The organism is Nonomuraea sp. NPDC049624 (assembly GCF_040675255.1).
In the GTDB taxonomy this organism is placed as follows: Bacteria; Actinomycetota; Actinomycetes; order Streptosporangiales; family Streptosporangiaceae; genus Nonomuraea.
In genome coordinates, this window is record NZ_JBFAOR010000007.1 from 1 (window position 1) to 55,844 (window position 55,844).

Consider the following 55,844-nt stretch of genomic DNA (forward strand, 5'->3'; position numbering starts at 1 on the left):
GCGTTCTACAGTTTCGGCGGGTGGAAGTCGTCGTTGTTCGGTGACACGCATGTGCACGGCACCGAGGGGGTGCATTTCTACACGCGGGGCAAGGTCGTGACCTCGCGCTGGCTGGACCCGTCCCACGGCGGCGTGAACCTCGGCTTCCCCACGAACGGGTAACTCACGCCTCACGGCCGGGAGGGACCGGCGTCCCTCCCGGTCCCGTCCCCGGTAAGCTCCAGCGCAACGGACAAGGGGGGACATCGTGAGACGCCGTCGCATATCCGCCGTGGCGCTGGCCGCGGCGGCGCTGGTCGCCGGCACGGGAGCGGTGTCCTCGGCTGCCGGGCAGGCCGCACAGCCGGCCGCCAAGCCCAGCCCCAAGCCGACCCCGTCGGCCACGCCCTCGCCCACGGCCACCCAGAGCGACGGCACGCTGCAGATCCTCACCTACCGCGGCTACGCCGAGTACGGCGGCGTCAGCCCCAAGGCCAACTGGGTCGGCTCCTTCGAGAAGGAGACCGGCTGCCGCCTGGCGCGCGTCGACACCGTCCGCACCGCCGAGGAGATGGAGCGGGCCGTCGCGGCCGCCGAGCGCCCGTACGACCTGATCTCGGCGGGCCCGGCGCTGGCCGGCGACCTGATCACGCGCAAGCTGGTGCAGCCGATCGACTCCGCCAAGGTGAGCGGCTACGACGACCTGAACGAGCGTTTCCGCGACATGACGAAGGTGTCCGGCAAGGTCTACGGCGTGCCGTTCCTGTGGGGGTACCACGAGTTCATCTACGACTCGGCCAGGGTCAAGGGCGCGAGCATGAGCCAGGCGTTCGCCTCCGGCCGGGCCGCGCTCCGCGACAGCCCGCTGACCATCGCCGACGCCGCGCTCACCGACGCCACCGTCAAGGACCCGTACGAGCTGAGCCAGGAGCAGCTCGACCGGGCCATGGCGCTGCTCAAGCAGCAGAAGGAGCGCACCTACTGGCGCAAGCCGATCGACCTGGTCAAGGGCTTCGCCACCGGGTCGCTGGATTACGCGCAGGCCACACCGTACTATCGCCTGCTGCTGCAGAAGGCCGGCAAGCCGGTCCGGACGGTCGGCGCCAAGGCGGCCACCGGCTGGCTCGACTCGTGGATGCTCGGCGCCAACCTGCCCGACACCACCTGCGCCTACCGCTGGCTGACCTGGATGACCGCGGCCGACGCCCAGCGCGACGCGGCCGCCTGGGTGGGGCTGGCGCCGGCCAACGACAAGGCGTGCAAGGGCCGGGCCAAGTCGATCTGCGACCTCTACGGCGCCGACGACCCCAAGAAGCTCGACCGGATCGCCTTCGCCGTCCGGCCGCCGGGCGGTTGCCGCGGCGAGGACGGGGAATGCACTGATTATGCCGTCTGGGGGAAACGGTGGGCCGAACTCGCCGAGTAGGTGAGATCTCCGCCCCCCGCTCGACCCCATCGCGGGCGCACTTTCCCCCGGGTGCGCCTGCAGAGACGCCCCGGGCCTTCCCCCCTGTCCCGGGGCGTCTCGCCGTTTCCGGCTGAAGACGTCCGGTTTTTTCGGCGCGAGAATTCGACTGAATGACCAGTCAGTGAGTATGTTCTCTCCATGAGAATCCTTCTTGTCGGCGCCGGAGGCGTCGGCTCCGCCGTGGTGCCCATCGCCGCCCGCCGCCATTTCTACGAACACATCGTGGTGGCCGACTCCCAACAGAGCCGGGCGGCCCGCGCCGTCGCCGCCGTGGACGACCCCCGCTTCACCGCCATCCAGCTGGACGCCTCCGACCGGGCCCAGGTCGCCGCGGCGCTCCGGGAGCACCGATGTGACGTGCTGTTCAACGCGGTCGATCCGCGCTTCACCATGCCGCTGTTCGAGGCCGCCCTGGAGGCCGGGGCCCACTACCTGGACATGGCGATGTCGTTGTCGAAGCCGCATCCGCGCGAGCCGTACCGCAAGCCGGGGGTGAAGCTGGGGGACCGGCAGTTCGAGCGCGACGGCGAGTGGCGCGGCGCGGGCCGGCTCGCCCTGGTCGGCATGGGCGTCGAGCCGGGGCTCGCGGACGTGTTCGCCCGCTACGCCGCCGACCACCTGTTCGACGAGATCGACGAGATCGGCATCAGGGACGGCGCCAACCTCGTCGTGGACGGCTACGACTTCGCGCCCACGTTCTCCATCTGGACCACGATCGAGGAGTGCCTGAACCCGCCCGTCGTCTGGGAGGACGGGCAGTGGCGCACCACCGAGCCGTTCAGCGAGCCCGAGGTGTTCGACTTCCCCGACGGGATCGGGCCCGTGGAGTGCGTGAACGTCGAGCACGAGGAGGTGCTGCTCGTCCCGAGGTGGATCCCGGCGCGGCGGGTGACGTTCAAGTACGGGCTCGGCGAGGAGTTCATCGGCGTGCTCAAGACGCTGCGCAAGCTGGGCCTGGACAGCGCCGACAAGATCAGGGTGGGCGGCGCGGAGGTGGCGCCGCGTGACATGGTCGCCGCGAGCCTGCCGGACCCGGCGACGCTGGGCGCCCGCATGCGCGGCAAGACCTGCGCGGGCACGTGGGTCAAGGGCACCGGCAAGGACGGCTCGCCACGCGAGGTGTACCTCTACCACGTGGTGGACAACGAGTGGTCGATGCGGGAGTACGGCTCCCAGGCCGTCGTGTGGCAGACGGCGATCCATCCGGTCGTCGCGCTGGAGCTGGTGGCGACCGGGGTGTGGAAGGGCGAGGGCGTGCTCGGCCCCGAGGCGTTCGACGCGGTGCCGTTCCTCGACCTGCTGCGCGAGTACGGCTCGCCGTGGGGCCTGCGCGAGACGGTCGCAACGGCCGCGGCTTGACGGCCGGGCTTCCCTGGCCGCACTTGCCCGGCCGCGCTTGCCCGGCCGCGGCCTAGCGGCCGGGGAAGGCCACCACGGTCGCCATGGGAGCGGGCAGCAGCGCCTCGGCGCAATCGGTGCAGGCGAGCACGGAGGAGTTGTCGGGCAGTTTGCCGACCCGGACCCGGGGCCGCGGCCACCTCTTGTGGCACACCACGCAGGCGTCGCCGTCGCGCTGGGCCGGCGTCAGGCCCTCAGGGTCGAACGTCAACATACTCCGTGCCGTTCTGGTGGGACCCCAGTTCATCACGCTCCCAGCTGCCATCGCCCCTCCGCATGTCCGGATCCGTTATAACCCTGACCGAGGCCGTGATCGTCTAGCTGAGCGTCAAGCCAGGGTGAATTCTCTACCCGAGTGACCTGCGTTACACACACAAAATCGGGCATCCAGCCGCAAGCTGGATGCCCGATTTTTCGGTCTTTGCTATAGAGCGGAGATGGCCTTCTCCAGGATGCCCAGGCCCTCCTCGAGCAGGTGCTCGGGCATGACCAGCGGCGGCAGGAAGCGCAGCACGTTGCCGTACGTGCCGGCGGTCAGGACCACCAGGCCCTCGGCGTGGCAGCGCTTGACGATCTCCTGGACGGCGGTCGGGTCCGGGTTCTTCGTGCCCGGCTCGACCAGCTCGATCGCGATCATCGCGCCGCGTCCGCGCACGTCGCCGATCGCCGGGAACCGCTCCTGGAGCGAGCGGAGGCGGGGGAGCATGATCTCGCCGATGCGGCGGGCCTTGGCGACCAGGTCCTCCGACTCGATCGTCTCCAGGACGCCGAGCGCGGCCTCGCAGGCCAGCGGGTTGCCGCCGTACGTGCCGCCCAGGCCGCCGACGTGCACGTGGTCCATCAGGTCGGCGCGGCCGGTCACGGCGGCCAGCGGCAGGCCGCCCGCGATGCCCTTGGCGGTGCAGATGATGTCGGGGACGACGCCCTCGTCCTCGCAGGCGAACAGGTCACCGGTACGCGCGAAGCCGGTCTGGACCTCGTCGGCCACGAACACGATGCCGTTCGCCCGGCAGAACTCGGCGATCCGCGGCAGGAAGCCCCTGGCCGGGACGATGAATCCGCCCTCGCCGGCGATCGGCTCGATCACCACCGCGGCCACGTTCTCCGCCCCGACCTGCTTGTTGATCTGGTCGATGGCCTGCGCGGCGGCCTCCTCCGCGCAGTTGTCCGCGCCCGTCGGCCAGCGGAACGGGTAGGCCAGCGGCACCCGGTACACCTCGGGCGCGTACGGGCCGAAGCCCTGCTTGTACGGCATGTTCTTGGCGGTCATGGTCATCGAGAGCAGCGTGCGGCCGTGGTAGCCGTGGTCGAACACCACGACGGCCTGCCTGCCGGTGGCGTGCCGGGCCACCTTGACGGCGTTCTCGACGGCCTCGGCGCCGGAGTTCACCAGGAAGGTGCGCTTCTCGTGGTCGCCGGGGGTCAGCTCGTTGAGCTTCTCGCAGACCTGCACGTAGGACTCGTACGGGGTGACCATGAAACAGGTGTGGGTGAAGTCGGCCGCCTGCTTCTGGACGCGCTCGACGACCTTCGGCGCGGAGTTGCCCACGTTCGTCACGGCGATGCCGGAGCCGAAGTCGATCAGAGAGTTCCCGTCGGCGTCCTGGAGGATGCCGCCGCCGGCGCGGGTGACGAAGACCGGCAGCGTGGTGCCGATGCCGGAGGGGACGGCGGCCTGCTTGCGGGCCAGCAGCTCCTGCGACTTGGGGCCTGGGATCGCGGTCACGACGCGCCGCTCCTGGGGAATGCTCATGGGCTCGACGCTACGTCGGGCTCCGACCTGGACCGATACGTCGATATGGCACACTGGGGATGCTCGCCTTTGCCGGAATGGACAAACTCGTATGGCACCTTCGCTGCGCACCGTGGTGCGACGGATGAGGTTGCGTCAGCTGGCCGGCGCGGCGGCCCCCGGAGCGCTCGACGCGGAGGTGCGCTGGGTCGCGGTCAGCGAGCTGGAGGACCCGACGCCGTTCCTTGAGGGTTCGGAGCTGCTGCTGACGACCGGGATCCGCCTGGAGGGCGACTTTTCCGGATATGTCGCCCGGCTGGTGGGGCGCGAGGTGGCCGGGCTCGGCTTCGGCGTCGGGCTCTCCCACGAGCACGTCCCGGCCGCCCTGGTGGCGGCCGCCGACCAGGCGGGGCTGCCGCTGTTCGAGGTGCCGCGCGAGACGCCGTTCATCGCCATCGGCAAGGTGGTCAGCGAGCTGCTCGCCGCCGAGCAGTACGACGAGATCACCCGCGCCTTCGCCGCGCAGGGGCGGCTCACCCGGGCGGCGCTGCGTCCGGAGGGCATGAACGCGGTCATCGACCGGGTGGCCAAGGAGATCGACGGCTGGGCGGTGCTGCTCGACGAGACGGGTGAGGTCCGGCACGCCACACCGGGGGCCCACGTGCCGGTCGTGGTGGCCGAGCTGCGCCGGTTGCGCGCCGGCGGCCGACCCCAGCCCGGCCAGACCGCCGAAGCCGAGCACGCGCCCACGGACGAGCCCGTCGCCCCCGGGGGGCAGGGCGGTGAGCGGGCGCGCGATGGCATGCCGGCCGAGCGACGCACACGCGGCGGTGGCCCGGCCGGTGATCGGGTGAGCGGCGGCGTGCCGGCCGGGGAACGCGTGCGCGGTGCGGTCCAGGCCGGTGAGCGGGTGCCGGCGAGCCTGGCGTTGTCCGGGCCCGACGAGCACGTCGTGATCCAGCCGCTCGGCGGCGGTCCACGGCCGCGCGGATTCTTCGCGGTCGGCGCCCGCAGGCCGTTCTCGCCGGTGACCCACACGGTGATCAACGCCGCCGGCTCGCTGCTCACGCTCGCCATGGAGCAGGGCAGGGCCCAGCGGGAGGCCGGTCGGCGGCTCCGTTCGGCCGTGCTGGAACTGCTGCTCGGCGGGGGGGTCGAGCAGGCGCGGGCGGTGGCCGGCACGCTCGGCGCGCGGCTGCCCGGCGAGCCGCTGGTGGTCCTGGCGGCGGGCGCGGCCGCCCTGGAGACCCTGGAGCCGCACGGCTTCACAGCGCTCCTCGACGACGACACCGGCGGTGTTGAAGGCGGGGAGCAGGTGAGTGTCTGTCTGGTGTCCGAGGGGGGTGCGGAGAAGGTGGCGCGGGAGGTGGAGGGGCCGGTCGGGCTGAGCTCGCCCTGCCGCTACGGCGGCCTGCGCGACGCGCTCGACCAGGGGCGCCGCGCGCTGGCCCACAGCGACGGCGGCATGACGCGCTTCGCCGACCTGGCCGGGCAGGGCCTGCTCGCGCTGCTGGACGCCGACGCCCTGCGCGCGTTCTCCGGCGCGCTGCTGGCCCCGCTCACCGCGTACGGATCCCGCGCCGACCTGGTCGAGTCGCTGCGCGCCTACCTCGACAGCAACGGCCACTGGGACGCCGCCGCCCAGCGGCTCGGCGTCCACCGGCACACGCTGCGCTACCGCATGCGCCGCGTCGCCGAACTCCTCGGCCGCGATCTCGACGACCCGGGCGTACGCGCCGAGCTGTGGCTCGCCCTGGAGGCGGCCCGCCGCTGAACGCGCCGCCGCCTACAGGTGCTTCAGCGGCCGGGGGCCGACGGCAGGCTGTCCTTGTCCACCAGGTAGCAGCAGATCGTGGCCAGGGTGACCGCCTCGTACGTGCGGTCGTCCCGCAGGTGGCCGGCCCGTTCCAGGCTGATCGCGCCCTGCGCGGCGGCCCAGAGCGCGTCGGCGATCTTGCGTGGCTGGGTCGGCGTCAGGTAGCCGGCGGAGATGCAGTCGGCGATCACCCGGTCGAGGATGTTCAGCGCCGCGCGGGCGAGCGTCCTGGCTCGCTCGCTGGGCTCGAAACCGGGGATGGCCCGTTCGAACATCAGGTTGTAGTAGCCGGGCTCGGACAGGCACGCCTGCCGGTAGGCGGGGCCGAGCGCGGTCAGGTACTCCAGCGGGTTGCGCCGCTGCGGGACCGCTTCGAGAAAGCGGCGAAAACGCTCGAAACCCTCCAGATACAGCGCCTCGGCCAGGCCTTCCCGGTTGCCGAACATCGTGTAGATGACGGTCGTCGTGCAGCCGGCCTCGGCCGCGATCCTGCGCATGGTCAGACTGTCGGGACCCTCGCTCTGCAGCAGGTTCACCGCCACGTCGAGCAGGCGGGACCGGAGTTCGTCCTGGGTGGCGCGCTCGCCCAGCAGGTAGGCGCCCTGCAGGCCCAGCGGGGCCGAGGTCATGCGACCTCCCCAGCGACCAAGGAGCTCAGTGTCCTTGTGACCTGGCGTTGCTCGGTCACGGGGCCCACGCCTTTCTGATCGGGGGCCCACCGCGCTGGAGACCCGCACCCGATGACTTAGCCATGGCGGAGATCGCTCAAACCACTCCGCATGGTAAACATCCCGAATTGGGTCTACTTCTGTTACATCATGGGTATACACCAGGGCTTGTACTTAACGGTGAGCGCTCATGGGAGTCTTGTGCACCGTGGTGTAAATCCCCGGCCTCCCGCTTGGCATAACGTCGTGGGTATGGACGTGCGTACCTTCTGGCTTGCCGGCCGGCCCGCCACCGGCGAAACCGATCTCACCGTGACCAACCCCCATGACGGTCGTGAGGTCGGCCGGTACTCCGTACCGACCGATGCTCAGGTCGAGGAGGCCGTCGCGGCCGCCCACGCGGTCTCGCGCGAGGCCGCCGCGCTGCCCGTGCACGTACGTGCCGAGGCCCTGGCCCACGTCTCGCGCAGGCTGGCCGAGCGGGCCGACGAGATCGCCCACCTGATCACCGCCGAGAACGGCAAGCCGATCTTCTGGGCGCGCGGCGAGGTCAACCGCGCCATCTCCACGTTCCGCTTCGCCGCCGAGGAGGCCCGCCGCTGGTCCGGCCAGGTGCAGCGGCTCGACACCGAGCCGGCCGCCGCGGGCCGTCTCGCCTACGTCTCCCGCGTGCCCAAGGGGCCCGTGCTGGCGATCACCCCGTTCAACTTCCCGCTGAACCTGGTCGCCCACAAGGTCGCGCCCGCCATCGCCGTCGGCGCCCCGATCATCGTCAAGCCGGCGCCCGCCACGCCGCTGTCCTCGCTGGTCCTCGGTGAGATCCTGGCCGAGACCGACCTGCCCGCGGGCATGTTCTCGGTGCTGCCCGTGCAGAACGAGCGCGCCGCCGCCCTCGTCGACGACCCCCGCCTGCCCGTGGTCTCCTTCACCGGCTCCGCGCCCGTCGGCTACGCCATCGCCGACCAGGTGCCGCGCAAGCACGTGACCCTGGAGCTGGGCGGCAACGCCGCGGCCGTCGTGCTGGCCGACGCCGACCTGGACTGGGCCGCGCAGCGCATCGCCCTGTTCTCCAACTACCAGGCCGGTCAGAGCTGCATCGCCGTCCAGCGGGTGATCGTCGAGCAGCCGGTCTACGACGCGTTCGTCGAGCGTCTGCTGCCGGCCGTCGGCGGTCTCGTCACGGGTGACCCGGCCGACGAGAAGACCCAGGTCGGGCCGCTGGTGTCGGAGGCCGCCGCCGAGCGTGTGGAGCAGTGGGTGCGCGAGGCGGTCGCCGCCGGCGCCCGCGTCCTGGCCGGCGGCACCCGCGAGGGCGCCACGGTCGCGCCGACCGTGCTGGCCGACGTCCCGCACGACGCCAAGGTGGCCTGCGAGGAGGTCTTCGGGCCGGTCATGATCCTCCAGCCGGCCGCGTCGATCGACGAGGCGTACGCCATGGTGAACGACTCCAAGTACGGCCTCCAGGCCGGCGTCTTCACCCGCTCCCTGGACGCCGCCTTCAAGGCCAACCGCGAGCTGGAGGTCGGCGGTGTGATCATCGGCGACGTGCCGTCGTACCGGGCCGACCAGATGCCGTACGGCGGCGTGAAGGACTCCGGCATCGGCCGCGAGGGCCTGCACTCGGCCATGGAGGACCTGACCTACGAGAAGGTCATGGTGCTCACCGGCCTGTCGCTGTAGCTCCCCGCCCCGCGCCACCCCGCCCCGCCCCGCGGCTCCCCGGCGCGGGGCGGTCGGGTGTCCGGCGCCGTTCTCGGAGGCGTCCGGCGCCGTTCTCAGGCGCGTCCGGCGGTGGGTTTCAGGCGCGTTCGGCCGTGGCGTAGACCGCCTTGGCGGCCTGGCCGAAGTACGGGCCGTACATGGTGTGCTGGTCGTCGCTGTACTTGAAGCTGCTCAGCGAGGTGACCGTGCCGCGGCCGGTCATCGGGTCGAAGCCGGACAGCCAGGGGCCGCCGCTCGACCCGGCGGTCATGGCGCAGCCGAGCCCCTGGTCGCGCGTCTGCTTGTAGGGGTCGTCGCGCAGCCGCCCGGCGCAGTAGACGAGCTGGTCGCCGTCGTAGGGCGGGTCGGCCGGGTAGCCGAAGCCGTAGGTCTGGCCGCCGCGCCGGGTGTTGAAGGCGATGTCCTGGGTGCCCACCACGTCGGCGACGTGCCGCCCGCCCGAGGTGGCAAGGGCGACCATGCCGACGTCGTGATTGTCGTCGCCGGAGCGCGACCAGGGGGCGGAGACGAACATGCGGCGGGCCGCGTACTGGCCGTAGGGCTGCTCGCCGCCCCTGCCGTAGCCGGGGACGAACGTCCAGTTCTGGGCCCATTCGCCGGCGCCGTCCTTGACGCAGTGGCCGGCGGTGACGACGAGGTCTCTGCTGGCGCTGGTGACCGTGCTGGCCGAGCAGACGAAGTCGGCGCCCGCCAGGGTCAGGAACACCCGCCCGGTGGTCCTGGTCACGGCTCCGCCGGTGCTCCAGCGCGCGCCGATCGTGCTGGCCTGCGGCCTGGACGACGCCTGGTGCCGGCGGCCGACGTTGATCTCGGTACGGCCGCCGGACACGCCGGGCTTCGCCTGCACCCCGCCGCCGCCGGACACGCCGGGCTTCGCCTGCACCCCGCCGCGGCCGGTCAGGCCGCTGAGCAGGCCGTCGCCGTCGGTCACGGAGTCGAGCAGACCGATGGGCAGGGCCGCCGCCATGCGTTGCGGGGTCCAGTAGCCGAGCACTCGCCGCTGCTCGGCGTCGCTGCGCGCGGCCTCGTGCTCGACCACCATGCTCTGCCGGGCCGCGGCGTGCTCGACGGCGTGCTCGACGGCGGGACGATCGACCTGGTGCTGGCCCGGGACCGCGCCGAGGATCGCCGGTCCCGTCAGCCCCACGATCAGCGGGGCGGCCGCAAGCAGGGAGGTGCTCAGGGTCATGGCCCCCGAGTGTGCACCACGTCGTGTGTTCTTGTGGCTACTTTCCGTAAATTGATCAGAGTGCGCCGGCGGTTTGCGCTGCCTGGTACACCGCCTGCGCTTCGTTTCCGAAATACGGGCCGAACATCCAGTTGGGGGCGAAGTTGTATTTGAAGCTGTTGACCGAGTTCTGCGTGCCGAGACCGGTCGACTCGTCGAAATTCAGCATCCACGGGCCGCCGCTCGCGCCGCCGGTCATGTCGCAGGTCAGGCCGAGGTCGTCGGAGAGCAGGAAGTCGTCGAACGCGCGGCCGCTGCAGTAGATGAGCTTCGAGCCGTCGTAGGGGGCCGCGGCCGGGTAGCCGAAGGAGTACATCTGTCGGCCCCGCGGCTGGTTGAAGGCCACACCCTGGCCGCCGACGACGTCCACCAGGCTCTTGCCGTCCACCTGGGCCACCACGGCGGCGGCCACGTCGAAGTTGACGTCCTCACTGGCGTTCCACTGGGGGGTGGTCAGCAGTCTGGCGGCCGGCCAGGTGCCGAAGGGGCGCTGGCCGGCGGCGTAGCCGGGCACGAACACCCAGTTGGTGTGGAAGGCGCCGCCGAGCTTGACGCAGTGGCCGGCGGTCAGCACCACGCTCTTGTTCGCGCTGGTCACCGCCGAGCCCGAGCACGAGGCGCTGCGTCCCTGGTAGGTGAAGAAGACGCGGCCGGTGGTCTTCACGACGGCGCCGCCGCCGCTCCAGGGGGCGCCGGAGCTGTTCGCCGACCGGAGCTGCCGACCGTCGCCCCGGCCGCCGGTGGGCGGCGCCTGCCAGGGGGTGCCGCCGCCTGGCTCGCCGGGCCCGGCCGCCGCGCCGCGGGCCGCCTTCCCGCCGTCCTTGGGCGCGGGCAGGTCGAGCGGCTGCGCGCTCTCCATGCGCGCCTCGGTCCAGTACCGCGTGACCTGCCGTTGCTCGGACGTCGAGTCCGCGGCGGCGTGCTGGGCGGGACGGGGCGCCGCGCCGGCCTGGGCCGCGGTGCCGGGGAGCAGGGCGATGCTCCCGGCGGCGAGGGTGAGGATGGAGAGCAGGGCAAATCTGCGGGGCATTACGTAACCTCCCGAAACCGGAGCTGGGGCTTGGAAGGTAGCCGCACAATAATCAGGATTTCTCAAGAAATGCGCATCCCGATATAGCGATATTTGGACATAAATGGCCTGGGTTATCGCCCGTCACTCAGGAGTCGGGATCGCGGCCGTAGGGCCCTCACGTGCCCGTCCGCGTCCGGCAGCGGGGACAATGGACACGTGCATGCAGAGACCCTCCGCTCCGTCGTCGTGCTCGGCTCCACCGGCTCGATCGGCACCCAGGCCCTCGACGTCATCGCCGCCGATCCCACCGGGTTCGAGGTCGTCGGCCTCGCGGCCGGGGGCGGCAGGGTCGAGGAGCTGGCCGCGCAGGCGGCCCGGTTCGGCGTGGAGGTCGTGGCGGTGGCCGACGCCGCCGCCGTCCCGGCGCTGAAGGAGGCGCTGGCCGCGCGCGGGGCGTCCCCCGTCGTGCTGGGCGGCCACGAGGGCGTCGCCGAGGTCGCGGGCTGGCGGTGCGACACCGTGCTCAACGGCATCACCGGCGCGCTGGGCCTGACGTCCACGCTGGTCGCGCTGGAGGCCGGCCGCACGCTCGCGCTGGCCAACAAGGAGTCCCTGATCATCGGCGGGCCGCTGGTCAAGCGGCTGGCCGCGCCGGGGCAGATCCTCCCGGTCGACTCCGAGCACTCGGCGGTGCAGCAGTGCCTGTGGGCGTCCGGGCCGGACGGCCACGACCCCGCCGCCGTCAGGCAGCTCGTCATCACCGCCAGCGGCGGCCCGTTCAGGGGCATGAAGCGCGAGGAGATGGCCGACGTCACCCCCGAGATGGCGCTGGCCCACCCCACCTGGTCCATGGGCCCGGTCATCACCATCAACTCCGCCACCCTGGTCAACAAGGGGCTGGAGGTCATCGAGGCCCACCTGCTGTTCGACATCGGCTTCGACCGCATCGAGGTCGTCGTCCACCCGCAGTCGGTGATCCACTCCATGGTCGAGTACGTCGACGGCTCCACCATCGCCCAGGCCAGCCCGCCCGACATGCGCCTGCCGATCGCGCTCGCGCTGGCCCACCCGGCCCGCGTGCCCGGCGCCGCCCGGCCCGTCGACTGGACCAGGGCCCACACCTGGACCTTCGAGCCGCTCGACGACGCCGCCTTCCCGGCGGTCGCGCTGGCCAGGCACGTCGGCGCGGAGGGCGGCACCGCGCCCGCCGTCTACAACGCCGCCAACGAGGTCTGCGTCGAGGCGTTCACCAGGGGCGGGCTGCGTTTCCCCGCGATCGTCGACACGGTCGCCAAGGTCGTCGAGGAACACCGCGTCACCCCGGCCTCCAGCGTGGAGGAGGTGCTGGCCGCCGACGCCTGGGCCCGGGCGCGTGCGGCCGAACTCACAGCCGGGCAGTCCTTCTAGCTACCTAGACTGGGTAGCGTCGTCACACCTAAGGGTAGAAATGTCTTCTGTAGCACTTGGCATCCCGACGGTCCGCCCCAAGCCGCTCGCCGAACGCCGGCACTCCCGCCAGATCATGGTCGGCAGCGTTCCCGTGGGCGGCGACGCGCCCGTCTCCGTCCAGTCGATGACGACGACGGTCACCGCCGACGTCAACGCCACGTTGCAGCAGATCGCCGAGCTGACGGCGTCCGGCTGCCAGATCGTGCGGGTGGCCGTCCCGTCGCAGGACGACGCGGACGCGCTGCCGATCATCGCGAAGAAGTCCCAGATCCCGGTCATCGCCGACATCCACTTCCAGCCGAAGTACGTGTTCGCGGCCATCGAGGCGGGCTGCGCGGCGGTCCGCGTCAACCCGGGGAACATCAAGAAGTTCGACGACAAGGTGGGCGAGATCGCCAGGGCGGCCGCCGACCACGGCGTGCCGATCAGGATCGGCGTCAACGCCGGGTCGCTCGACCCCCGCCTGCTCCAGAAGTACGGCAAGGCCACGCCCGAGGCGCTGGTCGAGTCCGCCCTGTGGGAGTGCTCGCTGTTCGAGGAGCACGGCTTCAGGGACATCAAGATCTCGGTCAAGCACAACGACCCGGTCGTCATGATCAACGCCTACCGGCTGCTCGCCGCCAAGTGCGACTACCCGCTCCACCTCGGCGTCACCGAGGCCGGGCCCGCCTTCCAGGGCACGATCAAGTCGGCCGTGGCGTTCGGCGCGCTGCTGGCCGAGGGCATCGGCGACACCATCCGCGTCTCGCTGTCCGCGCCGCCCGTCGAGGAGGTCAAGGTCGGCGCCCAGATCCTGGAGTCGCTGGGGCTGCGCGAGCGGGGGCTGGAGATCGTCTCCTGCCCGTCGTGCGGCCGCGCCCAGGTCGACGTCTACACGCTGGCCGAGCAGGTCCAGGCGGGCCTTGAGGGGCTCAAGGTCCCGCTGCGGGTGGCCGTCATGGGCTGCGTCGTCAACGGCCCCGGCGAGGCGCGCGAGGCCGACCTCGGCGTCGCCTCCGGCAACGGCAAGGGCCAGATCTTCGTCAAGGGCGAGGTCATCAAGACCGTGCCCGAGTCGCAGATCGTCGAGACCCTGATCGAGGAAGCCCTGCGGCTGGCCGACGAGATGGGCGTCGAGGTCGACCTCGACGACGACGACGTGTCCGGGCCCCAGGTGACCGTGGGCTGAGCGCCCCCCGGGGGCCGGTGACCCGGTGCAATGGCCCCATTACAAACTGGCAAGCCTTTCCCCATACCCAGCGTCATGACCCGCCCGCCCGCGGGAGCATCACAGGGCCATGACGAGGGGGAGGGGCTGGGTGAAGCGCGTATTCAGTGTTGCCGTCGGCATCGCGGTGCTGGTCGCCGGGGTTGTCAGCGCGGACGGTGTGGCGTCGGCCGGCAGGGGCGCGGCCTGGGGGGCGCAACAGGTGGTCTGGGGGCCGTGCCCGGCGAAGGAGGGCAAGACGGTCCGGGCCGACCTGGAGTGCGCCACCGTACGCGTGCCGCTCGACTACCGCGACCCCTGGGGCCAGTCGATCAAACTGGCGATCAACCGCATCAAGGCCAAGGTGTCCAGGGACGGCAACCACCTCGGCACCCTGCTGATCAACCCGGGCGGCCCGGGGGCCTCGGGCCGTGACCTGACCGAGTTCGTCTCGAACGGGCTGCCGAACCGGCTGGGCGAGCGCTACGACGTCGTCGGGTTCGACCCGCGCGGCGTCGGCGGCAGCGAGCCGTCGCTCCACTGCGTTGACCCCGACGCCTACTACCGGGCGCCGCGCCCCGACGCGGTGCCGCGCACGGCGGGTGACGAGAGCAAGCTGCTGGCCAGGGCCGACGAGTACGCCACCCGTTGCGGCGACCTCTGGGCCTGGATGTTGCCGCACCTGACGACCGAGAACTCGGCCAGGGACATGGACACGATCAGGGCGGCGCTGGGCGAGGAGAAGATCAGCTACCTGGGCTACTCGTACGGCACCTACCTCGGGGCCGTCTACGCGACCCTGTTCCCGCAGCGGGTCAGGCGGCTGGTCATGGACAGCACGGTCAACCCCGAGGGTGTCTGGTACCGGTCGAACCTGGGCCAGGACGTCGCCTTCGAGCGCCGCCACCGCGCCTTCCTCGCCTGGACGGCCCGGCACAACGACGTCTACCGGCTGGGCGGCACGCTGAAGCAGACCTCGTTCGCCTACTACGCGATGCGCGACCGGCTGCGCACCCGCCCGGCCGGCGGCGTGGTCGGCCCGAGCGAGCTGGACGACACCTTCACCCTCGGCGGGTACACCGACCGGGTGTGGCCGGAGTTCGCCCGCGCCTGGTCCGCCTACGTGCGCAAGGGCGACGTGCAGCCGCTGGTGGAGGCGTACAACCGGCGCGGCAAGAACGACGCCGACGACGAGAACGGCTACGCCGTCTACCTCGGCGTCCAGTGCCGCGACGCCGCGTGGCCGCGCGACTGGGCCAAGTGGCGCACCGACATGGCCCGGCTGCACCGCAGGGCGCCGTTCCTGACCTGGCCGAACGCCTGGTTCAACGCGCCGTGCGCGTTCTGGCCGGTCAAGGGCGGCACGCCCGTCGCCGTGCACGGCTCGCCGAAGCTGCCGCCGGTGTTGTTCCTGCAGTCGCGCGACGACGCCGCGACGCCGTACCGGGGGGCGCTGGCCATGCACCGGCGGTTCCCGCGCAGCGGCATGGTGATCGACGAGGGCGGCAACCACGGCGTGTCGCTGGCCGGCAACCGGTGCGTGGACGGCCACCTCGCGGCGTACCTGGCCGACGGCACGCTGCCGGCCCGGACGGTGTCCTGCGCGGCCCTGCCGGACCCGGCTCCGGCCGCCCACCTGGCGGCCCACATGGCTGCCCGAGACGCGCAGGGTCACGATCGGCTCACCGACGTGCTGTCCCGGTGAGCTATTCGGGGTACGTTCGCGTAGTCTGACCATGTGATGCTGCGTACATCGGCGTCGCGCGTGCTCGACGACAGCGACCGGGACGAGGTTCTCGCCCTGCTTGACTGCGATCCGGTCGCCAACGTCTTCGTCTCCTCCCGGGTGCGGGCCGTCGGACTCAATCCGGCACGGCTCGGGGGGCAGATGTGGGGATTCGGGCCGCGCGGCGGGCTCGTGTCGCTCTGTTACGCCGGCGCGAACATGGTGCCGGTCAACGCCGGTCCCGAGGCCGTGCACGCGTTCGCCGACCGTGCCCGCAAGCAGGGGCGCAGGTGTTCGTCCATCGTGGGCCCCGTCGAGGCGGTGTCCCTGCTGTGGGAGCGGCTGGAGCCGCACTGGGGCAGGGCGCGGGCCATCCGGTGGGCGCAGCCGGTGATGGCGACCTCCAGCAAGGCTCCCGTGCCCGCCGATCCGCTGGTGCGCCGGGTGCGGCCCGAGGAGTTCGACATCGTGCTGCCGGCGTGCGTGGCGATGTTCACCGAGGAGGTGGGCGTCTCGCCCAACCTCGGCGACGGCGGCGCGCTTTACCGCACCCGGGTCGCCGAGCTGATCCGCATCGGCCGCTCCTACGCGCGCATCGACGACGGCCGGGTGGTGTTCAAGGCGGAGGTGGGCGCGGTCACACCGCACGCCTGCCAGATCCAGGGCGTGTGGGTGGCCCCCGACCAGCGCGGCAAGGGCCACGCGGTGGCGGGCATGGCGGCGGTCGTGGAGGCGGCGATGAGCTGCTTCGCCCCCGTCGTGTCGCTCTACGTCAACGACTTCAACCACTCGGCGCGGGCCGTCTACCGCAAGGTGGGGTTCCGCGAGGTGGACACCTTCATGTCGGTGTTGTTCTGAGGGTGTGCGGCTAGAGGCGGACCAGCTTGTCGAAGAGGCGGGACAGCTCGGTGCCGGGGTCGGCGGTGAGGCCCGCGTGCACCGGCCCGGTCTGGACGATCGTGCTGCGCGGCGCGGTCAGCCAGCGGAACCGGCCGCCCAGCGGCTCGCCCGCGAGGGGGCCGGGACGGTCGCCGCAGGCCCGCTCGTAGGCGCTGAGCGCGTGGCGCACGCCGTCGAGGTCGGCGCCGGGGTCGAGGGCGCGCAGGCGGGCCGGGTCGAGGTGCACGCGCGCGCACAGGTAGTCGCGCGGCTGGCAGTAGAGCAGCACGCCGGCGTTGATCAGCTCGCCGCGCTCGATCTTCGGCATGACGCGGATCACCGCGTACTCGTAGACGTCTCTGGTCACCGGCTGCCTCCCCGCCAGAACTCGCCGACCGAGCCGGGCCCGGACGCCCTGCGTTCCTTGTCGGGGCCGCGCAGCAGCCACTCGCGCGGCCCGTGCGCCCGGCTCAGCAGATGGTCGGTGTAGGCGTCCCGCACGGCCTGGGCGGAGTCGAAGCCCGGCTCGCCGTCGAGCCATTCGTCGGGCACCAGGGCCGTCACCTCGTCGAGCAGCTCGCGGGTGATGCGGCCGGCCAGGTCGTCGGCGGCGGCGGGCACGTCGGGCGCGAACGGCGCGAGCACGTGGTCGCCGGTGTCGAAGGCGCGCTGCGGGTCGGCCGTGCGCCAGTTGTGGTGGAACCATAGGGCCGCGCCGTGGTCGATGAGCCAGGTGTCGCGGTGCCAGACCAGCAGGTTGGGGTTGCGCCAGCTCCGGTCGATGTTGTGGATCAGGCCGTCGAACCAGACGACCCTGGAGGCGAACACCGGGTCGGGGATCCAGCCGAGCGGGTCGAACCCGAGCGCGCCGGGCAGGAAGTCGACCGCCAGGTTGAGGCCGGTGCTGGCCTTGAGGAGGTCCTGGACCTCCTCGTCGGGCTCGCGGACGCCGAGCTGCGGGTCGAGGTCGATGAGCTTGAGCTCGGGAGTGCGCAGCCCCAGCCGGCGGCCCAGCTCGGCGGCGATGATCTCCGCGACGAGCACCCGCCGGCCCTGCCCCGCCTCGCGGAACTTCACCACGTACGTGCCGAGGTCGTCGGCCTCGACGACGCCCGGCAGCGACCCGCCCTCCCGCAGCGGGGTCACATATCGGGTGGCTGCGATCTTTTCCAGCACGGGACGAGGCTATCGTCCCCCTGGCCCCCATCCGTAACTCCGGCCGGTTCAACGCGCCGGTGGTCGGACAGGACGGGCGAAAGGGGCGAACGGCTGCTGCAACGAGGCTTCGACGGCGGTGAACGCGTAGTCGAGCATGGCGTGCTCGTAGGCCGTCTTCGCCTCGGCGAGCGGGCGGCCCGCGGCGACGGCCGCGGCCAGACCCGCGCTCAGGGTGTGGGCGTCGCGCAGCGCGACGTTAGCGCCTTCGCCGCGCCCCGGGCTCATGCTGTGCACGGCGTCGCCGAGCAGGGTCACCGCGGGCTCGTCCCAGGGGCGCACGCGCCGCGCCGAGTGGGTGTGCACCAGGAACGTCGCCTCGGGGTCGGCCCGCTCGACGATCCGGCGCACGCCCTCGTGCCAGCCGGCGACCGTGGCGAGCGCGAGCCGGTGCAGGGCGGCGGGGGAGGTGTCGTCAGGACGGGGGCCGGGGGCGGTGAGCGTCCAGGAGAAGTAGCCGGGGACGTCGGTCAGCCGCAGGCCGGGGGCGTGCCGGGCGGCGGCCTCGGTCACCGGCTCGCAGGGGCGGCAGGTGGCGACCGAGATCGCGGTGTGGTCGGGCGCGGTGACCCGGTTGAAGGTGTCGACCAGGTCGGGAGGCGTGGCGGCCAGCAGGCCGGGGGTCAGGACGGTCCTGCCGTACAGGGCCCAGTCGAGCCGGTCCACGACGGCGTCGGGGAGGAGCTGGGCGCGGACGCGGGAGCCGACGCCGTCCGCGCCGGCGAGCAGGTCGCCGTCCAGGGCGGAGCCGTCGGCGAGGTGGGCGCGGACGCGGCCGCCGGGCAGCGGCTCGTACCGGCTGAACTCGGTGCCGAAGCGCACGTCGAGGCCGGACAGCAGGATCTCGCGCAGGGTGAGCCGGTTGACGCCGAAGCCGTCCACGCCGGGGAGCTGGGGCGGGACGTCCTTGGAGAACTTGGGGACCAGCCGGGTGTCCATGAAGGTCATGCGGGTGGCGGGGCGGATGGAGGTGGCCACGGCCAGGTCGTACAGATCGGGGGGCAGGCACGCGCGCAGCGCCGCGGCGCCGGTCTCCTTGAGGCTGATGCGGTAACCCTGGGGGCGGTGGCCGGCCGAGGGGTCGCGCTCCAGGACGGTGGCCTGGAGACCCGCCTTGCGCAGGCCCTGGGCCAGGGATAAGCCGCCGATGCCGCCTCCTGCGACGATGATGTGGGCAGAAGTGTCCATGGGCCTGACGATAGACGATAGCTGTCGCGACAGTAAATGCTTGCGCCAGCTATTCTGGTCGCGTGACCGACGATCGTGTGCCGCCGCCGTTCGAACTGGTGCTGGGCGGCGGGTCGCTGCTCGTGCAGGTGGGGCGGGAGCTCAACACCGAGACCGAGCGCCGCCTGGCGCCGCTCGGGCTCACCGCGCAGCAGGCGGCGCTGCTGCTGCACGCGGCGGGCGGGCGCAGCACGCCCGGCGTGCTGAAGGGCCGGCTCGGCACGGACACGGCGGGGATGACCCGGCTGCTGGACCGGCTGGAGGCCAAGGGGCTGCTGCGGCGGGTGCGGCGGCCCGAGGACCGGCGGTCGGTCCTCATCGAGCTGACGGACGAGGGGCGCGCGCTGGTGCCGCGCCTGCCGCCGATCTTCGGCGGGGTCAGCCGCCAGGTCTTCTCGGGATTCTCCGGGGAGGAGATCGAGCAGGTCACGGGCATGCTGCGGCGGATCATGGCCAACCTGGCGGAAGGGCGATCCTGACCGGGACGCGCGCGTGCCGCGCTCCCGGCCAGGATCGTCAGGGGGCCGGACGGGGCCAGGTTCGGGGGTTTCCGGAGTTCGGGGTTCCGGGGGTTCCCGGGGTTCCGGGCGGGCCGGGCAGGCCGGGGCTTCGGGGTCAGAGTTTGGCGATGACCTCCTCGGCGAAGCGCTCCATCGTGGCGATCTTCAGGTCGAGGCTGTCCGCGCCGTACCGGGCCTTCTCCTCGGGGGTGGCCAGCCACCAGGGGGCGGCCATGGTGGCGGTCACGCCCTTGGCGGCGAAGCGGCGGTAGGTCTCGGCGTCCGGCAGCACGGCCAGCGGGGCGACGATGTCGAACGGGCCCGTCCTGCCGTTCTCGTCGAGGTGCCGGCGGAGGGTGTCGAGCACCGGGTCGAGCTGCTCCTCGGTGTAGATGCGGTTGCCCAGCCAGCCGTCGCCGAAGCGGGCGGCCCGGCGCAGCGCCGCCTCGCTGTCGCCGCCCACGTAGACGGGCACGGGCCCGGCGGGCGTGGGGGAGATCGACAGCGGCGGCAGACCGTCCAGCTCGACGGTCTCGCCGGACCACAGGGCGCGCAGCGTGGGCAGCATCCGGTCGAGGCGGCGGCCCCGGGTGTGGAAGTCCTGGCCGGTGCCGGCGAACTCCTCCTCGCACCACCCCACCCCGACCCCGAACGTCACCCGTTCCCGCGACAGCACCGCCGCCGTGGAGACCAGCTTGGCCACGGTGAACAGGTCGCGGGCCGGGGCGATGTAGACGTTCGGCGAGAAGCGCAGCGTCGTGGTGGCTGTGGCCATCGCGCCGATCGTCACCCACACGTCGGGCCAGTGCGTCGCGGCGTCCCAGCGGGGCGCGCCCGACCGCGAGTACGGGTACCGCGAGGCGAAGTCGGCGTAGAACAGGTGGTCCGACAGCGTGAAGGTGTCGAAGCCGCAGCGCTCGGCCGCCCGCGCCAGCTCCACGAACTGGTCGGTCGGGACGAACGAGGCCCCCAGCCACATCTTCATCGGAACTCCGGCGCGACCTTGGTGGCGAACATCTCCAGGTTCCGCTTGACCGTGTCCAGCGGGAGCACGCCCTGCTGCCCCTGCATGTACAGGCCGAACCACTCCAGGTCCGGCATGCGGTCGAGCATGCGCTGGATGCCGCGCTTGACGTCGTCCGGCGTGCCGAACAGCGCCATCTCCACGTCGTTCATCCGCTTGGCGTCGCCCTTCTCGGGGGAGATCGGCTTGTGCTTCTCGTCCTCCTTCTTGCGCAGCACCTCCAGGTAGCCGAAGGGGCCGAAGAAGGCGGCGAAGTCCTTGGGGATGCTGCGGCCGAAGGTGTTGATCGCCTCCTCTGTGGTGTCCGCGATGCCGACGATCTTCAGGATGCCGGTGTGCTCGCCCAGCTTGTAGTGGCGGCCCTGCCGGGCCGACTCCTCCTGGTAGAGCTTGGCCTTGGCGGCATGGTCGTCGGGGTTGGGGGTGAACATCCACGGCAGGATGTCCTCCTGCGCCGCCCTGATCACCGACCGGTCGGAGATCGTGAACGGCTGCCACAGCTCCGGATGCGGGTTCTGGTACGGCCGGGGGCAGACCGAGACGGCCTGGATCTTCCCGTCGTCGGAGACCTCGCCGGGCGCCCCGAACGTCTTGGTCCATTCCATCGCGGGCCAGCCCTCGATACCGTCAAAGGGGTACGGCACCTCGTAGTCCAGCACGTCGGACTTGTAGCGGAGGGTCTCCTGCGTCCAGGCCATCTTCATGATCTTCAGCACCTCGCCGAAGACGTCGAAGTTCCGCGTGTCCGAGGCCGAGCCGTCGGAGCGGGCGGCGGCGGCCTGCCAGCGCTGGCCGAGGACGTTCATCCAGCGGTTCTGGTAGCCGCGGGCCACGCCGAGCCGCAGGCGGCCCTTGCTGAACTGGTCGAGCAGCGCCACGTCCTCGGCGGCCCTGATGGGGTCCCAGGCGGGCAGCACCATGCCGAGCGGGGCGAGCAGGATGCGCTCGGTCCGCGCGGCGAGGTCGGTGAGGAACATCAGCGGATTGACCGAGAACTCCATCCCCTCGGAGTGGAAGTGGTGCTCGGTCATCATCAGCGCGTCGAACCCGATCTGGTCGGCGTGGACGGCTATCTCCCGCACCTCGTGCAGCAGCCGCTGATACGACTCGGTGTCGCGGCCGATGGGACGCCGTGCCTTGGCGTTCTCCTCGGCCGCGTATCCAGAGCCTGGAATCTGCGGATTCAGGAAGATAGAGAACTTCACCGGGAACCTCTTTCCGCGGACGTCGCCTTGCAAGCTACCCTGGAAATCTTAGCCGAGCAATCGCTTGGTTGATATGAGGAGGCCGTATGAGGCTGGGTGTCACGATGTTCGCCACGGATCTGGCCATGCCGGTCCAGGACCTCGCGGCCGCGGCCGAGGAACGCGGGTTCGACTCGCTCTACCTGCCCGAGCACACCCACATCCCGGTCAGCCGCCGCACGCCGCCCGCCGGCGGCCAGGCCGAGCTGCCCGAGGAGTACAAGCGCACGCTGGACCCGCTGGTCGCGCTCTCCTTCGCCGCCGCCGCGACCCGGCGGCTGCGCGTCGGCACCGGCATCCTGCTCGCCGCCCAGCGCGACCCGATCGTGACCGCCAAGGCGCTGGCCACGCTCGACCACCTGTCCGGCGGGCGCGTGGTGGTCGGCGTCGGGTTCGGCTGGAACGTCGAGGAGATCGAGAACCACGGCGTGCCGTACGGGCGGCGGCGCGAGGTCGCCCGGCGCAACGTGCTGGCCATGCGGGCCTTCTGGCGGGACGAGGTGGCCGCCGTCGAAGGGCTCGAACCGTCCTGGTCGTGGCCCAAGCCCGCGCACGACCTGCCCGTCTACCTCGGCGGGGCCGCCGGGCCGAAGCTGTTCGCCCACATCGCCGAGTACGGCGACGGCTGGATGCCCATCGGCGGCAAGGGCATCAAGGACGCGCTGCCCGCCCTGCGCGAGGCGTGCGAGAAGGCCGGGCGGCCGATGGCCCGGGTGATCCCGTTCGGGACGCTGCCCACCAGGGAGAAGCTGGACTACTTCGCCGGGCTCGGCATCGAGGAGGCCGTGGCCACCCTGCCGAGCGGCCCGGCGGACGTCGTGCTGCGCGCCCTCGACGGCTACGCCGCGCTGCTGCAGGCGATGCCATAATGACGCCCTATGTCCGAGCTCCGTGCTGATGATCCCCGGCGGCTGGGGGAGTACCGGCTCTCGCGCAGGCTCGGGCAGGGCGGCCAGGGCGTCGTCTTCCTCGGTCACTCGGCGGCCGGGGCGCAGGTCGCGATCAAGCTGCTGCACGCGAGCGTGTCCAAGGACGCCGACGTACGGCGCAGGTTCCTCGGCGAGGTGGAGGCGGTGCGCCGGGTCGCGGCCTTCTGCACCGCCCAGCTCCTCGACGCCGACCTCGACGGCGACCGGCCCTACCTGGTCAGCGAATACGTCGAAGGGCCCTCGCTGGGCGAGCACGTGACGGCCGGCGGGCCGCGGCGCGGCGGCTCGCTCGACCGGCTGGCCATCGGCACCGCCACCGCCCTGGGGGCGATCCACCGGGCGGGGGTCGTCCACCGCGATCTGAAGCCGGGCAACGTGCTGCTCAGCCTCGACGGGCCGCGGGTGATCGACTTCGGGGTCTCCCGGCTGATGGACGCCGCCGCCACCACGACCAGGTCGCCCATCGGCACGCCGGCCTACCTGTCGCCCGAGCGCATCAGCGGGGAGCCGGCGGGGCCGCCCGCCGACATGTGGGCGTGGGGGCTGACCGTGGCGTACACGGCCGGGGGGCGGCACGCGTACATGGCGGACACCTACCAGGAGGTCCTGGCCCGGATCCTGTACGGCAAGCCGGACCTGCGCGGGTTGTCGGGTCGGCTGCGGGAGATCGTGGAGGCGTGCCTGGCCCACGACCCGCGCGACCGTCCGGACGCCGAGGAGACGTTGCGCGCGCTGCTCGGCCAGGACGGCGGAACGGGCGACGTCCTCCCCTCCGGCGCCCAGGCCGCCGCCCCCACGGCCACCCCCGACCGAACCCCCGCCACAGTGCCACGCCTCTCCCCGGAAGGGCCGCCCGCCACAGTGCCCTGGCCCTCCCCGCGGGGAACCCGCGCCCCCGCGGGCTCACTCACTGAGACGTCCGCCGTCGCGGGCTCCTCTCCCCTTGAAGGGACGCCCGCCGTCGCGGGCTCTCCTCCCTCCGAAGGGACGGCCGCCGTCGCGGGGCGGAGGGCGTGGCGGGGGTGGCAGGTGGTCGTGGCGGTGGCCGGGGTCGTGATGGGGGTCGCCGGGTTCGTGTTCTGGCTGCGGGCATCCCAGGGCCCCGGCCTGGACGGCACCTGGAAGGGGACGGCCCAGCACACCCCCACCACCGGGCAACCGGACGCGACGCGCACCACCCTCGACGGCACCTGGACGGGATCGGCCGAGCACCCCACGGCCGGCCGGGTCTTCCCGGTCGAGCTGCGCCTGCGCGCCGACGGCGGATCCACCATGCGCTGGGGCGCCGACCTGCACTGTTCCGGCCGGCTCGCCCCCACCAGGAGCCCCGTCGTGTTCGCCCTCGGCCAGGTCAAGGGCCAGGCGTGCCACGCCGGGACGGTCCGCATCGTCCCCTCGGACGACCCCGACCGGTTCCTGGTCAAGGTGACCCGGTCCGACACCGGCGCCGTCATGTACGCGGGCCAGCTCTCCCGTTCCTCCTGACCGGCTGTGTCACGGTCAGGCGGCGATTGCCGTGCACACTGTTGACTGAACGCCGCCCGTTGCCTTCAGTGGAGAGCAAGAAGGGGTGGCGGCGAGGGGAGGCGCCCCGTGCCGACGGCGCAGCCGCTGAGAACGGGGGACCCGCACAGACTCGGCGAGTACGAGCTCGCCGGGCGGCTGGGTGAAGGCGGACAGGGCGCGGTGTTCCTCGGTTCGCGAGGCGGCGAGAGGTACGCGGTCAAGCTGCTGCACGGGCCCGTGGGGGACGAGCAAGGGGCGTTCCTGCGGGAGGTGGAGCTGGCCAAGCATGTGGCCAGGTTCTGCACGGCCCAGGTGATCGACGCCGGGTTTGACGAGGGCCGGCCGTACATCGTGAGCGAGTACGTCGACGGGCCCTCGCTGCACCGGGAGGTCTCGCTGACCGGGCCGCGGCACGGCGGCGCGCTGGAGCGGCTGGCGGTCGGCACCGCGACCGCGCTGGCCGCGATCCACCGGGCGGGCATCGTGCACCGGGACTTCAAGCCGCAGAACGTGCTGCTCGGGCCCGACGGTCCACGGGTGATCGACTTCGGCCTGGCCAGGGCGCTGGACGCGGCGGCCACGGTGACGAACCGGGGCGTGGGCACGCCGGCGTACATGGCTCCCGAGCAGATCACCGCCTCGGCCGTGACCGGGGCGGCCGACGTCTTCTCCTGGGGCGCGACGATGTGCTTCGCGGCCAACGCGAGCGCGCCGTTCGGGCAGGACTCGGTGGCGCCGGTGCTGCACCGCATCCTGACCGCGCCGCCCGAGCTGGGCCGGCTGGACGGGCGGCTGCGGGTGCTGGTGGCCGCCTGCCTGGACAAGGACGTCAGGAACCGGCCCTCCAGCAGGGAACTGCTGCTCGCGCTGCTGGGCGAGCCGGACGCGCCGGACCGGGGGTACGGGGACGTGCCGCTGGTCCCCGGGCAACGTCCGCCCGTGCCGCTGGCCGAGCCCGAGGTCACCGGTGCGGCCGGCGCCTACCACCTGCGCTCCCGGACGGGCGCCGGCCCGGAACCTCCCACCTCCACCGGCCCGACGACCCCGCCGGACCCGACGGCCCCGGTCGAGCCGGGACCGCGACGCCCGAGGGCGCCGTACGAGCCGGGTCCGCCAGGCCCGAGGGCGCCGTACGAGTCGGGAGCGCGAGGCCCGAGGACGCCGGACGAGCCGGACGGTCTGAGGACGCGGGCCGGGACGGGCGCGACGGACCGCCGGGGGCGCGGGGCCGGGTGGGTGCAGGCGGTCGTGGCCGTGTGCGCGGCGCTGCTGGTGACCGCGGTCGTGCTCACGGTGATCGTGCCCGCGCTCAACGGCCACCGCTCCGGCCAGGCGTCCGTGCTGCCGGCGGCGCCGCCGAGCCCGGCGGGTTCGGCGCACTCCTCCTCGCGGCCGGGCGGGAAGCCGGCCGAGCGGCAGCGCGTGCCCACGGTCGCGCCCGCCGTCGAGCCCACCGGCGGACCTACCGGCGGACCTACCGGCGGACCCACCGGTGAGCCGACAGCCGGGCGGCCGGTGACGGTCGCGGTTCCGCCGCTGACCGGCATGGACCGGGCCGCCGCGGTCAAGGCGCTCAAGCAGGCCGGGCTGACGGTCGGCGCGGTCACCAGGACCGACTCGCCGCGGGAGATCGGCCGGGTGCTGGGCAGCCGTCCGGCGGCCGGCACGGTGGTGGGCCGGGGCGGCGCGGTCGCGCTGGAGGTGTCGGCGGGGGTGCCGGTGCCGTCCCTGATCGGGCGGCAGCGCAAGGCGGCCGAGGCGGCGCTCACCGCCGCCGGGCTCGCGGCGGGGACGGTCACCCGGGCCTGCTCCGACCAGCCGGACGGCCAGGTCCTCGCGACGCGGCCGGAGGCCGGCGCGCGGCTGCCGGGCGGCGCGACGGTGGCGCTCACGGTGGCTCGCCAGGGCGTCGAGGTGCCGTCCGTGGTGGGGCGGCCCCGCGCCGACGGCCGGGCCGCCCTGGTCGCGGCCAGCTTCACGGTACGGTCCCGTGCCCAGGTCGTGGACGACGACGCCAAGGCGGACACCGTCCTGAGCCAGAGCCTGACCCCGGGCGCCTGCGCCGCGCCCGGCGACGTGGTGGTGATCACGGTCGGCGTCGCCGGCCAGTCCGGCGGCCCCGGCCCCGAGGAGCCCACGCAGACCCCGACCGGCCCCGCCACCGACCCCTCGACCGGCCTGTAGCCGCCACCGGCACGCCCGGAAGCGGCCCGGACGCGGCTTGGACGCGGAGGGGGAGCGGCCCGGACGCGGAGGGGGAGCGGCGAGGAGGCCGCGGGGAAGCGGCGGGGAAGTCGTCAGAAGGCCAGCGCGGACTCCAGCATGACCGCCGTGACCTGGTCCTCGGGCAGGTCCATGGTCTTGACCACGCCCCACTGCAGCGCCCCGAGCAGCGCCCAGCACCTGACCCTGGCCTCCGGGCCCGGGTTCTCGCCGGCGAGCTTGGCGAAGATCTCGTCCCTGAACGTGCCGACGACCGCGCGCTCGGAGCCGGGCGGCTGGCTGTCGTCGGCCGCTAGGTCCTCCATGAACAGGCGGATCACCGCGCGGTGCCGCACCGCGAAGACGGCCAGGGCCTCGACGAACGCCTTGCGGTCCGGGTACTCGGTGTCGAGCAGCGTGATCATCTCGGCCGCGGCGGGGGAGAGCAGTTCGGAGGCCAGCCGGTCCTTGGGGTGGAAATGGTAGGCGACGGCGGTCTTGGTCAGCCCGACCGCGGCGGCGATGTCGGCCAGCGAGGTGCCCGCGTAGCCGCGCTCGGCGAACAGCTCGCGCGCGGCCGCCAGGATCCGGGAGCGGGTGTCGTCGGGTGTGGTCATCGTCTCATTTCCCACGGGATCCGGAATTTCGGATGTCCTCCGTTTTATCGTAGTCCTGTACGACCGTACAGGACGGCCGTCGGGCAGGGGCGAGACGATGACGCGGTTTCTTGGTCGGCTGGGTGGCTGGTGCGCGCGGCACGGGCGGATCGTGCTGGCTTTATGGGTGGCCCTGGCCGCGGGCCTGATGGGCGCGAGCCTCGCGCTCGGCAGCCCGGTCAGCAACGACGCCTCCATCCCGGGCACCGACGCGCAGCGCGCGCACGACCTGATGAAGGAGGGCTTCGGCCCCGGCTACGCCACCGGCGGAACCGTGCAACTCCTCCTGTACTCCGCGGACGGGAAGCTCACCGACGAACCGCGCAAGCAGGCCGTCGAGCGCGCGGTCGCCGCGATGCGCACGATGCCGCACGTCGTCCAGGTGGACACGCCCTACCGGATGGGCGGCATCGCCTCGAACCTGCAGATCGGCGTGATCACCGTCAAGATGCAGGGCAACGACCCCGACAAGGTGGGCGAGGACACCCAGGCCCTGTCCGACGCCGCTGCCCCGGCCAGGGACGCCGGGCTGGAAGTGGTGCCCGCCGCCGACTCCAACCCGGCGAGCAAGGAGATCAAGACCGGGCCGAGCGAGATCATCGGCGTGGTGTGCGCGCTGCTCGTGCTGGTCTTCGCGTTCGGGACGCTGGTCGCCGCGATGGTGCCGATCTTCGCCGCGCTGGTCAGCGTCGCGACCGGGCTCGGCGTGATCGGCCTGCTCGGCTACGTCGTGGACATGCCCAAGCAGGCCGGGATCATGTCCACGATGATCGGGCTCGGCGTCGGCATCGACTACGCGCTGTTCCTGCTGTCGCGCCACCGCAAACTGCTGGCCGACGGCGTGCCGGTCGTGGAGTCCGTACGGCGGACGGTGGCCAGCTCGGGCGGGGCCGTCGTGTTCGCCGGCGGCACGGTGATCATCGCGTTGAGCGCGCTGATGCTGGCCGGGTTCCCGCTGCTGAGCACGCTCGGCTGGGTGACCGGCATCTCCGTCGTCTTCGCCGTGCTGACCTCGGTCACCCTCGTGCCCGCCCTGCTCGGGCTGCTCGGCCACCGCGTCAACGCGCTCAAGGTGCCGCTGGTGCGCGGGCGGTCGTCCACCCGCGGCGGGGGCGCCGGCTGGGCCGGGCTGGGCGCGTGGGTGGCGCGCCGGCCGTGGCGGGTGCTGATCGGCAGCGTCCTCGTGCTCGGCGCGCTGGCCGCGCCCGCGCTCGCGCTGCAGCTGGGGCCCCTGGACGAGGGGTACGCGGCCAAGGACTCGGCCGGGCGCCGCGCGTACGAGCTGATGGCCACGGCCTTCGGCCCCGGCAGCAACGGCCCGCTCATCGTGGTCGCCGAGCTGCCGGAGAAGGTCTCCGGCGCCGGGGACGCCACCGTGAAGCGCATCGCCGACGAGGTCGCCCGCGTCGACGGGGTCGCCCACGTGTCGGACCCCAAGGTGAACGCCTCCGGCCGCTCGGTCCTGCTCCAGACGATCAGCGACTACGCCCCGAGCGACCCGAAGGCCGCCGAGGTGGTCAGGGAGGTCAGGGCCATCTCGATCCCGGGCGTCCAGGTGCACGTCGGCGGCAAGGTGGCCGGGCTGACCGACGCCGGGGACCGCATGAACGAGCGCACCCCGCTGGTCATCGGCGTGGTCGTGCTGCTCAGCGCGCTGCTCCTGCTGTTCGCCTTCCGCGCGCCCGTCGTCGCGGTCAAGGCCGCCGTGATGAACCTGGTGTCGCTGGGCGCCGCGTTCGGCGCGCTCGCGCTGGTGTTCTCGATCGGCCTCGGCAGCGGCCTGGTCGGCATGGACGCCCCCATGGACGCCTCCTACCTCCAGACGTTGTTCTTCTCCGTGCCGATCGAGAGCTACGTGCCGCTGATGTTGTTCGCGGTGCTGTTCGGCCTGTCGATGGACTACGAGGTGTTCCTGCTCACGGCGGTGCGCCAGGCCCACGCCCGGCACGGCGACAACAGCCGGGCGGTGGCCGAGGGCCTCGGCTCGACCGGCCGGGTCATCACCTCGGCCGCCCTGATCATGGTGGCGGTGTTCGTGGCGTTCATCGCCTACCCGGACGCGATGGTCAAGACGTTCGGCGTCGGGCTGGCCGTGGCCATCGCGGTGGACGCGACCGTCATCCGCGGCTTCCTCGTGCCGGCCACGATGGTGCTGCTCGGCCGGGCGAACTGGTGGTGCCCGCGCTGGCTGGACCGGCTGCTGCCGAACCTGTCGGTCGAGGGCCACGAGGAGGACGAGCCGGAGCCGCGCCGCGAGCGCGCGCAGGAGCCGGTGGGCGCCGGGCGTTGACCCCGCCGGCGGCCGGTGAGCCGGGGGCGCCGAGGTCGCAGGCCGGTCCGGGGCCGTCGAGGTGGCAGGCCGGTCCGGGGTCGTCGAGGTGACAGGCCGGTCAGTCGGGGTCGTCGAGGTGGCAGGCCGGCACCCACCCGACGACGCCCGTGGCCGCGTCGGTGCCGTGGTGCCACAGGGTGCTGTCGAAGGCGTCGTCGCAGCGGAACAGCTCGTGCTCCTCCGACCGGTCGGAGTCGAAGCCGTCGCCGGGACGGCCCACGCCGAGCTGGGCCGCGCCGCCCTTCGGCTCGCTCCAGATGACCACCTCGCGGCTGCGGAAGTCGTAGCGGTAGCGGGCCTGCGCGGGGCCGGCGCCGCCCACGGTCACGACCGCGAGCAGGCCGGCCGCGACGGCTCCTCTGGCGAGCATGCGGACCTCCCTCACTGTGGGCGATTACCCGCTCACAGTACGCTCCCGCACGACCTCGTGCCCGGCACGCCGCCAGCCGACGAGGCCGCCGTCCAGCGGGCGGGCGTCGAGACCGCGCTCGCGCAGCAGGCGTGCGGCCTGCGGGGAGAGCACGCAGTACGGCCCGCCGCAGTAGGCCACGACCCGGGCGTCGGCCGGCAGCTCCGCCAGGCGGCCCGCCAGGTCGTCCAGGGGCACCGAGATCGCGCCCGGCACGTGTCCCTTGGCGTAGGCGGCGGCCGGCCGGACGTCGACGACCACCGTGCCGGGGTCGGCCAGCCGGGCGGCCAGCTCGTCGGCCGTGACGCCGGACAGGTCCCCCAGGTGCTCCCGCACCGCCTCGCGCAGGCCGGACAGCCGGTCGTGGGCGAACCGCTGGAGGTCGCCCAGGAAGCGCGAGACCTGCTCGTCGGCCAGCCGGTAGCGGATCCGCGTGCCGTCCCGGCGGCTGGTCACCAGGTGGGCCGCGTGCAGGTGCTGGAGCTGGGCCGAGGTGTTCTTGAGCGGCACGCCGGCCGCCCGCGCCAGCTCCTCGACCGTGCGCTCGCCCTGGTCGAGCACGTCGAGCAGGCGCAGCCGCACCGGGTTGGCCAGCGCCTTGCCGACGCGGGCCAGGTGCCGGTAGACGGGTTCCTCGGGGAAATCGGCCATCAGACCGCGTACTGGTCGTGGCGCAGCCAGAGTTCGGTCCACTCCTCGGGGGTGAGCTCGCGGCCGCTGTGGGTGATCTCGGCCAGCTCCTCGAAGTACGCCTCGCGCGGCGCGCCCGGCGTGAAGAGCACCAGCATCGAGGCCGGCTCGCCGGAGGCGTTGCGGAAGGCGTGCACGCCACCCTCGGGCACGTGCAGGAAGTCGCCGGGGCGCCCGTCGGCCCACTTGTCGCCGTCGTAGAGCTGGACGGTGCCGGTCAGCACGTAGAACGACTCGGTGATGGTGCGGTGGAAGTGCGGGGACGCGCCGCCGGGGCGCGGGCCCATCTCCCAGCGGTACAGGCCGTAGGCGCCGTTCGTCGAGCCGCCCGTGCCCAGGTAGTGGACGCGGGTGCCGGTCGCCATCGACAGGTCGGGGCCCTTGTCCGCCGGGCGCAGGGTGGCGCTGATCTCGCCGGTCTCGGCCAGGTAGCGCTGCTGGGGGTACGACATGGGACAACCTCCACTATTCCAAAGGAAATTAGAATAGCGTCTCAGAACGTGATGACCGTACGGGCGACCGTCCCCTGGCGGACGTGGGCGACCGCCTCGTTGATCTGGTCGAGGGGGAGGCGTTCGGTGATCAGGCCGTCGAGGTCGAGGCGGCCGCGGAGGTACTGGGCGGCCAGCATGGGCAGGTCGCGGTGCGGCGCGGCGTCGCCGCCCTGGGTGCCCATGAGGCGGCGGGAGGAGAACAGCAGGCCGGTGTCCAGCGCCATGGGGTGGCCCTGGGGCGGGCTGCCGACCATGACCGTGGTCCCGCCCGGCTGGGTGGCGGCGAAGGCCTCCGCCAGCACGCCGGGGACGCCGGTCGCGTCGAAGGCGTAGTCGACGCCGCCGCGGACCAGCGCGCCGACCTGGCCGGGCAGGTCGCCGGCGGTGAGCAGGTGGGTGGCCCCGAAGCGCTCGGCCAGCTTGAGCTTCCCCTCGGCCACGTCCGCGGCGATGATCGTGGTGGCGCCGGCGAGCACCGCGCCCTGGATGACGTTGAGCCCCACGCCGCCGCAGCCGACCACCAGGACCGAGGCGCCCGGCGGCACCTCGGCCACGTTGAGGACGGCGCCCACGCCGGTGATCACGCCGCAGGCCAGCAGGCACATGGCGGCGAAGGGCGCGTCCTTGGCGATCTTGACGCACATGGCCTCGGCGACCACCGCGTACTCGGCGAACGAGCCGATGCCGATGAAGCGGCGGGTCTCCCGGCCGTCGAGGGTGACCCTGGGCGGGCCGCCCATGATGGTCGGCAGCCGCTGCGGGCCCGAGCACAGGTGGAAGCGGCCGGAGCCGCAGTGGCGGCAGCGCCCGCAGGGGCCGCTCATGGCGATGATGACGTGGTCGTCCGGCCTGACGGAGGTGACGCCCGCGCCGACGCTCTCGACCACGCCCGCGCTCTCGTGCCCCAGGATGAACGGCGGCGCGCCCATTACGGGGCTCTTGCCGTCGATGGCCTTGAGGTCGGAGCCGCACACGCCCGAGGCCATGATCCGGACGCGCACCTCGCCGGGGCCGGGGTCGTCGATCTCGACGTCGCGGATCTCCATCGGGGCGTGGAACCCGGTCAGCACGGCCGCGCGCATCAGCATGCGCCCCACGCTAGCCCGGCGCGCCGCCTGCGAGCAAGCGGTTGCTCGGTTAGCCGTTGACACCCCTTCCCGGCAAATCTACGCTCAGCGAAACCAAGCGAGCGCTAGGCCGAGTCGCGAGGAGAACAACATGGTACGGCGGGGCGCGGCGGCGCTCACCCTGACGCTGCTCGTCGCCGGCTGCGCGGCCCAGCAGACCGGCGCGGCCCAGTCGGGCGCGGGAGTGACGGACACCACGATCAAGGTCGGCGGCGTGCTGACCAAGACCAGCGCGAGCGGCTACTCGACCAGGGACGCCGAGATCGGGGCGAAGGCCAGGTTCGCCCGCGCCAACGCCGAGGGCGGCGTGCACGGCCGGAAGATCGACTTCATCGGCGCCGAGGACGACGCCCAGGACGCGGCCAAGGGCGACGCGGCGGCCAAGAAACTCGTCCAGAAGGACCAGGTGTTCGCCCTGGTCCCGGTGCACGCCCCGAACTTCGGCGGCGCGGCCTTCCTCGAACAGCAGGGCGTCCCCTGGTTCGGCTGGGCCACCGGGCCGCAGTGGTGCGGCACCAGGACCGGGTTCGGCTACAACGGCTGCCTGGCCCCCAAACGCGGCGCCGGGTCCCAGACGTGGTGGGGCAGGCAGCTGGCCGACCTGCTCGGCGGCGCCGCCGGCAAGAGCGTCTACGTGCAGACCAGCGACTCCAGCGGCAGCAAGTACGGCGGCACGACCATCTCCCAGTCGTTCACCGCGGCCGGGTTCAGGCTGGCCGGCGTGAACTCCGGCCTGCCGGCCGCCGCCCCGCCCCCCGACTGGCTCCCGTACGTCAACAAGATCATGACCTCGGACGGCGGCAGGGCCCCCGACGTCGTCGTCTCGGTGATCGCCGGCACCAAGTTCAACGTCGGGCTCTACGCGGCGCTCAAACGGGCCGGCTACAAGGGCGTGCTCACCGACGCCACCAGCTACGACCTGGCCATCCTCAAGGACCCGGCCGGCGCGCAGGCGCTCGACGGCGTGATCGCCGCGCCCATGTTCGAGCCGTTCGAGTCGCCGGCGCCCGAGATCGCCCAGCTCAAGAAGGACGTCGAGCAGGTCGCCCCCGGCACCGCGCTCACCCAGCACCTGGCGATCGGCTACTGGTCCGCCGACATCTTCCTCGACGTGCTCAAGCGCACCGGCAAGGACCTGACCAGGGAGAAGTTCCTGGCCACCGCCAACGGCGACTACCTCTACGAGAACCCCGGGTTCGGCCGCATCCGCTACCCGAGGGACCACAGCGAGCCCAACGGCTGCGGCGCCCTGGTCAAACTGGAGGGCGGCGCCTTCCAGGTGGCCAGGAGGATGGCCTGCTTCGACAACGTGCCGCTGAAATGATCCTCCAGTACGTGCTCAGCGGCCTGGTCACCGGGGCCGTCTTCGCGATCATGGGCTCCGGCCTGACCCTGTCGTACGCGGCGACCGGGGTGTTCAACTTCGCCCACGGCGCCGTCGGCTTCCTGGCCGCCCTGGTGTTCTACGAGCTCACCGCCGCCGCCGGGCTGCCCGCCTGGCTGTCGGCGCTGGTGGCGGCCGGGCTGTTCGCGCCCGCGCTCGGCTATCTGCTGCACCGGGCCATGTTCCGCGGGCTCGCCCAGGCGGGGGAGACCGCGCAGATCGTCGCCACCATCGGGCTCACGATCGCGCTGCCCGCGCTCGGCCTGCTGGCCGTGGAGCTGGCCGGGCTGCCCGCCACGGACGCCACCTCCCTGCCGCGCGGCGTCGGCCCCCATCCGGCCCGGGCGTTCGACCAGCTCGGCGTGCGGCTGGACAGCGACCAGCTCATCACCTTCGCCTTCTCGGCCGTCGCGGCGGCGGGGTTGTGGGCGTTCCTGCGGCACACGCCGTACGGGCTGCGCATGCGCGCCTGCGTGGACCGCCGCCGCCTGGCCACGCTCCGGGGCATCGACGCCGACGCCACCTCGGCGCTGGCCTGGATGCTCGGATCGGGGCTCGCCGGGCTGGCCGGGGTGCTGGCGGCGCCGGTGCTCGGGCTGGACGCGACGGCGTACACGGTGCTGCTGTTCGCCTCGGCGACGGCCGCGGTGTTCGGGCGGCTGCGCTCGATCCCCTGGACGTTCGCCGCCGGGCTCGCGCTCGGCGTCGTGCAGAACCTGGTCGCCGGGTACACCGACTTCCTGGAGGAGGTCACCGGGCTGCGCACGGCCGTGCCGGTGATCCTGCTGTTCGCCGGGCTGCTGCTGCTGAACCGGTCGCGGGAGCGGGTGGCGGGCAGCGCCGCCGAGGACGTCCCGCCGCCCGACCACCTGGCCGGGGTGCCGGCCTGGCGCAGGCGGCTGCCGTGGGCGGCGGGTCTGGCCGCGCTGGCGGCCTTCGCCCTGCTCGGGCCGGAGTACTACGTGGGCGTCGCGGCCCAGGGGCTGGTGCTGGCGCTGATCTTCTGCTCGTTCGTGGTGGTCACCGGGATCGGCGGCATGGTGAACCTGGCGCAGGCCGCCTTCGCCGCCATGGCGGCGCTGACCTGCGGGTGGGCGTTCGCCTCCGGGCTGCCGTTCGTCGTGGCGATCCTGCTCGGGGTGGCCGCGGCGGGGGCCGTCGGGCTGGTCGTGGCGCTGCCCGCGCTGCGGCTGGGCGGCCGGGTGCTGACGCTGGCCACGCTGGCCCTGGCGCTGCTGGCCGACCAGGTGCTGTTCCAGGTGGACGCCTTCAGCAACGGGACCATCGGATGGGCGCTGCCGGCGCTCGGGCTCGGCTTCGCCGACACCTCCGACCCGCGGGTGCGGGTGGCCGTGCTGCTGGCGCTGATCGGGCTGGTGGCGCTGCTGGTGCGCAACCTGGAGCGGTCGGCGTCGGGGCGGGCCGTCCTCGCCGTACGGTCGGCGCCCGCGGCGGCCGTCACCTCCGGGCTGTCCGCGCCGCGGGCCAAGATCGTGCTGTTCGTGCTGGCGTCGGGGATCGCCGGGCTCGGCGGCGTGCTGTTCGCGATCTCCAAGGGGTCGGTCACGGCCACCGACCTGCCGGCGTTCGCCGGGTTCGTCTGGCTGGCCGTGGTGGTGCTGCAGGGCGTGCGCAGGATCGGCGGGGCGGTGCTCGGCGGGCTGGTCGCGGTGGCCGTGCCCGAACTGCTGGCCACCTGGGACGTCTCCGCGCACGTCGGGTCGATCCTGTTCGGCGCGGGCGGCATGATCCTGGCCCGGCATCCGGACGGCGTGCTCACCCAGCTCGCCGAGGCCCGCCATCGCCGCCGCGCCCGCCGCCTCTCGGCCACTTCTTCCGCTGCTTCTTCCGGTGCTTCTCCCGCTGCTTCTTTCGGTGCTTCTTTCGGTGTTTCTTCCGGCAGGCCTTCCGCGCCCGGCGGCCCCGGGGGGCCGCTGTTCGTGCTGGAGGACGTCGTGGCCGGCTACGCCGACTGCACCGTGCTGCGCGGGGTGCGGCTGGAGGTGCGGCCCGGCGAGGTGGTGGCGCTGCTCGGCGCGAACGGCGCGGGCAAGTCCACCGCGTGCGCCGTCGCCGCCGGGGACCTGCCGGTGACCGGCGGCCGCGTCCTGCTCGACGGCGTGGACGTCACCGCCTGGCCGGCGCACCGGCGGGCGCGCGCCGGCGTCCTGCTGGCCCCCGAGGGGCGGGGCGTCTTCCCCGGGCTCACCGTGGAGGAGAACCTGCGTACCTGGCTGGAGGATCCGGAGCCGGTCTACCGGCGCCTGCCGCAGCTCGCGGCCCGCCGTACGGTGGCCGCGGGCGCCCTGTCCGGCGGCGAGCAGCAGCTCCTCACGCTGGCCCCGGCCCTGGTGCGGCCGCCGCGGGTGCTGATCGCCGACGAGCCCTCGCTGGGCCTGGCCCCGCTCGTGGTGCGGCAGGTGTTCGACGTCTTCGCCGAGCTGCGCGACCGGGGCGTGGCGCTGCTGCTGGTCGAGGAGAAGGCGACCGAGGCGCTGGCCGTCGCCGACCGGGTCGCGTTCATGCGGCTGGGCGCCGTCACCTGGACGGGCCCCCGCTCGGAGGTGGACGGCGACCGGCTGACCGCCGCCTACCTGGGGGTGAGGTGAATGCTGGCGGTGCAGGGCGTGTCCGTGGCCTTCGGCGGCGTCAGGGCGCTGGACGGCGTGTCGTTCGAGGCCGGGCCCGGCCAGGTCTGCGGCGTGATCGGCCCGAACGGCGCGGGCAAGACCACGCTGTTCGACGTGGTGTCCGGGCTGCGCAGGCCGGTCGCGGGCCGGGTCACGCTGGACGGGCGCGACCTGACCGGCGTGTCCGCGCTCCGGCGGGCCAGGGCAGGCGTGCGCAGGACGTTCCAGCGCACGCAGGTGTTCGGCCGGCTCACCGTGGCCCAGAACGTGCTGGCCGCGCTCGACTGGCACGGCGGTGGCGGCGGGCTGGCCGCCGATCTGGCCGGGTGGCCGGGCCGGCGGCGGATCGAGCGCGAGCGCGGCGCACGCGTGGCCGAGGTGCTCGACCTGTGCGGGCTCACCCCGCTGCGCGACGCGTACGCCGCCGCCCTGCCGGTCGGGCAGCGCCGGATGGTCGAGCTGGCCCGCGCGCTCGCGGACCGTCCTCGGCTCCTGCTGCTGGACGAGCCCACCTCCGGCCTGGACGCCGCCCAGACCGCCCGGCTCGGCGAGGTCGTCAGGGCCCTGGACACCACCGTGCTGCTGGTCGAGCACGACATGGGCTTCGTCATGGAGATCTGCGACCGGATCGTCGTCCTGGACCTGGGCAGGGTCATCGCGTCCGGGACGCCGGCCCGGGTCAGGGACGATCCGGTGGTGCGGGCCGCGTACCTAGGCTGAGTGCCGTTCGGTGAAGGACAGGATGCGGCGCCAGGCGTCCTGGCAGACGCCCTCCCACTCCTTGAACGAGCGGTCGAAGAAGGAGTGCGGCGCGCCCTCGTAGAGGTGGGTCTCGTGCTCGGTGCCCACCCGGTCCAGCGCCGCGGTGTAGGCGTCGAACTCCGCCGGGCTCGACACCTTGTCCGCGCCGCCCCGGAGCAGCAGCAGCGGCGCGCCGGGACCGGTCTTCGGCTCGTCGATGAAGCGCAGCGCGCCGTAGAAGCCGATGCTCCCGGCCAGGCCGTTGCCCTCCGCGCCCTGACGCCACGACAGCGCGCCGCCCATGCAGAAGCCGACCGTGAACACCGGACCGCCGGCGGCCAGCTCGGCGGTCGCCGCCGCCGCGTCGGCCTGCACCTGGTCGAGCTTGAGCTGGTCGACGTGCGGCATGTAGTCGAAGTCGTCGCCCCGGTCGTCGGTCCCGGCGGTGCGGCCGAAGTAGTCGATCGCGATCGTGCGGAACCCGGCCTCGGCGAAGCGCACCGCGAGGTCGCGATAGAACGGGTGTAGGCCGCGCACGTCCGGCATGATCACCACGCCGCGGCCGTTCGGCTCGGCCGGCTCGGCCCGGTAGGCCATGAAGCGGGTGCCGTCGGCGGAGGTCAGCGTGATCTGCTCGTGCGCCGCCACCTCCCCCTGGATCGGCGGGGCGGGCGGCAGGCTGTCGGTGGAATGACACATGTGCCCAGCATGCCCAAGCTGATCGCCCGTCATCCACCTTCGTCGTCAGTACGGCGGCGCCGCCCGGAACGCCGCCAGCAGGTGGGCCCGCACCCGCCCCACGGCCGGCCTGGCCGGCGCGCCCGACCGTACGGCCAGGTAGCCGGTGTTGATCGGCGGCTCCGCCGGCTCGGCCAGCACGACCAGCGTGCCCTCGGCCAGGTCGCGCCGGCACAGGTACGCGGGCAGGACGGACACGCCCATGCCGGCCCGCACCGCGCTCAGCACCCCGCGCAGGTCCGGGATGACGACCTGCGCGGCCATCGACGGCCGCCGCCCGAAGACGGCCCGCCAGTAGCGGCGCACGATGGGCAGGTCCTCGGCGTAGGCCACCACCGGGACCGCGGCCAGCTCCTTGGGCCCGACCCGGCCGACCGGCAGCCCGCGGGCCACGGACGGCGCCGCCACCAGGACGAACTCCTCGTCGTAGACCGGGTCCGCCTGGATGCCGCGCACCCGGGGCCGGATCGTGGACAACACCAGGTCGAGCCGTCCGGCCGCGAGGTCGGCCAGCAGGTCGTCGGCCAGGCCGAGGGTGGTGCGCAGGCGCAGCCCGTCGCGGACGAGCGGGGCGAGCATCGGCATGACCTCCTCGCACAGGAACTCGGCCGGGCCGCCCAGGTGCACGGCCTCGTCCGAGGGCAGCTCCGAGCCGGCCACCTCCTCCAGCGCGTCGAGGGCGGGGGCCACCCGGCGGGCCAGCTCGTCGGCGGCGGGGGTGGGCGCGACGCCGCGCGGCAGCCGGTCGAACAGCGGCCGGTCGAGCGTCGCCTCCAGCGTCTTGACCTGGGCGGTCACCGCCGGTTGCGAGAGGCCGAGTGTGTGCGCGGCGGCGGTGATGGAGCCGGTCCTGTGGACGGCGAGAAAGGTCCGCAGCAGGTCCAGCGAGAGAGACGACACATCACTATTCTGATGCCACGACCGACGTCTCGCTATTTGTGGCTGATGGGCTTTCCCGGCCATGCTCGACGGCATGAGCAAGCGCATCCTGATCGTGCTGACCAGCCACGACGACCTCGGCGGCGTGGAGCGTACCGGATACTACGTCCCCGAGGCGGCCCATCCCTGGCAGATCTTCACCAAGGCCGGCTTCGAGGTGGACGTCGCCAGCATCGCCGGCGGCCGGCCGCCCCGCGACGGCCACGACCCGGACGACCCGGCGCAGGCCGCCTTCCTCGCCACCGGCCTGGACGACGACACCGCCCCCCTCTCCGCGGTGGACGCCTCGGCCTACGACGCCGTCCTGTACGCCGGCGGCCACGGCACCATGTGGGACTTCCCCGCCGACCCCGACGTGGCCCGGGTCGGCCGCGAGATCTACGAGCGCGGCGGCGTGGTCGCGGCGGTCTGCCACGGCCCGGCCGCGCTGGTCGGCCTGACCTTGTCCGACGGCTCCCACCTGGTGGACGGGCGGCGGGTGGCCGCCTTCACCAACAGCGAGGAGACCGCGCGGGGCGTGGCGGGGGTGGTGCCGTTCCTGCTGGCCGACGCGCTGACCGAGCGCGGCGCCCGGCACGAGCCCGCCCCCGACTGGCAGCCGCAGGTCGTCGTGGACGGCCGGCTGGCCACCGGCCAGAACCCGGCCAGCGCCGCGCCCCTGGCCGACCAGGTCGTCGCCCTCCTGAGCTGACCCCGGCCGAACAGGCCGTCGCCCTCCTGAGCTGACCCACCGGCCGACCTTGACCCGGCCCTGGCCGAGGTCGCCGGACGGCGGACGTCGGGCCGCCAACGGCAGCCGGATGGCGGTTGCCGCACCGTCGCGCGAGATCCGACCATCGAGGGGTACGGCAAGCCCCTCCGTGGAAGGAAGTCCTCATGGCGTTCCACCCCAACCTCGATCCGGACCTGCGTGCCGCCCTGGAGAACGCGCCGTTCCCGGCGTTCGACGTGACGGCGCTCGACGCGGAGGAGCTGGCCGGGCACCGCGCCCAGATCCACGCGATGCTGGCCGCGACGCCGCCCGCCGAGACCGAGGTGCGGATCGAGGACCGCCGCGTCCCCGGCCCCGACGGCGAACCGGACATCCGGGTCCGCGTCTACCGCCCCGCGCAGGACGGCGCCGGCCGGCCCGGCCTCTACTGGATCCACGGCGGCGGCATGATCGTCGGCATGCCCGAGGTGGACGACGCCACGATGATCGATTACGTCGAGCGGCTCGGCGTCGTCGTGGTCTCCGTCGACTACCGTCTGGCGCCCGAGCGCCCGCACCCCGCGCCGGTCGAGGACTGCTACGCGGGCCTGCTGTGGACCGCCAAGAACGCCGAGGAGCTGGGCATCGACCCCGCCCGGCTGGCCGTCGGCGGGGCCAGCGCGGGTGGGGGGCTGGCCGCCGGGACCGTGCTGCTCGCCCGCGACCGGGGCGGGCCCGAGGTGGTCCTCCAGCTGCTGATCTGCCCGATGCTCGACGACCGCAACACCACCCCGTCGAGCCTGGAGTTCACCGAGGCCGTGGTCTGGGACCGGGCCGCGAACCTCTACGGCTGGTCCGCCCTGCTGGGCGACCGGGCGGGCGGCCCGGATGTCCCGGCGTACGCGGCGCCGGCGCGGGCCGAGGACCTGTCGGGGCTGCCGCCCGCGTTCGTCGACGTGGGCGAGCTGGAGGTGTTCAGGGACGAGGACATCGACTACGCCCAGCGGCTGGCGCGGGCCGGCGTGTCCACCGAGTTCCACCTCTACCCGGGGGCGTTCCACGGGTTCGACGTCATGGTGCCGGACACCCCGCTGAGCAGGCGGGCGCGGGAGACCCGGCTGGCCGCGCTCAGGCGGGCGTACCGCCTGTAGCGGTGGCGGCGGTGGCGGCGGTGACGTTGGCGGCGCCGGCGGTGGCGGCCTCAGCGGTGGTGGCGTTCGCGAGGAGGCGCAGCAGGGCGAGGGCGAGGTGGGCGCGCAGGCGTCCGGCCGGGTCGGCGAGGGAGAAGCCCAGCACCGACTCCGCCCGCGCGATGCGGGCCGCCATCGAGCTGTGGTGCAGGTGCACCCCGGTGGCGGCGGCGCGGACCGACCCGGCCGAGCACAGCGCGTGCACCGCGAGCAGGTGGTCCTCGCTCAGCCGCGCCATCGCCCGTACGTCGGCCAGCTCCGCGACGGCCGGGCCGGGCAGGTCGGCGAACAGCGCGAGCGCGCCGAGATCGGTCCAGCGCACCACCCGGTCGTGCGGGCCGGTGAAGCGCAGCGCCGTGCGGGCCTTGGCCCAGGACTCGGCGGCGTGCGACCCGGGCAGCTCCGGGCCGATGCCCACGCGGGCGCCCTCGGGCAGCTCGCCCTCGACGGTGGTGGCCACCAGCACGGCCTGGGTGTCGCCGATCCTGGCCGTCCGCACGCGGTGCCCCATCGCCCGCAACCCGGCCGCGAGCGGGTCGCGAGAGAGAGCGGACGCCGTGGTCCGGAGCGGGTCGCGGGGAGTGGTGGACGTCGTGGCCTGAAGCGGGTCGCGGGGGAGGGTGGATGCCGTGACCTGAAGCGGGTCGCGGGGGAGGGCGAAGGCCATGGCCTGGAGAGGGGTGGACGGCGCGAAACCGAGCAGGCGCAGTGCCCGCGCGCGTTCCGCCTCGCCGGTCTCGGCCGACAGCACCAGCTCGACCAGCGCCGGGTCCCGGCCCTCGCGGGCCTGCGCGGCGGCGCGTTCCAAGGTCAGCTCGGCGGCGGCGGCGAACCGTTCGAGCACGATGTCGTCGAGGCCGTGGGGGGCGCCCTCGCGTTCCATCCACACGCTGCCCAGGCCGCCGCTCAGCTCCCTCGCCCGGACCCCCTCCCCGGCGCCCGGCCCCTCCCCGGCGCGCGGCGTCTCCGTGTCGGCGGACCGGCCGTCCGGGCCCGTCCGGAGGCGCCGGCCGGTGGTGGCGTCGTGCAGGCCGACCGGGCATCGCGCCAGCCGGGCGGTGGCCGCGAGCAGCACGGGCACGGTGACGTGGTCGCGCACCAGCGAGTCGAAGTAGGCGATGACCCGCACCGCGCTCTCGGCGTCGGTGTCGAGCGTGGAAAGCCGGAGCAGAAGACCCTGCACGACGTCCAGACTAGGCCGACGGACGGCGGCCTGGCCAGTAGACCAAGCGTGCGCTAGTTTGGTTTCGTGGATCTCGACTTCTCCCCGGCCGAGCAGGACTTCCGCGCCGAGGTTCGCGACTGGCTGGCCGCCCACGTGCCCGAGCGGCTGCCGCCGATGGACACCGATGAAGGCTTCCTGGCCCACCGGGCCTGGGAGGCGCTGCTGGCCGGCGAGCGGCTGTCGGTCGTCTCCTGGCCCCGCGAGTACGGTGGCCGGGCCGCGTCCCTGATCGAATGGCTGATCTTCGAGGAGGAGTACTGGGCCGCCAGGGCCCCCGCCCGGGTCAGCCAGAACGGCATCTTCCTCCTGGCCCCCAGCCTCATGCGGTTCGGCACCCCCGAGCAGCGGCGGCGCTGGCTGCCCCGGATGGCGACGGCCGAGGACGTCTGGGCGCAGGCCTGGTCCGAGCCCGAGGCCGGCAGCGACCTCGCCGCGCTCACCGCCCGCGCCGAACGCGCCGACGGCGGCTGGCTCCTGTACGGGCACAAGACCTGGAGCTCCCGAGCCGCCCACGCCTCCCACGGCTTCGGCCTCTTCCGCACCTCCGGCGCGCGGCACAAGGGCCTGACGTACTTCCTGTTCCCCCTGGACGACGTCGCCGTCCGGCCGATCGCCCAGCTCGACGGCCTGCCCGGGTTCGCCGAGCTGCACTTCGACGGGGTGTTCGCGCCCGACTCCATGGTGCTCGGCGAGCCCGGCGACGGCTGGCGCATCGCGATGTCCACCACCTCCTCCGAACGCGGCCTGACCCTGCGCAGCCCCGGCCGTTTCCTCGCCACCGCCGACCGCCTCCTCGACCTGGCCCTGGACGCCGACCCCGCCCTCGCCGACCGGGCCGCGCGCTGCTGGACGGCGGCCGAGGCGTACCGGCTGCACACCTTCGCCACCGCGCGCCGGATCATGGCCGGGGCCGAGATCGGGGCGGCGGCCAGCATGGGCAAGGTCTTCTGGTCGGAGCTGGACCTGCGCATGCACGAGCTGGCCATGGAACTGCTCGGCGACCGCGCCGGCGGGACGGCCTGGCTGGACGGCTTCCTGTTCTCGCTGGCCGGGCCCATCTACGCGGGCACCAACGAGATCCAGCGCAACATCATCGCCGAGCGTGTCCTGGGCCTGCCCCGATGACCCCTCTGGAGTCGCCCTCATGCACTTCGCCTTCACCGACGAGCAACTCGCCCTGGGGGCGACCGTCCGCGACGTGCTGCGGGCGCACTGCCCGCCCGGCGCGCTGCGGACCGAACGCCGTCCCGCCTGGGACCGGCTGGCCGAGCTGGGGTTCTTCGGGCTGCTGCTGCCGCCGGAGCTCGACGGGCTCGGGCTCGGGCTGACCGACGTGCTGCCCGCCGTGGAGGAGACCGGGCGGGCCTGCCTGCCGGGGCCGGTGGTCGGGACGGCGGTGGCGGCGGCGTTCCTGACCCCCGGGCTGCCCAAGCTGGCCTCGGGCGGGGTGTGCGTCGGGGTGCTGCTGCCGGGGGAGGCGTACATGGCCGACGCCGATCTCGCCGACGTGCTGGTCGTGGCGCGTACGGGGGAGGGAGTGCGGGTGCTGCCGCGGCACGAGGCGCGGCTCGCCGCCGTGCCGGGGGTGGATCCGTGCCGGCCGATGTTCGACGTCGCCTTCGAGGCGTCCGGACACGATGATCCCGGCGCGGACCGGGTGGCGCTCGCGGCGCGGGCCGTCGCGGTGGCGACCGCCGCCCAGCTCGTCGGGGTCGCGCGGGAGCTGCTCGCGGTCTCGGTGTCGTACGCGGGGGTCAGGAGGCAGTTCGGCGCGCCGATCGGGTCCTTCCAGGCCGTCCGGCACCGGCTCGCCGACGTGGCCGTCGCCGTCGAGTTCGCCGCGCCGCTGGTGCACCGCGCGGCGCTGTCCGTCGACCGGGACGCGCCCACGGCCGGACGGGACGCGAGCGCCGCCAAGGCCGCGGCGGGCGAGGCGGCGACGCTGGCCGCCCGGGTCGCCCTGCAGACCCACGGCGCGATCGGCTACACCGAGGAGCTGGACCTGCGCTTCTGGCTCGCACGGGCATGGTCCCTGTCGGCCGCGCACGGCACCACCGCCGCCCATCGCGAACACGTCCGCGCCTGCCTGCGCGCCCGCGACCTGCGGAGGTACCCGTGAAGTACGGCGTGCCGCTGGGCCTGCTGCACCCGGACGCCTGGAAGGACGTGGCCGTGGCCGCCGACGAGCTGGGGTTCGAGTCCGTCTGGCTGCCCGAGCACCTGGTGTTCGCCACCGACCTGTCGCTCGCCGTCTACCCGGGCACGGAGGACCCCGGCATCAAGCCGACGACCCCGCTGTTCGACGCCCCGGCCTACCTGTGCTGGCTGGCCGGGCTCACCACCCGCGTCCGGCTCGGCACCGCCGTGCACCTCCTGGCGCTGCGCCACCCGTTCGTCTCGGCCCGCGCCTTCGCCACCCTGGACGTGGTGTCGGGCGGACGGGCGATCTGCGGCGTGGGCGCGGGCTGGTACCGCGGCGAGTGGACGGCGGCCGGCCTGCCCTTCGAGACCCGCGGCGCCCGCCTGGACGAGGTCATCGAGATCGTCCGGCGGCTCTGGACCGAACCCGTGGTCGCCCATTCCGGACGGTTCTACCGGTTCCCGGAGGTCGCCTTCGAGCCCAAGCCCGTGCAGCGGCGGCTGCCGGTGCTGGCCGGCGGGGAGTCGGCGGCGGCGCTGCGCCGGGCGTCGCGGCTGTGCGACGGGTGGATCAGCATGCCGCACACCATCGAGTCCATCAGGCCACAGCTGGCCCGGCTGGGGGCGGGGGTGCCGGTCACGGCGCACGCGTACGCGCTGGGCTCTCCGGGGGAGGTGGCCGCCTGGGCGGAGCTGGGGGTGGAACGGCTGATCGTCCGGCCGTGGACGCGCAGCCGGGACGCGGTCACCCGCCTGGCCGCCTTCGCCGCCGAGTACGACGTGACCTGACCCCGCCGGGCCGCCGGGCCGCCCGGCCCTCCCCGCCACTCTCGCCACCCGGCCGTTCGGTCGCCCGTGGGCCGTCCTCACACGGGGGTGGGGGTGCGGTGACGGCGGCCGCGCAGCGGGGCGTCCTGGACGAAGGCGTCGATGGTGCTTGTCCCGCCGGACTCCTGGCGCAGCCCTCGCGGGTGCTGCGAGCCCGTGATCCCGGCGGTCCCGGCGGTCGCCGCGCGACGGTGGCGGCGGCCGCGCGGGACGGAATCGGCGGTGAACTCGTCCATGAAGAAGGGGTGCTCGGAGGCGTACGCGTCCGCGACCGGCTCGCTGCGGCGGCGGCGGCCCTGGTACGTCGCGCCGATCCCGGACGCCTGGGCGGCCCGCGGCGTCGTCCTCGTCCGGGCGGCCACCTCGGCGCCCGGTCGGGGGCTGGGGGAGAAGGCGCTGAACGTGCTCGTCGCCGGGGGGAGCGAGATCGGAACCATCGGGCCGGTGTCGAACATGGGCTCGAAGGGCGCCGTGTCGGGGGCGGGCCGGAACGAGGCGCTGTCCAGCCGCCGCGGCGGGGCCATCCGGTCGGTGAACGGCTCGAACGCCTCCAAGCCGGCCGCGAGCTCGCCGCCGCCTGCGGGGCCGAGCTCGGGGACGGGGGCGGCGAACTCGAAGGTGCGGTTCCGACCGGCCTCGAAAGAGCCCGCGCCAAGCTCGAAGCGTTCCCTCTGACCGGTCTCGGGAGAGACGGCCGCGCGTTCGAACCCCGTGTCGGAAGGGGTGATGGGCAGTTCGAAGTGGTCGGCGGGCTCGGCGGTGGTCCGCAGCGAGGAGGGGCGGGTGTGGTCGTGGCGCGTCTCCGCGGGACGGCGGCGACGCCGGTGACGTGAAGGGGCGGCGTGGGTGCCGCGCCTGGAACGCGTCCCGGGAAGAGGCACGGCGACGGGCACCGGAACAGGCAGAGCGACGGGCACGGCAATGCCCGCAGTGACGCCCGTAGTGACGCCCCCAGCGACGCTCAGAGCGGCGGTGCTCTGCGCCGCGGTGACGTTCAGGGCGGCGGTGCTCAGGGTGACGCCTTCCCCTGCGGATTCCCCCGCGGAGAGGGTCGCGGCGGCGGCGCGTACGCGGGCGGCCTTCGCCGAGGCGGCGGCCGGGCGCAGGCGGCTCTGGCGGGTCTTCGCCAGGGCGACGAGCGCCAGCGCGGCGATCAGCGCGGACCCGACCAGCGACGGGGAGCCGATCGCGGGCATCGAGCCGGTCGAGGAGGCGTCCACGAGCGCGGGAAGGGGCTCGGCGGTGGCGGACGTGGTGTCGGCGGTCGTCGCCTTGGCGTGCTTGGACTTCTGTCCCGACTTCCCGGCCGCCGCCGTCGGCACAGCCGCCGCCCCCGTCGCGGGCGAGGCGGACGCGGAGGGCGCGGCGGGGGGCGCCGAGGGCGAGGTCGCCGTGGTCCTGGCCGGCTTGTCGGTCTCGGCCTTCGGACGCGCGGCGAGCGGGACCTCGGCGGCGCGCTCCTGCTCGACGTGCGGGATCAGGGAGCTGAGCGAGTCGGCGGGAAGCTGGAGCGTTCCCACGTCGGTGCCGGGCCTGGCGGGTGTCGCCGCCTGCTCGTCGGCCCGCTTCTGGGCCGCCTCGGCGTCGAGGCGGGCCTTGATGCGCTCGGGGTAGCCGTAGCCGACGACCTTGCTGGTGTCGCGCTCCTTGCGCTTGGCGACGCCGCCGTCGATGTTGCCCTCGATGGTGAAGATCGTGTCGCCCTCGACCCGCGTGACGATGCCGACGTGGTCGATGTTGTCGATCTTGCCGGTGCCGCTCCAGTCGTAGAAGACGAACGCGCCGGGCTTGGGCGTCTTCCCCCAGGCCCCCTGAGCCTTGAACCATTCGGCGTGCCGTACGGTCCAGGCGAACTGCCCGATCCACTCCTGGTAGCCGAGCTTGTGCGCGGCCCAGGAGAGGTACATGTCACACCAGGGTGCGGCGGAGTAGTCGGCGTCGAACTCGACGGTCTTGCCGTACCAGTCGCCGAACTTGGTGTACGCACCGGCCTTTTCGGCGTAGCCGAGCTGGCTCTCCAGCAGGTCGATGTACTTCTGCATCTCGGGCGTCATGGAAGTATGGGGGAACCTTCCGGTCAAGATCCGGATTTATCCGCACATACTCGGGTACACGGGGGTAACCCGGGACATGTGTGGCAAAACCGGAAACCTGTAGTCTTCCGTGCGGTGCGAGGTTACCGCTTCGTGACCAAGGTCAAGCACGTCCCAAGAAAGGGTAAAGACGTCACCGGGCGCATAACCGCAGCTCAACCAAGCCGGCGGACCCCGCCAAGGTGGGTGATTTAACAGGAAAAGACCCGCGTGTCGCGCTCATGGGGCCTAATAACCGGCTCCCGTCAGCAGCCCTCCGTCCACCGTGAACTCGCTCCCCGTGCAGTAGCTGGCCCGGTCCGAGGCCAGGAACGCCACCACGTGCGAGACCTCCACCGGCTTCGCGAACCGCTTGATGACCATGGACTTCACGAACGCCTCCGCGTCCACCTCGGCCATCAGGTCCGGGTTCACCGCCATCGCCGTGTTGATCGCCCCCGGATGCACCGAGTTCACCCGGATCTTGAACCGGGCCAGCTCCCGCGCGGCCGACTTGGTCAGCCCGCGCACCGCGAACTTCGAGGCCGCGTACGCCGACAACCCCTCCGCCCCGACGAACCCCTCGATCGAGGAGATGTTGACGATCGCGCCGCGCCCGGCCGCCTTCATGGGGTCGATCACCGACTTGACCCCCAGCCAGGTGCCCTTGAGGTTCACGTCGATCACCCGGTCGAAGTCCTCGGGCGCCATGTCCTGGATGCGGCCGTAGGTGAGGATGCCGGCGTTGTTCACCAGGACGTCGAGCCGGCCGTGCAGCTCCGTGGCCGCGCCGACGGCCCGCCGCCATTCGTCCGGGCTGCGCACGTCGTGCCGCACGTACGTGGCCCCGGTCTCGGCGGCCAGCGCCTTGCCCTCCTCCTCCAGCACGTCGCCGAAGACCACCCGCGCGCCCTCCTCGAGGAACAGGCGCACGTGCGACTCGCCCATGCCCCTGGCCCCGCCCGTGATCAGCGCGACCTTGCCGTCAAGCAGTCCCACGACTACCTCCTGCCGCGACCGCCGCCGCGGCCGCCTCCATGGAGCGGTAGACGGGGACGCCCGCCGCCGCCGCGATCCGCCGTACCTCGTCCTCCACGCCCGCGGGCGCGCACTCGCCGTTCCTGGTGACGAGCGTGATCCGGACGCGCGGCAGCGCCTCCTGCGCGCCGGCCAGGGCCCGCGCGTAGGCGTACAGGGGCTCGGCCGCGTCGCCGTAGGTGAAGAAGCTCTGCACGTTCACGTGGGCGACCACGTCCGCGTACGGCTCCCGCCGGACGATCGCCTCGATCACCTCCGCCACCAGCCCGGGACGCCCGCGCGGCCCCACCGGCACCTCCAGCGGGTTGCCCGCCGCGGCCAGGCCCAGCCCGTCGAGCACGCCGTCCCGCAGCGGGGCGAGCCGCACCCCGGCCCGGTCGAACGCGTCGGCCGCCAGCACGCCCGCGCCGCCGCTCGGCCCGATCACCAGCACCCGGTCGCCGTCCGTCACGCGGGAGCCGTGGGCCTGGAAGAAGGCCAGCACGCCGATCAGGTCGTCCTGGGAGGAGACCAGCGCCGTGCCGGTCTGGGCCGCGACCGCCGCCCACACCCGCAGGTCGCTCACCATGCCGCCGGTGTGCGAGAGCGCCGCCCGCTGTCCCTGCGAGCTGCGCCCGCCGACCAGCAGCGCCACCGGCAGCCCGGCCGCGCGCAGCGCCTCGTGCAGCTCCCGGCCGCCGCGCGGGTCCTCCAGGTAGAGCCCGACGGCCCGCGTCTCGGGGTCGCGGGCCAGCCAGGACAGCAGCTCGGCGGGGGTCACGTCGGCCGCGTTCCCCACGGTGACGACCCGGCTGAACGCCAGCCCGCGCCGCTCCCCGACCTTGATCACCTCACCCGCGAGGCCGCCGCTCTGCGAGATCAGCGCCACCGTCCCCGCCGGTCCGACGCCGCCGCCGACGAACGTCTGCCGGCCGCGCGGGCAGTACACGCCCATGCAGTTGGGGCCGAGCAGCCGGGTGCCCGCCGCGCGGGCGGCCCCGGCCAGGTCGCGTTCCAGGTCCGCGCGTCCGGCCTCGCCGAACCCCCCGCTCATCACCTGCACGTACGGGATGCCCGACGCCTGCCGCACCACCTCGGCGCACCGCTCGGCGGGCACCGCCACCAGCGCGTAGTCCACGTCGGCGGCGGCCAGCGACGGCACCGCGGGCACCCCCGCCACCTCGGCGGCCGACGGGTGCACGGCCACCAGCGGCACCCCGGCGGCCCGGTAGAAGTCGAGGAACATGTTCCCGAAGTTCGGCCGGCTCGCCGAGGCGCCGACGACGGCCACCGCGCGCGGCTCGAAGAGCGGCAGGAAGTCGGCCGGCTCGCGGGCGGTGGACGGGCGCGGCCGGCCGGGCAGGTGGCGCGCGTCCACCGCGGTCACGCCGGACGGGGTGGCGATGACCGGGTTCAGCTCGAACTCGCCCAGTTCCAGCCGTTCCCACAGGCCGCCGGGGCCGCCGACCGTCATGAGCAGCTTGACGACGGCGTCCACGTCCACGGGCGGGTGGCCGCGATGGCCGTGCAGGAGTGCCGCGCCGCGCAGTTCGTCCAGCATGAGCCGCGCGTCCCGCTCGGAGATCGGGCAGAGGCGCAGCGCCGTGTCGCGCATCGCCTCGGTCCAGACGCCGCCCAGCCCGGCCAGCAGCACCGGGCCGAACCCCGGGTCGCCGACCAGGCCGACGATCAGCTCCACCCCGGCGGGCGCCTGCTCCTCGACCAGGAACCCCTCCACGTCCAGCCGGGAGCGCATCTCCGCGGCCGCCGCGGCGAGGCCGTCCGCCCGCAGGCCGAGCCGGACGGCCCCCGCCTCCGACTTGTGCACCAGCCCCGGGCCGAACGCCTTCAGCACCAGCGGCTCGGTCAGCCCTCCGGCCGCCGCGAAGTCCAGGTCGCGCACCACCACCCCGCGCGGCACCGGCACCCCGGCCGCCGCGACCAGCTCCTTGACCTCGTGCTCGCGGGGGACGCGGGGGACGTCGTGGGAGGCGTCCCAGGTGCTCCCGTGCTCCTGGGCGCTCACCCGAGCAGGTGCCCGTGCTGCTCGCGGATCCGGCGGCGCAGCAGCTTGCCGGGGCCGCCGGAGGCGTCCTGCGAGTGCGGCAGCTCGCCGGTCACCACGATGTGGTCGGGCCGTTGGTGCGGGGGCAGCGTGTCGGCCAGGGCGAGGGACAGTTTGGCGGCGTCCAGCGACTGCCCGGCGCGCGGCACGACCGCCAGCAGCACCCGCTGCTCGTCCGCCCCCTCCGGGACGCCCACCGCGCCGGCCTCGGCCACGCCGTCCAGGGCCGAGACGGCCTCCTCGATCGTGGCGGGCTGCGTCCACTGGCCGTGCTTGAGTATGGAGTCCTCGCGGCGGCCGAGGACGCGCAGCACGCCGTCGGCCGACAACGTCCCGAGGTCGCCGCCCACGTACCACTCGCCGCGCAGGACGCCGTGGTCGTCCGTCCCGTCGTAGCCCGCCATGCGGTGCGGCCCGGCCAGGTTGATCTCGCCGACCTCGCCGGTCACCGCGGCGCCGGACGGGCCGGTGATCCGCACGGCGTTGCCCGTGCGCGCCCGTCCGGACGACCCGAGCGGCGTCGAGCCGTCGTCCACGCGGCCCATGCACGTGTACGGCGCCTCGGTCTGCCCGTAGTAGGAGTAGACCCCCGCCCCGGGCAGCCTGGCCTTGATCCGGTCGAGCATGGTCGCGGTCAGCGGCTCGCCGCCCAGCATGATCACCTGGATCGACGACAGGTCCACCCCCTCGTGCTCGGACGTCCCCAGCAGCGCCGCGTAGAACGACGGGATCTGCGACACGTGCGTGACCTGTTCGCGCGGCACCACGCGCAGGAAGTTCGCCGGTCCCCAGTCCTGCTCCAGCACCAGGCGCATGCCCGCGTACAGGGCGGGGCCGACGATGGCGGGGAAGCCGATGCCCCAGATGATCGCGCCCGTGCCGAACACCGAGTCGGGGCCGCGCGGCACGTCCAGCCAGATCTGGGCGGTCGCCAGGGAGGAGGCGTGGGTGTGCACGACGGCCTTGGGCAGGCCGGTCGTGCCGGAGGTGTAGTAGAGGGCCAGCGGGTCGTCGTGGAAGCCGCCCAGCGGCGGTTCCTCCTCCTGGCCGCCGGTCAGCTCACCGGCGTCGATCCAGGTGGTGACCTGCGGGAGGGCGCCCCTGATGCCGCCGACCAGGTCGGCGACCGTGGAGTCGTACACGAAGGCCGTGCAGCCGGAGGCGGCCACCACCGCCCGCAGCGTCTCGGCCGGCCAGTACGGGTTGAGCGCCGCCGTCACCGCTCCGATCTTGGCCTGGGCCAGGTAGACCTCGGCGACCAGCAGCGTCTCGTTGAGCAGCGCAGCCACCCGCTGCCCGGCGGTGATCCCGGCCGCCAGCAGCGCGTTCGCCCGGCGGTTGACGGCCCGGTTGAGCTCGTCGTAGGTGAAGCTCCGCTCGCCGCAGTACGTCAGCGCCACCCGGTCGGGCGTGCGCAGCGCTCCCGCGGTCAGGATCGCGTGGCCGTAGTTGCCGTAGGGTGATCGCGCCATGGGGGGTGCCTCCAGGTCAGAGGGGCGAGTAGAGCACGAACGTGTTTCCTGAGGGGTCGCGCAGCACGGCCCGCCTCTCGTGCGGCCCGTCCTCGGGCGCGCGCACCACCTCGGCCCCGCGCGCCGCCATCTCGCGCACCGTGACCGCCACGTCGTCCACCTTGTACGACGGCGCCGCCGACGCGGTGACGTGCTCGGCGGGACCGGCCAGCGCCACGGTGACGCCGCCGCCGTCCAGCGCGGCGAACCTGTCGCCGTCCCTGAACTTCACCGGCAGGCCGTAGAAGGCGATCGCCTCGTCCAGGTCGGCTACGGGGATGAGCACGTTGCCGAGCTTCACACGGGCCTCCAATGCGGCAGATCGTCCACGAACGTCACCCGCACCGGCATCCCGACGCGGACCTCCTCCGGCGCGCACCCCACGACGTGCCCGAACGCGCGCACACCCTCGTCCAGGTCCACCCACGCCGGCACGTACGGCTCCCGCCCCCGGTAGCCGGGCGCGAACGACCGGTGAACGACGGTGAACGTGTGGACCGTCCCCGTGCCCCTGGCGGGCTCGGCGGCCATCTCGCCGCCGCCGCACGCCGGGCACGACGGCTCGGGCAGGCAGCCGCGGCGGCCGCAGCTCAGGCAGCGCCGGATCACCAGCTCGCCGCGCGCCCCTGCGGCGCCGGTGGGGGAGGTCTCACCGCTCATCGCTGCCAAGCTAGCGCACGCTTGGTTGACGAACAAGAGCCCGGGAGCCTGCCGGGGAGGCGGCCTCCATGAGGTAGGTGGTTCCCGGCGTGGGATGTGCCACGGGCGGGCTGCTGACCGGTGGCGTCCCTTCCGAGGTCGGGTGCGCCACGGGCTGCCCGCCGGTCGGGGACGCGGTGCCCGTCGGGGACGCGGTGCCGGTCGGGGTGGGCGGTGCGGAGCGGGTCGGCGGGACGGTGCAGGCGGGGCCGTCCACCGCGACCTCGCTCACCTGCGGTCCGTTGACCGCCGCCGGCTCGGTCATGACGATGATCCCGAGGTAGGCCCGCACCCCGCAGTCCACGCTCCCGGGATCGTGCCGGACCCCGCTGGTGTAGGCGGTGCTGCCGCGCAACGTGAGGGTCTCCCGCCGCACGGTGGTGACCGGCCCGTCGCCGAGCCGCCGCGTGTACGCGATCCGCAGCCGCACCGGCCCCGTGCCGTCCGCGGAGACCCTGATCGCGCCCGCCGAACCGCTCCACCGCGCGATGCTCGCCTCCCGCACGGCGGGCGGCGGCAGGGCGGTCCCGCTCTGCGCCCGCGACGGCACCGTCGGCGGCACCGTCGGGGGCGCCGTCGGGGGCGCCGTTGTGGGAACTGTCGGCGGCACAGGCGGCGGCGCGGCACTGGTCGGCGCGGCCGGGCCGGTCGGGACGCGCGGCCCGCCGGTGGGCGCGGGCGGGGACGCGCTGCCGCGGGCCGTGGCGGGCACGCTCCTGCGGGGCGTTGGCGTGTGGGCGTCGACCGGCGCCGGGTTCAGCTCGCCCGACGGCTTCGGCTGCGGCATCAAGATCGTGCCCGCCCCCGGCGACAGCCGCCCGCCGGAGATCACCAGGGCGATCGCCACGGCGACCACCGTCGCGCCCGCCACCCACAGGTGCGGCGGCAGCGCGGGCAGCCGGACCGCCCGCCCCCGGATCCCGGCCGGGACGCGGGCGTCCTGCTCGGTCCTGGCCGCCAGCGGGAAGCGCAGCGCCAGCAGCGTGGCCAGCTCGGCGAGCCGGCGGCGGCCCCGCTGCTCCCAGCCGGGCCCGTACCCCGCGACGGCGTCCTCCTCCAGTTCGGCCGCGAACTGCCGGGCCGAGGCGTACCGGGTCGCCGGGTCCTTCGCCAGCCCGCGCCTGAGCAGGTCGCGCAGGGTGTCCGGGACCACCTCCAGCGGCACCGGCGCCGTCAGGTGCAGGTCCCGCAGGGCCGCGACGTCCTGCTCGCCGTCCCCGCCGTCCCCGCCCTCCTTGTACGCCCGGTAGGGCGGCCGTCCCCTGACCGCCTCGAACAGCACGCAGGCCGCCGCGTACAGGTCGGCCGGCGGCCCCGCCCGTCCCTGCGTCCACAGCTCCGGCGACATGTACGCCGGGCTCCCCGCCGGCACCCCCGGCTCCTCGGCGTGCACGACCACCCCGAAGTCGGCCAGCTTGCTCGTGCCGTCCGCCTGGACCAGGACGTTCTCCGGCTTGACGTCCCGATGCGGCACGCCCTTCTCGTGCGCGGCGGCCAGGGCGGCGAGGATGCCCTTGAGCAGCACCAGGGCCGCCTCCGGGGCCGTCCGGCCGTGCTCGGCCAGCAGCGTGCGCAGCGAGACGCCGTCCACCAGCTCCATGACGACGGCCGCCCGGGCCGGGGTCTCGACGTACTCGTAGAGGCGGACCACGTTGGGGTCGTCGAGCTCGACGAGCTGATGGGCGTCGGCCCTGAAGCGGTCCATGAACTCGGGGTCCCTGCGCAGGGTGGCGTTCAGGTACTTGATCGCGACGTAGGCGCCGGTGGACTGGTAGGTGGCGAGGAACACGCGGCCGGTGCGGCCCGCGCCGAGCTGACGAACTTCACGGTAACCAGGGACCAAGTCCAACCCCCATCAGCCATGCCGTCGTGCATTCGACGGTCTCACCCGGGGTGTGGGTTGTCACGTCTGGAGAAATTTCGCCCTTTGTGATGAACGGTGACGCCGGGTGAGGGTGTGGGTGCGGTGTTATGCTGTGGCGAACCCAAGCAAGCGCTCGGCTAAATGACGGAGGGTGCGGGTGGAGCGGTCGGCCGTGCTGGTGATGGAGATGCAGCGCGGGGTCGTCGGCGACCTCACAAAATTTCCGGATTTGGTGGCGGCCTGCGCCCGTCACGACGTCGTCCCCAACGCCGCCCGCGTCCTGCGCACGGCCCGAGCGGCCGGGCTCCCGGTGATCCACTGCACGGCCGCCTTCCGGCCGGACCGGGCGGGCTCGCACACCGGCAACTGCCCGTTCATCGTCTCCCTGCTCAAGGACCCCGTGCACATGCTGGAGGGCACGCCCGCCGTGGAGGTGCTGCCCGAGCTGCGCGAGGACGGCGACCTGGAGAGCCGGCGGCACCACGGGTTCTCGCCGTTCACCGGCACCTCGCTGGACATGACGCTGCGCTCGCTCGGCGTCTCGTCCGTGGTCGCGATGGGGGTCTCGCTCAACCTGGGCATCCCGGGGCTGGCGCTGGAGGCGGTCGACCTCGGCTACCGGGTGACGGTGGTGCGGGACGCGGTGGCCGGGATCCCCGAGGACTACGCCGAGGCCGTCCTGCGCAACACGATCAGCCTGCTGGCCACCCGCGTCGCCGCGGCCGACCTCGTCCGGGCGTGGACGTGATGGACGGCCTGCGCCTCGACGGCCGCGTCGCCGTCGTCACCGGGGGAGCGGGCGCGATCGGCACGGCGGTCGCCACCGACCTCGCCGCGCTCGGCGCCCGCGTCACCGTCGCCGACGTGGACCTCCCGGGCGCCCGCCGGACGGCCGCGGCGCTGCCCGGCGCGCGGGCGCTGGCCGTGGACCTGGCCTCGCCCGCTTCGGTCGAGGCGTTCTGCGCCGAGGCCGGGCCCGTGGACGTGCTCGTGCACAACGCCGGGGTGTCGATCGTGCAGCCGTTCACGGCGAGCGACCCGGCGGACTGGGACCTCATGTGGCAGGTCAACCTGCGCGGCCCGATGCTCATGACCAAGCTGCTCCTGCCCGGCATGACGGCCAGGGGCTGGGGACGGCTGGTGTTCGTCTCCTCCGACGGCGCCAGGGCCGGGTCGGGCGGCGAGGGCGCGTACGCGGCGACCAAGGCGGGCCTGTTCGGCCTGGCCAAGACGCTCGCCCGGGAGGCCGCGAGGGGCGGGGTGACCTCGAACGTCGTCTGCCCCGGGCCGACCGACACCCCGATGCTCCGGCGCGTCTCCGAGGCCGAGCCGGGGCTGGTGGACAAGATCGCCAAGGGGATCCCGCTGCGCCGGCTCGGCACGCCCGCCGACGTCGCGGGGCTGATCGCCTACCTGTGCACCGACCGCGCCGCCTACATCACCGGCCAGACGCTGTCGGTGAGCGGCGGCGTGACCATGCAGTGACGCGCGCCGTGGGGTCACAGACAGCGGTAGACCGCCTCGATCAGGCGCAGGCCGCGCAGGTTGCCGGTGAGGCTGTCGGCCATCCGGTTCATCACGTACCCGAAGGCGAGCTTGCGGTCGGGGTCGCCCATGCCGAGCGAGCCGCCCATCCCGGAGTGGCCGAACGCGGTCGCCGACGGCATCGGGAACGCCAACGACGGGCGCATGTAGCCGAGGCCGAACGCGGTGTCCATGAACAGCACGCGGTCGGGGCCGCTGACGCGGGGGCGCAGGGCGTCCTGGAGGGTCGCGGAGCTCAGCAGGTCGCCGCCGACCAGCGCGCGGTAGAACCCGGACAGGCCCTTGGCGGTGGTGACGACCCCGGCGGCGGGCCATCCGGCGCGCAGGATCACCGGGTTGTTCGCGCCGCCTTCGAGCAGGCGGATGGCGGGGTTGCCGAGCGCCCGGTTCATCAGGCTGCCGGGGTCGAGCACCGCCCGGCTCATCTCGCCCAGCAGATCCCGCCCCCCACCGTCGCCCGGCTCGGCCCCGCCGCCGGAGGGCGCGGAGGTCCCCGGGGCGGCCGCGGGACTCTCGGGGTTGGGGCGGGGGCGGGCGGGGGCCTTGAGGCGGGCGGCGCGGGGGATCACGTCGTCGGGCGCGCCGACCCACAGGTCCAGCCCCAGCGGCCCGGCGATCTCCGCCGCCACCAGCTCGCCCACCGACTTCCCGGTGACCCGCCGCACCACCTCCCCGACCAGGAAGCCGTACGTCAGCGCGTGGTACCCGTGCGCCGTCCCCGGCTCCCACAGGGGCGTCTGACCGGCGA

General features: G+C 73.6%; 49 protein-coding genes and 1 pseudogene (1 of these 50 running past the window's edge). 24 read left to right on the top strand and 26 right to left on the bottom strand.

The genetic code is table 11. The annotated features are described in order from the left end of the window. From AB0J76_RS27900 to AB0J76_RS27910, 3 genes and pseudogenes are all read left to right on the top strand, one after another. Positions 1-162: pseudogene (locus AB0J76_RS27900) on the top strand (methylmalonate-semialdehyde dehydrogenase (CoA acylating)); the annotation flags it as partial. Positions 163-247: 85 nt separating this feature from the next. Then, a complete protein-coding gene (locus tag AB0J76_RS27905) occupies positions 248-1,405 on the top strand; it encodes an extracellular solute-binding protein (protein ID WP_352319364.1) in 1,158 nt (385 codons plus the stop codon). A gap of 180 nt (positions 1,406-1,585) precedes the next feature. Further along, positions 1,586-2,806 carry a saccharopine dehydrogenase C-terminal domain-containing protein gene (locus AB0J76_RS27910; protein WP_352319366.1) on the top strand — a complete coding sequence of 407 codons (1,221 nt, stop codon included), beginning with the start codon at positions 1,586-1,588 and terminating at the stop codon, positions 2,804-2,806. A 52-nt stretch (positions 2,807-2,858) separates the two neighbouring features. Here the strand turns inward: AB0J76_RS27910 and AB0J76_RS27915 are convergent, their stop codons facing one another. Further along, positions 2,859-3,059: a hypothetical protein gene (locus tag AB0J76_RS27915; RefSeq protein WP_352319368.1), complete on the bottom strand. Its 201-nt coding sequence runs from the start codon at positions 3,057-3,059 to the stop codon at positions 2,859-2,861. Positions 3,060-3,269: 210 nt separating this feature from the next. After that, positions 3,270-4,598: a 4-aminobutyrate--2-oxoglutarate transaminase gene (gabT, locus tag AB0J76_RS27920; RefSeq protein ID WP_352319370.1), complete on the bottom strand. Its 1,329-nt coding sequence runs from the start codon at positions 4,596-4,598 to the stop codon at positions 3,270-3,272. A gap of 124 nt (positions 4,599-4,722) precedes the next feature. Here gabT and AB0J76_RS27925 point away from each other — a divergent pair, with 124 nt between their 5' ends. Beyond that, positions 4,723-6,351, top strand: a complete 1,629-nt coding sequence (locus AB0J76_RS27925; RefSeq protein ID WP_352319371.1) for a PucR family transcriptional regulator — start codon at positions 4,723-4,725, stop codon at positions 6,349-6,351. A 23-nt stretch (positions 6,352-6,374) separates the two neighbouring features. On the opposite strand, the gene AB0J76_RS27930 is transcribed toward AB0J76_RS27925, so the two are convergent. After that, the gene (locus tag AB0J76_RS27930; RefSeq protein WP_352319373.1) at positions 6,375-7,022 is read right to left on the bottom strand and encodes a TetR/AcrR family transcriptional regulator; all 648 of its coding nucleotides are present in this window, start codon (positions 7,020-7,022) and stop codon (positions 6,375-6,377) included. Positions 7,023-7,313: 291 nt separating this feature from the next. Between AB0J76_RS27930 and AB0J76_RS27935 the strand changes: the two genes are divergently transcribed. After that, a complete protein-coding gene (locus AB0J76_RS27935) occupies positions 7,314-8,741 on the top strand; it encodes an aldehyde dehydrogenase family protein (protein WP_352319375.1) in 1,428 nt (475 codons plus the stop codon). Between the two features lie 118 nt (positions 8,742-8,859). Here AB0J76_RS27935 and AB0J76_RS27940 read toward each other — a convergent pair whose 3' ends face one another. Then, complete coding sequence (locus AB0J76_RS27940) at positions 8,860-9,972, bottom strand: trypsin-like serine protease (RefSeq protein WP_352319377.1); 1,113 nt, start codon at positions 9,970-9,972, stop codon at positions 8,860-8,862. 55 nt (positions 9,973-10,027) lie between these two features. Beyond that, complete coding sequence (locus AB0J76_RS27945; RefSeq protein ID WP_352319379.1) at positions 10,028-11,041, bottom strand: peptidase; 1,014 nt, start codon at positions 11,039-11,041, stop codon at positions 10,028-10,030. Positions 11,042-11,239: 198 nt separating this feature from the next. Here AB0J76_RS27945 and dxr point away from each other — a divergent pair, with 198 nt between their 5' ends. From dxr to AB0J76_RS27965, 4 genes are all read left to right on the top strand, one after another. Next, positions 11,240-12,430: a 1-deoxy-D-xylulose-5-phosphate reductoisomerase gene (gene dxr, locus AB0J76_RS27950; protein ID WP_352319380.1), complete on the top strand. Its 1,191-nt coding sequence runs from the start codon at positions 11,240-11,242 to the stop codon at positions 12,428-12,430. Positions 12,431-12,470: 40 nt separating this feature from the next. Then, a complete protein-coding gene (gene ispG, locus AB0J76_RS27955) occupies positions 12,471-13,640 on the top strand; it encodes a flavodoxin-dependent (E)-4-hydroxy-3-methylbut-2-enyl-diphosphate synthase (RefSeq protein WP_352319382.1) in 1,170 nt (389 codons plus the stop codon). A 130-nt stretch (positions 13,641-13,770) separates the two neighbouring features. Beyond that, positions 13,771-15,363, top strand: a complete 1,593-nt coding sequence (locus AB0J76_RS27960; RefSeq protein WP_352319384.1) for an alpha/beta hydrolase — start codon at positions 13,771-13,773, stop codon at positions 15,361-15,363. Between the two features lie 36 nt (positions 15,364-15,399). Further along, complete coding sequence (locus AB0J76_RS27965) at positions 15,400-16,242, top strand: GNAT family N-acetyltransferase (RefSeq protein WP_352319456.1); 843 nt, start codon at positions 15,400-15,402, stop codon at positions 16,240-16,242. A gap of 10 nt (positions 16,243-16,252) precedes the next feature. On the opposite strand, the gene AB0J76_RS27970 is transcribed toward AB0J76_RS27965, so the two are convergent. From AB0J76_RS27970 to AB0J76_RS27980, 3 genes are read right to left on the bottom strand one after another with little or no spacing between them, the layout of a single operon-like run. Then, a complete protein-coding gene (locus tag AB0J76_RS27970) occupies positions 16,253-16,630 on the bottom strand; it encodes a DUF3037 domain-containing protein (RefSeq protein ID WP_352319386.1) in 378 nt (125 codons plus the stop codon). After that, positions 16,627-17,439 (bottom strand): HipA family kinase, encoded by an 813-nt coding sequence (locus tag AB0J76_RS27975; RefSeq protein ID WP_352319388.1) that lies wholly within the window; start codon positions 17,437-17,439, stop codon positions 16,627-16,629. The genes AB0J76_RS27970 and AB0J76_RS27975 overlap by 4 nt, the downstream gene beginning before the upstream one ends. 48 nt (positions 17,440-17,487) lie before the next feature. Beyond that, the gene (locus tag AB0J76_RS27980) at positions 17,488-18,666 is read right to left on the bottom strand and encodes an FAD-dependent monooxygenase (protein WP_352319390.1); all 1,179 of its coding nucleotides are present in this window, start codon (positions 18,664-18,666) and stop codon (positions 17,488-17,490) included. A gap of 62 nt (positions 18,667-18,728) precedes the next feature. Between AB0J76_RS27980 and AB0J76_RS27985 the strand changes: the two genes are divergently transcribed. Then, positions 18,729-19,184, top strand: a complete 456-nt coding sequence (locus AB0J76_RS27985; protein ID WP_352319391.1) for a MarR family transcriptional regulator — start codon at positions 18,729-18,731, stop codon at positions 19,182-19,184. 136 nt (positions 19,185-19,320) lie between these two features. On the opposite strand, the gene AB0J76_RS27990 is transcribed toward AB0J76_RS27985, so the two are convergent. Continuing rightward, positions 19,321-20,190, bottom strand: coding sequence for a TIGR03619 family F420-dependent LLM class oxidoreductase (locus AB0J76_RS27990; RefSeq protein ID WP_352319393.1), 870 nt, complete (start codon positions 20,188-20,190; stop codon positions 19,321-19,323). Continuing rightward, positions 20,187-21,434 carry an LLM class flavin-dependent oxidoreductase gene (locus AB0J76_RS27995; protein WP_352319395.1) on the bottom strand — a complete coding sequence of 416 codons (1,248 nt, stop codon included), beginning with the start codon at positions 21,432-21,434 and terminating at the stop codon, positions 20,187-20,189. The genes AB0J76_RS27990 and AB0J76_RS27995 overlap by 4 nt, the downstream gene beginning before the upstream one ends. Positions 21,435-21,520: 86 nt before the next feature. On the opposite strand from AB0J76_RS27995, the gene AB0J76_RS28000 reads away from it, so the two are divergent. The 3 genes from AB0J76_RS28000 to AB0J76_RS28010 all read left to right on the top strand — a co-directional run bounded on the left by AB0J76_RS28000 (position 21,521) and on the right by AB0J76_RS28010 (position 26,092). Then, positions 21,521-22,342 (top strand): TIGR03619 family F420-dependent LLM class oxidoreductase, encoded by an 822-nt coding sequence (locus tag AB0J76_RS28000; protein WP_352319397.1) that lies wholly within the window; start codon positions 21,521-21,523, stop codon positions 22,340-22,342. Between the two features lie 9 nt (positions 22,343-22,351). Further along, entirely contained in the window at positions 22,352-23,887 is a 1,536-nt protein-coding gene (locus AB0J76_RS28005) for a serine/threonine-protein kinase (protein WP_352319399.1), read from the top strand. Between the two features lie 108 nt (positions 23,888-23,995). Next, complete coding sequence (locus AB0J76_RS28010) at positions 23,996-26,092, top strand: PASTA domain-containing protein (protein ID WP_352319401.1); 2,097 nt, start codon at positions 23,996-23,998, stop codon at positions 26,090-26,092. Between the two features lie 113 nt (positions 26,093-26,205). Here AB0J76_RS28010 and AB0J76_RS28015 read toward each other — a convergent pair whose 3' ends face one another. After that, entirely contained in the window at positions 26,206-26,727 is a 522-nt protein-coding gene (locus AB0J76_RS28015; protein ID WP_352319403.1) for a TetR family transcriptional regulator, read from the bottom strand. A 151-nt stretch (positions 26,728-26,878) separates the two neighbouring features. Between AB0J76_RS28015 and AB0J76_RS28020 the strand changes: the two genes are divergently transcribed. After that, positions 26,879-29,056 (top strand): MMPL family transporter, encoded by a 2,178-nt coding sequence (locus tag AB0J76_RS28020; protein ID WP_352319405.1) that lies wholly within the window; start codon positions 26,879-26,881, stop codon positions 29,054-29,056. 100 nt (positions 29,057-29,156) lie between these two features. On the opposite strand, the gene AB0J76_RS28025 is transcribed toward AB0J76_RS28020, so the two are convergent. Genes AB0J76_RS28025 through AB0J76_RS28040 form a run of 4 tightly spaced genes read right to left on the bottom strand, consistent with a single transcriptional unit; the run spans position 29,157 to position 31,779 of the window. Next, a complete protein-coding gene (locus AB0J76_RS28025) occupies positions 29,157-29,468 on the bottom strand; it encodes a hypothetical protein (protein WP_352319407.1) in 312 nt (103 codons plus the stop codon). A 24-nt stretch (positions 29,469-29,492) separates the two neighbouring features. Further along, complete coding sequence (locus AB0J76_RS28030) at positions 29,493-30,158, bottom strand: metalloregulator ArsR/SmtB family transcription factor (RefSeq protein WP_352319408.1); 666 nt, start codon at positions 30,156-30,158, stop codon at positions 29,493-29,495. Beyond that, positions 30,158-30,649, bottom strand: coding sequence for a cupin domain-containing protein (locus tag AB0J76_RS28035; RefSeq protein ID WP_352319410.1), 492 nt, complete (start codon positions 30,647-30,649; stop codon positions 30,158-30,160). The genes AB0J76_RS28030 and AB0J76_RS28035 overlap by 1 nt, the downstream gene beginning before the upstream one ends. Before the next feature lie 41 nt (positions 30,650-30,690). Next, entirely contained in the window at positions 30,691-31,779 is a 1,089-nt protein-coding gene (locus tag AB0J76_RS28040) for an alcohol dehydrogenase catalytic domain-containing protein (RefSeq protein WP_352319412.1), read from the bottom strand. A gap of 130 nt (positions 31,780-31,909) precedes the next feature. Here AB0J76_RS28040 and AB0J76_RS28045 point away from each other — a divergent pair, with 130 nt between their 5' ends. From AB0J76_RS28045 to AB0J76_RS28055, 3 genes are read left to right on the top strand one after another with little or no spacing between them, the layout of a single operon-like run. Continuing rightward, a complete protein-coding gene (locus AB0J76_RS28045; RefSeq protein WP_352319414.1) occupies positions 31,910-33,142 on the top strand; it encodes an ABC transporter substrate-binding protein in 1,233 nt (410 codons plus the stop codon). Continuing rightward, positions 33,139-35,811, top strand: coding sequence for an ATP-binding cassette domain-containing protein (locus AB0J76_RS28050; protein ID WP_352319416.1), 2,673 nt, complete (start codon positions 33,139-33,141; stop codon positions 35,809-35,811). The genes AB0J76_RS28045 and AB0J76_RS28050 overlap by 4 nt, the downstream gene beginning before the upstream one ends. Then, positions 35,812-36,552, top strand: coding sequence for an ABC transporter ATP-binding protein (locus tag AB0J76_RS28055; RefSeq protein ID WP_352319418.1), 741 nt, complete (start codon positions 35,812-35,814; stop codon positions 36,550-36,552). It begins immediately after the preceding gene. Here AB0J76_RS28055 and AB0J76_RS28060 read toward each other — a convergent pair. Both AB0J76_RS28060 and AB0J76_RS28065 read right to left on the bottom strand, forming a co-directional pair. Next, positions 36,544-37,272: a dienelactone hydrolase family protein gene (locus AB0J76_RS28060; RefSeq protein WP_352319420.1), complete on the bottom strand. Its 729-nt coding sequence runs from the start codon at positions 37,270-37,272 to the stop codon at positions 36,544-36,546. The genes AB0J76_RS28055 and AB0J76_RS28060 overlap by 9 nt on opposite strands. Before the next feature lie 45 nt (positions 37,273-37,317). Beyond that, positions 37,318-38,211, bottom strand: coding sequence for a LysR family transcriptional regulator (locus AB0J76_RS28065; RefSeq protein ID WP_352319422.1), 894 nt, complete (start codon positions 38,209-38,211; stop codon positions 37,318-37,320). A 73-nt stretch (positions 38,212-38,284) separates the two neighbouring features. Here AB0J76_RS28065 and AB0J76_RS28070 point away from each other — a divergent pair, with 73 nt between their 5' ends. Both AB0J76_RS28070 and AB0J76_RS28075 read left to right on the top strand, forming a co-directional pair. Then, positions 38,285-38,941 (top strand): type 1 glutamine amidotransferase domain-containing protein, encoded by a 657-nt coding sequence (locus AB0J76_RS28070; RefSeq protein ID WP_352319424.1) that lies wholly within the window; start codon positions 38,285-38,287, stop codon positions 38,939-38,941. Positions 38,942-39,126: 185 nt separating this feature from the next. Then, positions 39,127-40,092: an alpha/beta hydrolase gene (locus AB0J76_RS28075; RefSeq protein ID WP_352319426.1), complete on the top strand. Its 966-nt coding sequence runs from the start codon at positions 39,127-39,129 to the stop codon at positions 40,090-40,092. On the opposite strand, the gene AB0J76_RS28080 is transcribed toward AB0J76_RS28075, so the two are convergent. Further along, a complete protein-coding gene (locus AB0J76_RS28080) occupies positions 40,070-41,314 on the bottom strand; it encodes a helix-turn-helix domain-containing protein (protein WP_352319427.1) in 1,245 nt (414 codons plus the stop codon). The two genes, AB0J76_RS28075 and AB0J76_RS28080, sit on opposite strands and share 23 nt — an antisense overlap. A 66-nt stretch (positions 41,315-41,380) precedes the next feature. Here AB0J76_RS28080 and AB0J76_RS28085 point away from each other — a divergent pair, with 66 nt between their 5' ends. Genes AB0J76_RS28085 through AB0J76_RS28095 form a run of 3 tightly spaced genes read left to right on the top strand, consistent with a single transcriptional unit; the run spans position 41,381 to position 44,284 of the window. Beyond that, positions 41,381-42,481: an acyl-CoA dehydrogenase family protein gene (locus AB0J76_RS28085; RefSeq protein WP_352319429.1), complete on the top strand. Its 1,101-nt coding sequence runs from the start codon at positions 41,381-41,383 to the stop codon at positions 42,479-42,481. Positions 42,482-42,500: 19 nt separating this feature from the next. Further along, positions 42,501-43,475 (top strand): acyl-CoA dehydrogenase family protein, encoded by a 975-nt coding sequence (locus tag AB0J76_RS28090; protein ID WP_352319431.1) that lies wholly within the window; start codon positions 42,501-42,503, stop codon positions 43,473-43,475. Beyond that, a complete protein-coding gene (locus AB0J76_RS28095; RefSeq protein ID WP_352319433.1) occupies positions 43,472-44,284 on the top strand; it encodes a TIGR03619 family F420-dependent LLM class oxidoreductase in 813 nt (270 codons plus the stop codon). The genes AB0J76_RS28090 and AB0J76_RS28095 overlap by 4 nt, the downstream gene beginning before the upstream one ends. A 77-nt stretch (positions 44,285-44,361) precedes the next feature. Here AB0J76_RS28095 and AB0J76_RS28100 read toward each other — a convergent pair whose 3' ends face one another. From AB0J76_RS28100 to AB0J76_RS28130, 7 genes are all read right to left on the bottom strand, one after another. Next, positions 44,362-46,377 carry a CHAP domain-containing protein gene (locus tag AB0J76_RS28100; protein WP_352319435.1) on the bottom strand — a complete coding sequence of 672 codons (2,016 nt, stop codon included), beginning with the start codon at positions 46,375-46,377 and terminating at the stop codon, positions 44,362-44,364. 267 nt (positions 46,378-46,644) lie between these two features. Further along, on the bottom strand, positions 46,645-47,394 hold the full coding sequence (locus AB0J76_RS28105; protein WP_352319437.1) for a glucose 1-dehydrogenase: 750 nt from the start codon (positions 47,392-47,394) through the stop codon (positions 46,645-46,647). Next, a complete protein-coding gene (locus AB0J76_RS28110) occupies positions 47,381-49,438 on the bottom strand; it encodes an acetate--CoA ligase family protein (protein WP_352319439.1) in 2,058 nt (685 codons plus the stop codon). The genes AB0J76_RS28105 and AB0J76_RS28110 overlap by 14 nt, the downstream gene beginning before the upstream one ends. Further along, positions 49,435-50,949 carry a class I adenylate-forming enzyme family protein gene (locus AB0J76_RS28115; protein WP_352319441.1) on the bottom strand — a complete coding sequence of 505 codons (1,515 nt, stop codon included), beginning with the start codon at positions 50,947-50,949 and terminating at the stop codon, positions 49,435-49,437. The genes AB0J76_RS28110 and AB0J76_RS28115 overlap by 4 nt, the downstream gene beginning before the upstream one ends. 16 nt (positions 50,950-50,965) lie before the next feature. Then, positions 50,966-51,289, bottom strand: a complete 324-nt coding sequence (locus tag AB0J76_RS28120) for a VOC family protein (RefSeq protein WP_352319442.1) — start codon at positions 51,287-51,289, stop codon at positions 50,966-50,968. Beyond that, positions 51,286-51,648, bottom strand: a complete 363-nt coding sequence (locus AB0J76_RS28125; RefSeq protein WP_352319444.1) for an OB-fold domain-containing protein — start codon at positions 51,646-51,648, stop codon at positions 51,286-51,288. The genes AB0J76_RS28120 and AB0J76_RS28125 overlap by 4 nt, the downstream gene beginning before the upstream one ends. Before the next feature lie 10 nt (positions 51,649-51,658). Further along, positions 51,659-53,530 carry a protein kinase gene (locus AB0J76_RS28130; protein ID WP_352319446.1) on the bottom strand — a complete coding sequence of 624 codons (1,872 nt, stop codon included), beginning with the start codon at positions 53,528-53,530 and terminating at the stop codon, positions 51,659-51,661. Between the two features lie 178 nt (positions 53,531-53,708). Between AB0J76_RS28130 and AB0J76_RS28135 the strand changes: the two genes are divergently transcribed. Next, positions 53,709-54,299, top strand: a complete 591-nt coding sequence (locus tag AB0J76_RS28135) for an isochorismatase family cysteine hydrolase (protein ID WP_352319448.1) — start codon at positions 53,709-53,711, stop codon at positions 54,297-54,299. Further along, positions 54,299-55,036, top strand: a complete 738-nt coding sequence (locus AB0J76_RS28140; protein WP_352319458.1) for an SDR family NAD(P)-dependent oxidoreductase — start codon at positions 54,299-54,301, stop codon at positions 55,034-55,036. Before AB0J76_RS28135 ends, AB0J76_RS28140 begins: the two co-directional genes overlap by 1 nt. Before the next feature lie 14 nt (positions 55,037-55,050). On the opposite strand, the gene AB0J76_RS28145 is transcribed toward AB0J76_RS28140, so the two are convergent. After that, positions 55,051-55,844, bottom strand: the 3' portion of a protein-coding gene (locus tag AB0J76_RS28145) for a serine hydrolase domain-containing protein (protein WP_352319450.1). 409 nt of this gene lie beyond the right edge of the window; only the last 794 of its 1,203 coding nucleotides appear in the window; the start codon falls outside the window, past its right edge — the gene reads right to left on this strand; its stop codon occupies positions 55,051-55,053.

What these genes read in the sequence shown, in the direction of transcription:
- AB0J76_RS27910 (WP_352319366.1), top strand. Translation starts at nt 1,586, where the DNA reads ATGAGAATCCTTCTTGTCGGCGCCGGAGGCGTCGGCTCCGCCGTGGTG.
- AB0J76_RS27915 (WP_352319368.1), bottom strand. Translation starts at nt 3,059, where the DNA reads ATGTTGACGTTCGACCCTGAGGGCCTGACGCCGGCCCAGCGCGACGGC.
- gabT (WP_352319370.1), bottom strand. Translation starts at nt 4,598, where the DNA reads ATGAGCATTCCCCAGGAGCGGCGCGTCGTGACCGCGATCCCAGGCCCC.
- AB0J76_RS27925 (WP_352319371.1), top strand. Translation starts at nt 4,723, where the DNA reads ATGAGGTTGCGTCAGCTGGCCGGCGCGGCGGCCCCCGGAGCGCTCGAC.
- AB0J76_RS27930 (WP_352319373.1), bottom strand. Translation starts at nt 7,022, where the DNA reads ATGACCTCGGCCCCGCTGGGCCTGCAGGGCGCCTACCTGCTGGGCGAG.
- AB0J76_RS27935 (WP_352319375.1), top strand. Translation starts at nt 7,314, where the DNA reads ATGGACGTGCGTACCTTCTGGCTTGCCGGCCGGCCCGCCACCGGCGAA.
- AB0J76_RS27940 (WP_352319377.1), bottom strand. Translation starts at nt 9,972, where the DNA reads ATGACCCTGAGCACCTCCCTGCTTGCGGCCGCCCCGCTGATCGTGGGG.
- AB0J76_RS27945 (WP_352319379.1), bottom strand. Translation starts at nt 11,041, where the DNA reads ATGCCCCGCAGATTTGCCCTGCTCTCCATCCTCACCCTCGCCGCCGGG.
- ispG (WP_352319382.1), top strand. Translation starts at nt 12,471, where the DNA reads ATGTCTTCTGTAGCACTTGGCATCCCGACGGTCCGCCCCAAGCCGCTC.
- AB0J76_RS27965 (WP_352319456.1), top strand. Translation starts at nt 15,400, where the DNA reads ATGCTGCGTACATCGGCGTCGCGCGTGCTCGACGACAGCGACCGGGAC.
- AB0J76_RS27980 (WP_352319390.1), bottom strand. Translation starts at nt 18,666, where the DNA reads ATGGACACTTCTGCCCACATCATCGTCGCAGGAGGCGGCATCGGCGGC.
- AB0J76_RS27990 (WP_352319393.1), bottom strand. Translation starts at nt 20,190, where the DNA reads ATGAAGATGTGGCTGGGGGCCTCGTTCGTCCCGACCGACCAGTTCGTG.
- AB0J76_RS28000 (WP_352319397.1), top strand. Translation starts at nt 21,521, where the DNA reads ATGAGGCTGGGTGTCACGATGTTCGCCACGGATCTGGCCATGCCGGTC.
- AB0J76_RS28005 (WP_352319399.1), top strand. Translation starts at nt 22,352, where the DNA reads ATGTCCGAGCTCCGTGCTGATGATCCCCGGCGGCTGGGGGAGTACCGG.
- AB0J76_RS28015 (WP_352319403.1), bottom strand. Translation starts at nt 26,727, where the DNA reads ATGACCACACCCGACGACACCCGCTCCCGGATCCTGGCGGCCGCGCGC.
- AB0J76_RS28025 (WP_352319407.1), bottom strand. Translation starts at nt 29,468, where the DNA reads ATGCTCGCCAGAGGAGCCGTCGCGGCCGGCCTGCTCGCGGTCGTGACC.
- AB0J76_RS28030 (WP_352319408.1), bottom strand. Translation starts at nt 30,158, where the DNA reads ATGGCCGATTTCCCCGAGGAACCCGTCTACCGGCACCTGGCCCGCGTC.
- AB0J76_RS28035 (WP_352319410.1), bottom strand. Translation starts at nt 30,649, where the DNA reads ATGTCGTACCCCCAGCAGCGCTACCTGGCCGAGACCGGCGAGATCAGC.
- AB0J76_RS28040 (WP_352319412.1), bottom strand. Translation starts at nt 31,779, where the DNA reads ATGCTGATGCGCGCGGCCGTGCTGACCGGGTTCCACGCCCCGATGGAG.
- AB0J76_RS28045 (WP_352319414.1), top strand. Translation starts at nt 31,910, where the DNA reads ATGGTACGGCGGGGCGCGGCGGCGCTCACCCTGACGCTGCTCGTCGCC.
- AB0J76_RS28050 (WP_352319416.1), top strand. Translation starts at nt 33,139, where the DNA reads ATGATCCTCCAGTACGTGCTCAGCGGCCTGGTCACCGGGGCCGTCTTC.
- AB0J76_RS28055 (WP_352319418.1), top strand. Translation starts at nt 35,812, where the DNA reads ATGCTGGCGGTGCAGGGCGTGTCCGTGGCCTTCGGCGGCGTCAGGGCG.
- AB0J76_RS28060 (WP_352319420.1), bottom strand. Translation starts at nt 37,272, where the DNA reads ATGTGTCATTCCACCGACAGCCTGCCGCCCGCCCCGCCGATCCAGGGG.
- AB0J76_RS28070 (WP_352319424.1), top strand. Translation starts at nt 38,285, where the DNA reads ATGAGCAAGCGCATCCTGATCGTGCTGACCAGCCACGACGACCTCGGC.
- AB0J76_RS28075 (WP_352319426.1), top strand. Translation starts at nt 39,127, where the DNA reads ATGGCGTTCCACCCCAACCTCGATCCGGACCTGCGTGCCGCCCTGGAG.
- AB0J76_RS28090 (WP_352319431.1), top strand. Translation starts at nt 42,501, where the DNA reads ATGCACTTCGCCTTCACCGACGAGCAACTCGCCCTGGGGGCGACCGTC.
- AB0J76_RS28100 (WP_352319435.1), bottom strand. Translation starts at nt 46,377, where the DNA reads ATGACGCCCGAGATGCAGAAGTACATCGACCTGCTGGAGAGCCAGCTC.
- AB0J76_RS28115 (WP_352319441.1), bottom strand. Translation starts at nt 50,949, where the DNA reads ATGGCGCGATCACCCTACGGCAACTACGGCCACGCGATCCTGACCGCG.
- AB0J76_RS28125 (WP_352319444.1), bottom strand. Translation starts at nt 51,648, where the DNA reads ATGAGCGGTGAGACCTCCCCCACCGGCGCCGCAGGGGCGCGCGGCGAG.
- AB0J76_RS28140 (WP_352319458.1), top strand. Translation starts at nt 54,299, where the DNA reads ATGGACGGCCTGCGCCTCGACGGCCGCGTCGCCGTCGTCACCGGGGGA.